The 57,671-nt window shown below is 36.5% G+C and carries 53 protein-coding genes (2 of these 53 only partly in view); 18 read left to right on the plus strand and 35 right to left on the minus strand.

Translation table 11 applies throughout. From position 1 onward, the window contains the following. The 10 genes from AC4BB5_RS17375 to AC4BB5_RS17420 form a co-directional block, all read right to left on the minus strand. Positions 1-25 carry the 5' portion of a WxL domain-containing protein gene (locus AC4BB5_RS17375; RefSeq protein ID WP_490457309.1) on the minus strand. The gene continues 758 nt to the left of window position 1, outside the view, so only the first 25 of its 783 coding nucleotides appear in the window; the start codon lies at positions 23-25; the stop codon falls past the left edge of the window. Between the two features lie 29 nt (positions 26-54). Beyond that, positions 55-855: a WxL domain-containing protein gene (locus tag AC4BB5_RS17380; RefSeq protein ID WP_490457310.1), complete on the minus strand. Its 801-nt coding sequence runs from the start codon at positions 853-855 to the stop codon at positions 55-57. Positions 856-859: 4 nt separating this feature from the next. Further along, positions 860-1,213, minus strand: coding sequence for an EF2685/EF0750 family sortase-dependent surface protein (locus AC4BB5_RS17385; protein WP_490457311.1), 354 nt, complete (start codon positions 1,211-1,213; stop codon positions 860-862). 15 nt (positions 1,214-1,228) lie between these two features. Beyond that, positions 1,229-4,588 (minus strand): MucBP domain-containing protein, encoded by a 3,360-nt coding sequence (locus AC4BB5_RS17390; protein WP_490457312.1) that lies wholly within the window; start codon positions 4,586-4,588, stop codon positions 1,229-1,231. Positions 4,589-4,884: 296 nt separating this feature from the next. Next, positions 4,885-5,592, minus strand: a complete 708-nt coding sequence (locus AC4BB5_RS17395) for a helix-turn-helix domain-containing protein (RefSeq protein WP_490457313.1) — start codon at positions 5,590-5,592, stop codon at positions 4,885-4,887. A gap of 592 nt (positions 5,593-6,184) precedes the next feature. Next, positions 6,185-7,675 (minus strand): helix-turn-helix domain-containing protein, encoded by a 1,491-nt coding sequence (locus tag AC4BB5_RS17400; RefSeq protein ID WP_490457314.1) that lies wholly within the window; start codon positions 7,673-7,675, stop codon positions 6,185-6,187. A 366-nt stretch (positions 7,676-8,041) separates the two neighbouring features. Beyond that, on the minus strand, positions 8,042-8,653 hold the full coding sequence (gene yqeK / locus AC4BB5_RS17405) for a bis(5'-nucleosyl)-tetraphosphatase (symmetrical) YqeK (RefSeq protein ID WP_490457315.1): 612 nt from the start codon (positions 8,651-8,653) through the stop codon (positions 8,042-8,044). A 149-nt stretch (positions 8,654-8,802) separates the two neighbouring features. Then, positions 8,803-9,369, minus strand: a complete 567-nt coding sequence (locus AC4BB5_RS17410) for an NADPH-dependent FMN reductase (RefSeq protein WP_490457316.1) — start codon at positions 9,367-9,369, stop codon at positions 8,803-8,805. A gap of 11 nt (positions 9,370-9,380) precedes the next feature. Beyond that, positions 9,381-10,460 carry an LLM class flavin-dependent oxidoreductase gene (locus AC4BB5_RS17415; protein WP_490457317.1) on the minus strand — a complete coding sequence of 360 codons (1,080 nt, stop codon included), beginning with the start codon at positions 10,458-10,460 and terminating at the stop codon, positions 9,381-9,383. Between the two features lie 34 nt (positions 10,461-10,494). Then, positions 10,495-10,920 (minus strand): MarR family winged helix-turn-helix transcriptional regulator, encoded by a 426-nt coding sequence (locus AC4BB5_RS17420; protein WP_490457318.1) that lies wholly within the window; start codon positions 10,918-10,920, stop codon positions 10,495-10,497. Positions 10,921-11,142: 222 nt separating this feature from the next. Here AC4BB5_RS17420 and AC4BB5_RS17425 point away from each other — a divergent pair, with 222 nt between their 5' ends. After that, positions 11,143-12,126: a tRNA dihydrouridine synthase gene (locus tag AC4BB5_RS17425; RefSeq protein WP_490457319.1), complete on the plus strand. Its 984-nt coding sequence runs from the start codon at positions 11,143-11,145 to the stop codon at positions 12,124-12,126. Positions 12,127-12,279: 153 nt separating this feature from the next. Here AC4BB5_RS17425 and AC4BB5_RS17430 read toward each other — a convergent pair whose 3' ends face one another. From AC4BB5_RS17430 to AC4BB5_RS17445, 4 genes are all read right to left on the minus strand, one after another. After that, positions 12,280-12,981 carry a DUF6287 domain-containing protein gene (locus AC4BB5_RS17430; protein WP_490459094.1) on the minus strand — a complete coding sequence of 234 codons (702 nt, stop codon included), beginning with the start codon at positions 12,979-12,981 and terminating at the stop codon, positions 12,280-12,282. 171 nt (positions 12,982-13,152) lie between these two features. Then, positions 13,153-13,812: a phosphatase PAP2 family protein gene (locus AC4BB5_RS17435; RefSeq protein WP_490457320.1), complete on the minus strand. Its 660-nt coding sequence runs from the start codon at positions 13,810-13,812 to the stop codon at positions 13,153-13,155. 154 nt (positions 13,813-13,966) lie between these two features. Next, a complete protein-coding gene (locus AC4BB5_RS17440; protein ID WP_490457321.1) occupies positions 13,967-15,076 on the minus strand; it encodes an alpha/beta hydrolase in 1,110 nt (369 codons plus the stop codon). 25 nt (positions 15,077-15,101) lie between these two features. Next, the gene (locus tag AC4BB5_RS17445; protein WP_490457322.1) at positions 15,102-16,019 is read right to left on the minus strand and encodes an ROK family protein; all 918 of its coding nucleotides are present in this window, start codon (positions 16,017-16,019) and stop codon (positions 15,102-15,104) included. Between the two features lie 129 nt (positions 16,020-16,148). On the opposite strand from AC4BB5_RS17445, the gene AC4BB5_RS17450 reads away from it, so the two are divergent. The 4 genes from AC4BB5_RS17450 to AC4BB5_RS17465 all read left to right on the plus strand — a co-directional run bounded on the left by AC4BB5_RS17450 (position 16,149) and on the right by AC4BB5_RS17465 (position 20,277). Further along, positions 16,149-17,249, plus strand: a complete 1,101-nt coding sequence (locus AC4BB5_RS17450) for an AraC family transcriptional regulator (protein WP_490457323.1) — start codon at positions 16,149-16,151, stop codon at positions 17,247-17,249. 11 nt (positions 17,250-17,260) lie between these two features. Continuing rightward, the gene (locus AC4BB5_RS17455; protein ID WP_490457324.1) at positions 17,261-18,130 is read left to right on the plus strand and encodes a helix-turn-helix domain-containing protein; all 870 of its coding nucleotides are present in this window, start codon (positions 17,261-17,263) and stop codon (positions 18,128-18,130) included. A gap of 93 nt (positions 18,131-18,223) precedes the next feature. Next, on the plus strand, positions 18,224-19,444 hold the full coding sequence (locus tag AC4BB5_RS17460) for an MFS transporter (protein WP_490457325.1): 1,221 nt from the start codon (positions 18,224-18,226) through the stop codon (positions 19,442-19,444). After that, on the plus strand, positions 19,444-20,277 hold the full coding sequence (locus AC4BB5_RS17465; protein WP_490457326.1) for an alpha/beta hydrolase: 834 nt from the start codon (positions 19,444-19,446) through the stop codon (positions 20,275-20,277). Before AC4BB5_RS17460 ends, AC4BB5_RS17465 begins: the two co-directional genes overlap by 1 nt. A 569-nt stretch (positions 20,278-20,846) precedes the next feature. Here AC4BB5_RS17465 and AC4BB5_RS17470 read toward each other — a convergent pair. The 8 genes from AC4BB5_RS17470 to rplM all read right to left on the minus strand — a co-directional run bounded on the left by AC4BB5_RS17470 (position 20,847) and on the right by rplM (position 26,029). Then, on the minus strand, positions 20,847-21,551 hold the full coding sequence (locus tag AC4BB5_RS17470) for a hypothetical protein (RefSeq protein WP_490457327.1): 705 nt from the start codon (positions 21,549-21,551) through the stop codon (positions 20,847-20,849). Further along, positions 21,544-21,975: a hypothetical protein gene (locus AC4BB5_RS17475; RefSeq protein ID WP_490457328.1), complete on the minus strand. Its 432-nt coding sequence runs from the start codon at positions 21,973-21,975 to the stop codon at positions 21,544-21,546. Before AC4BB5_RS17475 ends, AC4BB5_RS17470 begins: the two co-directional genes overlap by 8 nt. A 318-nt stretch (positions 21,976-22,293) precedes the next feature. Then, positions 22,294-22,734 (minus strand): DUF4279 domain-containing protein, encoded by a 441-nt coding sequence (locus tag AC4BB5_RS17480; protein WP_206837766.1) that lies wholly within the window; start codon positions 22,732-22,734, stop codon positions 22,294-22,296. 12 nt (positions 22,735-22,746) lie between these two features. Then, entirely contained in the window at positions 22,747-24,006 is a 1,260-nt protein-coding gene (locus AC4BB5_RS17485) for a T7SS effector LXG polymorphic toxin (protein WP_490457329.1), read from the minus strand. Beyond that, on the minus strand, positions 23,990-24,349 hold the full coding sequence (locus AC4BB5_RS17490) for a hypothetical protein (protein ID WP_490457330.1): 360 nt from the start codon (positions 24,347-24,349) through the stop codon (positions 23,990-23,992). The genes AC4BB5_RS17485 and AC4BB5_RS17490 overlap by 17 nt, the downstream gene beginning before the upstream one ends. Before the next feature lie 10 nt (positions 24,350-24,359). After that, the gene (locus AC4BB5_RS17495; RefSeq protein WP_490457331.1) at positions 24,360-24,644 is read right to left on the minus strand and encodes a hypothetical protein; all 285 of its coding nucleotides are present in this window, start codon (positions 24,642-24,644) and stop codon (positions 24,360-24,362) included. A gap of 532 nt (positions 24,645-25,176) precedes the next feature. Then, on the minus strand, positions 25,177-25,569 hold the full coding sequence (rpsI, locus tag AC4BB5_RS17500; RefSeq protein WP_010762225.1) for a 30S ribosomal protein S9: 393 nt from the start codon (positions 25,567-25,569) through the stop codon (positions 25,177-25,179). 13 nt (positions 25,570-25,582) lie between these two features. Next, complete coding sequence (rplM, locus tag AC4BB5_RS17505) at positions 25,583-26,029, minus strand: 50S ribosomal protein L13 (protein ID WP_303393681.1); 447 nt, start codon at positions 26,027-26,029, stop codon at positions 25,583-25,585. Between the two features lie 363 nt (positions 26,030-26,392). On the opposite strand from rplM, the gene AC4BB5_RS17510 reads away from it, so the two are divergent. Together AC4BB5_RS17510 and argH are read left to right on the plus strand one after the other, a co-directional pair. Further along, a complete protein-coding gene (locus AC4BB5_RS17510; RefSeq protein ID WP_490457332.1) occupies positions 26,393-27,595 on the plus strand; it encodes an argininosuccinate synthase in 1,203 nt (400 codons plus the stop codon). Between the two features lie 290 nt (positions 27,596-27,885). Continuing rightward, on the plus strand, positions 27,886-29,271 hold the full coding sequence (gene argH / locus AC4BB5_RS17515; protein ID WP_490457333.1) for an argininosuccinate lyase: 1,386 nt from the start codon (positions 27,886-27,888) through the stop codon (positions 29,269-29,271). A 54-nt stretch (positions 29,272-29,325) separates the two neighbouring features. Here the strand turns inward: argH and AC4BB5_RS17520 are convergent, their stop codons facing one another. From AC4BB5_RS17520 to AC4BB5_RS17530, 3 genes are all read right to left on the minus strand, one after another. Then, positions 29,326-29,814, minus strand: coding sequence for a Dps family protein (locus AC4BB5_RS17520; RefSeq protein ID WP_490457334.1), 489 nt, complete (start codon positions 29,812-29,814; stop codon positions 29,326-29,328). 120 nt (positions 29,815-29,934) lie between these two features. Then, positions 29,935-30,672 carry a DUF5105 domain-containing protein gene (locus AC4BB5_RS17525; protein ID WP_490457335.1) on the minus strand — a complete coding sequence of 246 codons (738 nt, stop codon included), beginning with the start codon at positions 30,670-30,672 and terminating at the stop codon, positions 29,935-29,937. A gap of 61 nt (positions 30,673-30,733) precedes the next feature. Then, positions 30,734-32,263 carry a gluconokinase gene (locus AC4BB5_RS17530; protein ID WP_490457336.1) on the minus strand — a complete coding sequence of 510 codons (1,530 nt, stop codon included), beginning with the start codon at positions 32,261-32,263 and terminating at the stop codon, positions 30,734-30,736. Positions 32,264-32,365: 102 nt separating this feature from the next. Here AC4BB5_RS17530 and AC4BB5_RS17535 point away from each other — a divergent pair, with 102 nt between their 5' ends. Further along, positions 32,366-33,052, plus strand: a complete 687-nt coding sequence (locus tag AC4BB5_RS17535; RefSeq protein WP_490457337.1) for a prepilin peptidase — start codon at positions 32,366-32,368, stop codon at positions 33,050-33,052. Between the two features lie 45 nt (positions 33,053-33,097). On the opposite strand, the gene msrA is transcribed toward AC4BB5_RS17535, so the two are convergent. Next, positions 33,098-33,631 (minus strand): peptide-methionine (S)-S-oxide reductase MsrA, encoded by a 534-nt coding sequence (gene msrA, locus AC4BB5_RS17540; protein WP_490457338.1) that lies wholly within the window; start codon positions 33,629-33,631, stop codon positions 33,098-33,100. A 134-nt stretch (positions 33,632-33,765) separates the two neighbouring features. On the opposite strand from msrA, the gene AC4BB5_RS17545 reads away from it, so the two are divergent. Further along, positions 33,766-34,485: a glucosamine-6-phosphate deaminase gene (locus tag AC4BB5_RS17545; RefSeq protein ID WP_490457339.1), complete on the plus strand. Its 720-nt coding sequence runs from the start codon at positions 33,766-33,768 to the stop codon at positions 34,483-34,485. 48 nt (positions 34,486-34,533) lie between these two features. On the opposite strand, the gene rpoC is transcribed toward AC4BB5_RS17545, so the two are convergent. The 3 genes from rpoC to AC4BB5_RS17560 all read right to left on the minus strand — a co-directional run bounded on the left by rpoC (position 34,534) and on the right by AC4BB5_RS17560 (position 42,880). After that, a complete protein-coding gene (gene rpoC / locus AC4BB5_RS17550; protein ID WP_490457340.1) occupies positions 34,534-38,187 on the minus strand; it encodes a DNA-directed RNA polymerase subunit beta' in 3,654 nt (1,217 codons plus the stop codon). A gap of 138 nt (positions 38,188-38,325) precedes the next feature. Next, complete coding sequence (rpoB, locus tag AC4BB5_RS17555; protein ID WP_035011569.1) at positions 38,326-41,943, minus strand: DNA-directed RNA polymerase subunit beta; 3,618 nt, start codon at positions 41,941-41,943, stop codon at positions 38,326-38,328. Between the two features lie 364 nt (positions 41,944-42,307). Then, positions 42,308-42,880, minus strand: a complete 573-nt coding sequence (locus AC4BB5_RS17560; RefSeq protein ID WP_490457341.1) for a polymer-forming cytoskeletal protein — start codon at positions 42,878-42,880, stop codon at positions 42,308-42,310. 495 nt (positions 42,881-43,375) lie between these two features. Between AC4BB5_RS17560 and AC4BB5_RS17565 the strand changes: the two genes are divergently transcribed. The 3 genes from AC4BB5_RS17565 to AC4BB5_RS17575 all read left to right on the plus strand — a co-directional run bounded on the left by AC4BB5_RS17565 (position 43,376) and on the right by AC4BB5_RS17575 (position 46,204). Then, positions 43,376-44,353: an ABC transporter substrate-binding protein gene (locus tag AC4BB5_RS17565; RefSeq protein ID WP_490457342.1), complete on the plus strand. Its 978-nt coding sequence runs from the start codon at positions 43,376-43,378 to the stop codon at positions 44,351-44,353. A 97-nt stretch (positions 44,354-44,450) separates the two neighbouring features. Further along, positions 44,451-45,401, plus strand: a complete 951-nt coding sequence (locus tag AC4BB5_RS17570) for an ABC transporter permease (protein ID WP_490457343.1) — start codon at positions 44,451-44,453, stop codon at positions 45,399-45,401. Then, the gene (locus AC4BB5_RS17575) at positions 45,401-46,204 is read left to right on the plus strand and encodes an ABC transporter ATP-binding protein (protein ID WP_490457344.1); all 804 of its coding nucleotides are present in this window, start codon (positions 45,401-45,403) and stop codon (positions 46,202-46,204) included. The genes AC4BB5_RS17570 and AC4BB5_RS17575 overlap by 1 nt, the downstream gene beginning before the upstream one ends. Before the next feature lie 62 nt (positions 46,205-46,266). On the opposite strand, the gene AC4BB5_RS17580 is transcribed toward AC4BB5_RS17575, so the two are convergent. Continuing rightward, positions 46,267-46,479 (minus strand): zinc ribbon domain-containing protein, encoded by a 213-nt coding sequence (locus AC4BB5_RS17580; protein ID WP_490457345.1) that lies wholly within the window; start codon positions 46,477-46,479, stop codon positions 46,267-46,269. A 187-nt stretch (positions 46,480-46,666) separates the two neighbouring features. Here AC4BB5_RS17580 and AC4BB5_RS17585 point away from each other — a divergent pair, with 187 nt between their 5' ends. Next, positions 46,667-47,653: a biotin--[acetyl-CoA-carboxylase] ligase gene (locus AC4BB5_RS17585; protein ID WP_490457346.1), complete on the plus strand. Its 987-nt coding sequence runs from the start codon at positions 46,667-46,669 to the stop codon at positions 47,651-47,653. A 133-nt stretch (positions 47,654-47,786) separates the two neighbouring features. Next, positions 47,787-48,755 (plus strand): LPXTG cell wall anchor domain-containing protein, encoded by a 969-nt coding sequence (locus tag AC4BB5_RS17590; protein ID WP_490457347.1) that lies wholly within the window; start codon positions 47,787-47,789, stop codon positions 48,753-48,755. Positions 48,756-48,848: 93 nt separating this feature from the next. On the opposite strand, the gene menA is transcribed toward AC4BB5_RS17590, so the two are convergent. The 3 genes from menA to pplA form a co-directional block, all read right to left on the minus strand. Then, on the minus strand, positions 48,849-49,802 hold the full coding sequence (menA, locus tag AC4BB5_RS17595) for a 1,4-dihydroxy-2-naphthoate polyprenyltransferase (RefSeq protein WP_490457348.1): 954 nt from the start codon (positions 49,800-49,802) through the stop codon (positions 48,849-48,851). Positions 49,803-49,813: 11 nt separating this feature from the next. After that, positions 49,814-50,893, minus strand: coding sequence for an FAD:protein FMN transferase (locus tag AC4BB5_RS17600; protein WP_490457349.1), 1,080 nt, complete (start codon positions 50,891-50,893; stop codon positions 49,814-49,816). Between the two features lie 390 nt (positions 50,894-51,283). Continuing rightward, a complete protein-coding gene (gene pplA / locus AC4BB5_RS17605) occupies positions 51,284-52,213 on the minus strand; it encodes an extracellular electron transfer flavoprotein PplA (RefSeq protein WP_490457350.1) in 930 nt (309 codons plus the stop codon). 265 nt (positions 52,214-52,478) lie between these two features. Between pplA and AC4BB5_RS17610 the strand changes: the two genes are divergently transcribed. The 4 genes from AC4BB5_RS17610 to AC4BB5_RS17625 all read left to right on the plus strand — a co-directional run bounded on the left by AC4BB5_RS17610 (position 52,479) and on the right by AC4BB5_RS17625 (position 56,520). Beyond that, entirely contained in the window at positions 52,479-54,386 is a 1,908-nt protein-coding gene (locus tag AC4BB5_RS17610) for an FAD-dependent oxidoreductase (RefSeq protein WP_490457351.1), read from the plus strand. Positions 54,387-54,494: 108 nt separating this feature from the next. Further along, positions 54,495-54,917: a NusG domain II-containing protein gene (locus AC4BB5_RS17615; RefSeq protein WP_490457352.1), complete on the plus strand. Its 423-nt coding sequence runs from the start codon at positions 54,495-54,497 to the stop codon at positions 54,915-54,917. Positions 54,918-54,933: 16 nt separating this feature from the next. Further along, the gene (locus AC4BB5_RS17620) at positions 54,934-55,494 is read left to right on the plus strand and encodes a Gx transporter family protein (protein ID WP_086314691.1); all 561 of its coding nucleotides are present in this window, start codon (positions 54,934-54,936) and stop codon (positions 55,492-55,494) included. A 39-nt stretch (positions 55,495-55,533) separates the two neighbouring features. Continuing rightward, the gene (locus AC4BB5_RS17625; RefSeq protein ID WP_490457353.1) at positions 55,534-56,520 is read left to right on the plus strand and encodes a polyprenyl synthetase family protein; all 987 of its coding nucleotides are present in this window, start codon (positions 55,534-55,536) and stop codon (positions 56,518-56,520) included. A 36-nt stretch (positions 56,521-56,556) separates the two neighbouring features. Here AC4BB5_RS17625 and AC4BB5_RS17630 read toward each other — a convergent pair whose 3' ends face one another. Together AC4BB5_RS17630 and gor are read right to left on the minus strand one after the other, a co-directional pair. Further along, on the minus strand, positions 56,557-57,108 hold the full coding sequence (locus AC4BB5_RS17630; protein ID WP_490457354.1) for a hypothetical protein: 552 nt from the start codon (positions 57,106-57,108) through the stop codon (positions 56,557-56,559). A gap of 89 nt (positions 57,109-57,197) precedes the next feature. Continuing rightward, positions 57,198-57,671, minus strand: the 3' portion of a protein-coding gene (gene gor / locus AC4BB5_RS17635) for a glutathione-disulfide reductase (RefSeq protein WP_490457355.1). The gene runs 879 nt beyond the window's last position; 474 of the gene's 1,353 nt are visible here — the last part of the coding sequence; its start codon lies beyond the right edge, outside the window; the stop codon is at positions 57,198-57,200.

Consider the following 57,671-nt stretch of genomic DNA (forward strand, 5'->3'; position numbering starts at 1 on the left):
TTACTATTTTGTGTGTAGATTTCATTTCTGTTTCCTCCTAATATTTTGGACTATTTATGGTAGCTCGGATAAAATCCAAGTTATCACCGTATTGTAAGTTACCGGATCTTTTTTCGTCGCCTCCGGTATAGACAACTGTAATGCTTCATTTTGATACATTGGTTTATTTTCAAAATTTGGATCCATAATTGGATTTCCTTCATTGTCTAAGCGTGGTTTGAGTGTTTCTTTTCGTCCATGACCATTTTCAGCAGAAGCACCGAAAGTGATGGCCCAAGTTCCTTCACCAGAACCAGGTTTTGCCTCAGCTAAATTATATGTTTGACCGATATTATCGATACGAATCACATCTTTTTGAACAATCGGTGCTTCTTCTTTATTTCTAGTTGAACTGGCCCATGATTGGTCCAATGATATAACAGCACCATTTAGTTCTTTATTCTTTGTGTGCTCATTTTTGAATTGCGTTTCTTGACGAACTTGTAATGTCCAACCTTTACCCGTACCACGATAATCAGATACTTGTATAAAATTCCCCCTAGCTCCGACATTTCCATGAAATAACTGAGCATTTCCATAATAAACAGCATCTGTTGAAGTTTGCTCATTCTTCCAAAACTCAAACTGAGGAACAAAATCGATTCTCAGCTCTCCATGGGTAGATGGGCTGTCTCCTGGGTTCACTTCATTTCCAGGATGTTCAGGGTCTTTAGGCGTTTTGGGGTAGCCACCTTCAAACTGAATATTTTCTGCCCCATGCCTTGCCGTTTCTGCGTAAGCAGATACTAAATCATTCAACAAAACAACTAAGAAAAATGGTATGATCAAAAGAATGTTTCTTTTTTTCTTTTCCATTTTGCTAAGACCCCTTCCCTTCAGTGTCTCCCGGCCTTTTTTTACGTTTCAGGTAAAACAGTATCAAGCAAACTCCGACTAGCACAATTCCACTAATCCCAAGACTTGTTTTCACCAATTCGCCGGTTGATGGATATCTGCCCACTGGTTTCACAGGTTTAGGCGTCGAACTAGGAATTGGATCATCGCTCGATTGTTTCGGACTACTGGATGTGGTTTCTTCATAAAAAGTAATCCCACCATTTGTCTGGACTGCCCCACCATTTTCTTCGGCCTTTCCAATCATTGAATGAGACAACAATGATGTAGTAAACAAGAGAAAAACAAAGAGAGCTGAAAATAAATATTTTTGTTTCATTTTTCTTTCCTCCCTCTATTCTGGTGTCTCTCCGACAGTCCAAATAATCGTAGCTTTGTATTTTCCTAACTCACGAACAGCCCCAGCAGGAACATCTAATTTAAACCCACGTTCACCAGTAGTCCATTTGTCACTGATATTATACTGACCACTTGATGTGTGAGCCGCTTCAACAATTGGCTGATCGTTAGCGTTCAACGTGATTTCAGTTTCTTTACCTGCTCCTGTTCGATAACGAATAGCATCAGGTAAAATTTTATCTCCTTCACCATCTTTACTTGTCAAATACGATTCCAACTTTGCCTTTAATGACCATTCTGTTAATGTAGTCCGATTGTCCCCAATAATTAGATCTTTATCGTAACTAGGTTTCTCCACCCGAACACCGAAAATCCCTGCATCTCTTATTCCAAAATCAATTGTTTCTGGTGCAGAATAGATAAAGAGTGTGCCACTAAACACATACTGAACGGTATATTCCGTTTCTTTCACTAAAATAGCATTCTCAGGTGTTGGTCGTGATTTGATTTGATAATTTTTGCTCGATATTATGTCTAATGCCTCTTTTACTTTATCATCGATAGTCAAATCGATCGTATCACCGACATTGCCACTAATAGAAATAGGTTCATGAATTGTATTACCTGCATCATCAACAAACGCTACATTAACTGTAGCTATTTTAGGTTCAATTTTTAGTGGTACATCCTCAACAGTTGTTTCAATAGCTACATTATTTGAGGTCTTTCCTGTCAATTTGTACCCTTGTTCAAAGGTCGTCTCTGCTTGAGTGGGAGGAGTTGATAGTTTCGATTTTACTTTATAAGTCAATACATACTCAGCTTCCGGTTCCAGCTCCGCTATGTTTACATTCAGTCTTCCTGCTGACCCTATAACAACACTGTTTGGCTCAAGCTTAATTTCTTGACCATTTTTAGTCAGTTTAACAGTAGCTAAATCGACACTAATATTTTCTGGAAAAGGATTAGTCGTTATATATATAACTTTTTTGAATACAGATGGCGCTGGAGCAGTATTTTTAAAAGTCGACGTAAAAGTTGCACTCTCGCCTTCTTTTATAATGTTCGGAGAAATAGAAAAACCAGTTGATAAAATAGGTGTTCTTTGATAGTAAAAACTCAATTCTTTTACTTCACCATATTTAACTTTTACTGGATTGACTAATGGCTCTTGTTTAACTCCATTAATACTTATTTTACTCAATGTATATTTAGGAATGATTTCAGCTGAAATATTTTCTTCCGTTCCTATTAATTTACTTAGAGATTTACTTGGTGATACTTCTTTCGCTGAACCAATTCCATTGTCTTCTAAATAAGAAATAGTTATTGTTGCCTCACTTGGTTGTATCGTAAGTGAATTCTCTACATTTGACACAGCAATAGCTGAATTGTCAGGATTCAAGCCTTTCGGAGTAGCTATTGTCTTTAGTACTTTAGAACCAGCAGAAGCATCGATTTGAGCTGTGTAGACAACTTTTAACGTATTCCCTTTAGCATTTACTAACAGATTGTTTTCCGCAGTTTGAATGACTCCAACGGGAACTGTTTGTGTTATAACTGGCAATCCCAATTCTTTAGAAGAGCCTGTTGAGTCTACTAAACTAGCCGAAACAGGCGTTACATTCCTATATGCTGCATCCAACTGAGTAGATAATTTTGCTTGTTGCCATAACGTAGTCTCATTAGTTAGCTCTGAAGTTATAGTAAAACGAACAGTGTCTAATACTTTCGCTTGCTCACTTACTTTCCATGAGCCATCAGGTTGTTTCACTTCTGAAACGATTTTTGTCGTAATTTCAGGATTACTAAACTGTTTGACCGTAATTGGTACAGATATTGTTGTCTCTAATCCTGTCTTATCTCCTCTTATCGTTACCCCAGCTGATGCGATACCTTCTTTTGAGAAGATTACTTTATTTGAAAAGCCAATAACACTTACAGATTCAGATGCAAAGACACCTTTTAAGTCTTTTACCAATGTTGCAGGATCTAAATCATCTGTGCTTGTTCCAATCATGACTTCACGAGAGACAGGCGTTGCACTAGGAACACCACCTAATTTAGTCTTAGCAATCCCCTCATTGATTTCACTATCACCATCATCAGTATTGTTGTAGACATTCATTGGAATATGAAGATACCCATCGCTTTGATAATATTTTTCTTTATCTACACCTTCAACAAGTTTAGACGTAACATTAAATTCATAAGAATTATCAACGAACCCAGCATCACTCAGCGTGCTTGGTGGAACTATTACAACAAATTTATTGTTAGGAATATCCTTTGTAATTAAAAATTTTGAGGTGACATCTGTACCATCCATATCTGTTACTTTGACTTGCGCTTGAGACAAATCAAAAATTTTATCCGCATTCATATACATAATATACTTTTTAGGATAAAAAGATGGTTCCGATTGTATTGGCATATCTTGAACCACTGAATAACTAATCAGGTTTGTATCCTCATTAGTGTCTCCGACAATTTGAGGTGCTGGGAGAATAATTCTTGCCACAGCGGATGTGTCATACAACAAATAGCCGATTGCTAAGGATGTAGGAAGGTCAATCGTTTGTGTCATAGAACCTTCTGAATTAAACAAGTAAGTAAATTCCTGAGTTATATGCTCTCCAGCACTGACTCCAACAAATCTAGTTAAACCTGGTCCAACCTCCTCATAAGTAAGTTCACTATTGCTATACGTATATAATCCTTTCAAAAAAGAACTGTCGGAATTAATCGTTAACCCTTTGTGCTTATTTAGCCGTTTTACATTCCACATACCTTTCACTGGAATTTTTGTTGTCGTTCCGCTTTCAAAGAAGTCATATCTAAGTTTCAATTGACCCACTTTGCCACGCGTTTCAACTCTTAAAAAGTTAAGTTTTTGAGCGTTACTACTTTTTGAAGTGGGGTAAAAAATATTGGTCGTCGGGTTTGCCTCAGTTGACGTGTATGATTCAATCGTAAGACGTAAATCTATGAATTGCCCTTTATAAATGGCTACTTTATTCAACTGTACATAATTATTTCCCGTAATATCATTTTTCTTAAACGCCGCAGAAGTTGAACTTTCAGATGATGCTCCATTGACCGTATACGTCAGTCTAGGTGTAATACGAAACATCAAGGCATACTCTCCTGGAATAGGGGAAGCTGCACCAGGATTTTTACTATCCACTAAGTTAATGTCAGGATACCCAAGCAATGGGAGACTTACTCGTGTTTCCTTTCCAGCAGCATAAGGAAGCGTTCCTTCTTCTGCTTTTATTACCTTATTTTCAACGTAAAAGTATCCAACACAAATGATAACTAAACTAAACGCTACTAAAATCATTTTTTTTCTCATTTTCATCCTCCTTTCTTGCTAGACTTAAATACATTTATTTCAACTTCCTATTAATCAGCACTTATACACCACTGATTAACAAAAAAAAGAAACCACAAATAATACACTTTTCTCTCTCCGCATTCGTTATGGTGTCGCTCCGACAATCCAAACAATCGTTGCTTTGTATTTTCCTAGTTCACGAACAGCACCCGCAGGAACATCGAATTTAAACCCACGTTCACCACCTTTACTTGTCAAATACGATTCCAACTTTGCCTTTGTTTGCTTGTTTTCCCTTTTTAATCATCTATCATTTACTTTCTTTCCACTAACATATACCCTTTAGATCGAACTGTTTTAATGTATCCTATTTCATCTGCATACCTATCTATTTTTTTTCTTAAATGGAAAATAAGATTTGCAATACGATATTTTTGATTACCTTCTTCATTACCATAAATCTTTTGTTGGATCTCCTCATATGAGAACGTCGTCTTAGGCTTCTCTGCTAACATATGAATCAATTTAAATTCTAGCCTAGTTAAACCAACTTCATCTCCTCTACCAACTTCTATACTTAAGTTTCCTTCTTTTAATCGATGTAACGTTTGTCCATCTACTTCTTTGTTCTGCCCCTTCGTTAAAGACAAATTTTGTTGTTGCTTAAGTAATGTATTCTTAATACTTAGCCCCACTTCATTTGTTTCTTGATATTGTTCATTAAATACCGAGTCTACTCCAAGTTGAAGATAAACCGTTTTGCTTGTTCCCTGCTGAATAGTTGAAATAATCCAAATATGACAAGCTGCTTGTTCCTTTATAGATAAAATCGCTGTACAAATTCCAGCTACATTACTTAATTCATTTTCAAAGATAACTATAGCCTGCAATTTATCACATTTATCGCCACTTCTTATATCCTCTTCTGACAGCATAAATAATTTATTTTCCTTAGCCAATCTTTCTATGTACGACTTATTACTATGATTTTCACAAAATTGTAAAATACCTATGTATGGCATTCCTTATCCTTCTTTCGTCTTTTTTTACAACTTAGTAGAGTTTCTTAAGTACCATAATGGATACTCTTATTAAGAAATTTTTATATTAAATTGATATAAACATAGTATAAAACATTTTTTTGTTTTTTTTTTTCAAAAAAAACATTAGCAAATGTTGTTTCTGAAATTATTTTGTTTGTTACAATCTATCTCTCTACGAGGTAATTCTAAAATTTTAAAAAAACTTATCCACAAACGTCCATTTAAAAACCTTAGTTATTCCAGCCCTTTTCTACGAGAACTTCCTATACCAAATTTGCAGATAATATAAAAAAGCCCTCTTACATAAACGATTCACACCTGATGAATCATCTACGAAAAAGAACTCTTTAAGCTTAATTAATGAAATTGATCTATAAAAACAGGAATAGTGAACTCTTTGCTTCTATATCCACTATTCCGGCATTCATTGCACACTTAGCTAAGCTACTCTATTTAATTTTAATTGATCAAATAAATGTCCCATCCCACCTTATCCAACATTTAAAACTGACTTATGGATCAATAAAGAACTCTATCCCTTTTTAAAATGAATAATCGTTTCTTATGTATTTTAAAATTCCCTCTTTTCCTTACTATGTTTTTCTAGTATCTTTCGTTCTATATTTTCTACCAAAAAATCAAATTCTGATACCCTATTAATATAAACTTGTTCTATTTGCTTGTCTGCCACTACTATATTTGTATCCGTAATTATAAGATCTGGATTTAAATCTAATCGATCTACACACTTTACTTTACTTCCAAAAAAGCAATTGATTTTTTGTTTTAACAAATTGCTCATAGTAATATCCGCATCTTGAACAAAAACTTTAATAAACTGAGACTCTGAATTTTTTAATTCAACAAACAATGCGTAAATGGAAAAATATATGTAATCAATCAACGCTGTTTCTGTGATATATTTAGGAATCTGGTTGAAAAACTCACTATATTGTGTCGTTTTTAACTGCTGAAAAATACTTATTGTTTTTTCTCGTATTGTTTTTTCAAATTGATCCATATTTGTATATACTCTTTCATCATAAACATAATCAAACTTTTTTGAGTCAATAAAGCAGGTTTTTACAATCAGATGATATAAATCAATCTCTTGCCTAACTCTTAAATATAAATATCTATCAGTCGATCCCTCAAAAAAAGCATTTATAATTTTTCTGACAAAAATATTACTGTGTTCTACGAAAGAAAAATGCTCTTTTGAAAAAAACATTTCATATTGCTCTACTTCTAAAGGATCGTTAAAAATTTTTTCCTTATAAAGAATAAACAATGTCGCACTTGCTTCAGACCAAATTTGTTCATTTGTTTTATTTTTATTTTTTGAGAAATAATCAAATAGACTTTTTAAATTAGGAGAGTTTATTCGTTTTTTTGATAGTTCTATTAATTTTTTATTATTCACAAAATTTCGTTGTTTGGATCGTACAATACTAATATACGTAATTAAACTAATATGATACTGTTGAATCGTACTTTTGTTTTCCCATTCAACAATTCTTTGGGAAAAGTAATCATTTAATTCGTGAAACTCTTGCGGCCTAAATAACCACGTATTTGACGCTTTAGAAAAAAATTGAAAGTAAAAGTTTCTTATTCGTAATTCCTCTCCAATAATTTTATTTTCTCTGGATAGATTTAATCCACACTCTTGAAGAATTTCTTTTAATTTTTTTCTACGTCTTGAAAAAGTTGCCTGACTTATATACTCTGTCTCACAAAATTTACTAACATCAATTTTTTCATAAAGAAATATTTGTTCAATGATTTTGTACATTATTGATTGCAGTAGGTACTTACGTCCTATCGTATTTATATCTATATTCGTAGCGTAAACATTTTTAATTGTGTTGTTCGTGTAGTTAACCTTAAATACATCTTCATCCAACTCTTGTTCAAATTGCTTAACTATCATTGAAACCGTTCTTGGTACTAAACCTGTTTCATTTACAATATCTTTTATGCTTACTTCTTGTTTACTATTGTTAATCATGCTAAGTATTTTCATTTTTCTATCATAAATATCATCTAAAAATAATCTCATTTTCTAGTCACCTCTTTATTATTTCCATTTTTCAAATACACTATACTAAATATATACATTAGATTTTTAAATGAATTTCTTTTTTTTCACTCTAAGAATACTTTATTGAAAAACTTATTTATCATGATACATCGTTTCTTTATTTAAAAATCCTTTTTTTTTTTAATTTTTTCTAAAAAAAATAATAACCTCTTTATACAACTTATTTCAGCAATGAACCTAGGCTATTCGATTTTAACACTGATAAAAAACCTTCAGGTAAATTGAAGGCTTTTTTATGTTAATTCTTGATTAATACATATTTTTCTCATCCGCTTTGATCTCTATTTAAAACAACGTATTATTCGTTTGCTAGAATAACTACTTTTATTCTAGCAACGGTACTCTTTGGTCCTTCCTCACATGACTATGCAATTCCAAATAAGCTTCCCGTAACCATGGATGAATTACCTGAATGGCATGATTTAATAGATAATCGATATAACAATAGGCAGCCTCTTCTAACGAATTATCTAAAGCCGTCATAAGTTGAGTAAGATAGGGTGGTTCACCTTTTTGATCCCATTTTATTTTGTCGGCAATAAATACAACTAAATCTAAATCAGAGTACTCCTCTTTTAACGTCGTGTGACATTCAATGGCAGACAGAATGGCTGTATCAGTCACATTGAATTCATTTAATGCAATTTCTTTTGAGATTCTTTGATGGATAATCATGGGAAGCTCTATTTCTTCTTTGTACAATTCAATCCCCATCTTATTTGCCACGTCGATTCTTTGGTCATCCGGATAAATAGCTGAAATATCATGTAAGTAACCGGCTATACGAGCTTTATATGGTTCGTCCAAATAATTTTTGCCTAACTCATATGCATAATCTCCTACTGAAATACAATGATTATATGTTTTCAAACAATTTTGATCAGTCAAAAAGCCCTTTACTAAGTTTTGTAAATTATTCTGGTCACTACTCTCCATAACATGAGCCTCCCTCGGTATAACTTTATTTTTTAGTTGAAATATTAATTTCATGATACCATTTTATAGGTGTTCTCGCTGCCACGTTTATACTATATAAAAAATACACTCTTCCAAAAAGAAGAGTGTACACGCTCTATCAGTGCCTCTTAAAAATCATATTCCGCTTCTTTTTGTTGAATCATTGTTTGATACGTATCCAGCAATAAGAAAAAATCATCCACGAATCGATCCAATCGAAATTCGATATCTGGGTTTTTGATTTCTTGGCGAATAATATCTTGATCTGTAATAAACACATAGTTTGGCACTAAATTTGCCTTCATATAACTTAATACAGGACGAATTTGCTGCTCAGGAATCAAAAAGTGTTTTTCTGATCCAGCAGTAACGATCATTCCTGCCACTTTATTACGGAAAGCATTGACTGGCAACATATCAAACAAATTTTTCAACGTTCCAGGCATTGATGCTTGAAAAATCGGCGTGCCAATAATCAAGCCATCTGCCTCCATGATTTTTTTCAATGCTGCGCCAACTTCTCCTTCATGTTGAAGATATTCTCGTCCATCAGCGAATGGAAATTGTATTTCCGAAAAATCAATAACGTCCACAACAGCCTCTTCACGCACTTCTTTTATTTTATTGATCGTATAATTGACGGCCACTCTTGATTTACTACCAAAAGCAGATCCGATTATCGCAACGATTTTCATAAGGGATCATCCTATTCTTTGGTATATTTTTTAACTTCCGGCATCACTTTTGTTGCAATCAATTCAATATTTTTCTTAACTAGATCAAGCGGCACACCGCCGAAATCAATTTGCGCCATAAAACGTTGGTGTCCGTATAACTCGTATTGATAAAGCATCTTCTCGATAATTTCATTAACGCCTCCGACCATTAGCGTATCTCTGGTATCTTGTGATTGAGCAAAATGTTGTTTGGGATACGTCCCTCCACGAATCGCAGACCAACCGGCATTTAAGAATGGATACATTTCTTTACGTGCTTGGCTGCCAGTCTCTGCAACATAAAATAAACTTGTTGTTGCAAGCGGAAATTCTTTTTCATCATACCCTGCTTCTGTTAAAGATAAACGATACGCATCCACTGCTCGTTTGAAAATCGGTGCCGGTCCTGCTAATGTTGTCAACATCATGGCAATCCCATCTAAACCAGCTTTGATTGCACTATCCGCTGGTCCACCCACTGCTCGCCAAATAGGTAATTGTCCACGAAGCGGTTGAGGTAAAATTTCTGCATTTTGTAGCGGTGCACGAAATGCTCCTTCCCAGTTCATTCGTTCATTTGGTGCAGCCTCATTCAATAATTTTAACAAGTGCATTTTTTCTTCAAACAATTCTTCATAATCTTTTAAATCAAACCCAAGAAGTTCATAAACACCAACACGTGATCCTCGACCAGCTACGATTTCAGCACGTCCATTTGAAATTAAATCTAACGTGGCATACTCTTCATACACGCGGACTGGATCATTCGTACTCAAAACTGTCACAGAACTAGAAATCTTAATATCTTTCGTTTGTGCCGCGATTGCGGATAGAATCACTTGGTTTGCTTGTCCGATAAAATGACTTTGGTGGCTTTCGCCCACACCAAACACATCGATTCCTGCTTCATCAGCAAATTTCGCTGCTTCGATAATGTCATTGATTCGTTGTTGCTCGCTGATCAATTTGCCTGTCATTGGATTTTTAACGTGATCTCCTAGTGAATATAACCCGATTTCCATACCTTTTGAAGCATCGATACCGAATTTTTCATTCATTTTTTTGTTCATTTTCCTACACTCCTTTTTCATTCTCTAACTATTGTCATAAGTTCATCAATTTTTTGCTGATCTTTGCTAGTTGAAGGACTTCTTGCTTCGTTAAATTATCAAATGCGGATGCCTGCAGTTTACTTTGGGCAATAAAGCAATTGTCTAGCTGCTGTTGTCCACTATCTGTCAAGGAAATGTATTTTTCCTTCCATTCTTGTTGACGTGTGATCCAGCCCTCTGTTTCAAATTGCTTGATCATTTGAGAAACACCCCCCTTAGAGATAAGTAATTTCTCCCCTAGTTCCTTTTGCGTGATTGGTTGGTTTTCCTGAATCTGATGGAGCATATCAAATTTTGACGCATTTAAGTCATATTGTTTTAAAAACTCATTGGACTGAAGATTGCTCTTTTGAACAAACTGCAAAATGGACATCCAACAACTTAATTTTACTTTTTCTGAAATTGATAGCTTTTCCATTGTTTGACCCCTCTTTCGGTTTACAACTAAACTGATAACGATAGTATAATACACTTACTAAAAATAAGCAAACAATTTTTACTTTTTACCCATACTTCATATCACTACTAACTCTAACTTTAGCTAACGTACAAATCTTCCCTTTGATTCTTTCTAGTATTATTAGTATAATGAGTATGTTTTTTAGAACGTAACCGAAAGTAATAGAGTGGAGATTATAGAATGATGAATAATTTTTGGGCAGAACTACCAAAGCCTTTTTTTATTTTAGCACCTATGGAAGATGTGACCGATGTCGTCTTTCGCCATGTCGTCAAAGAAGCAGGCGCACCAGATGTCTTTTTTACTGAATTTACGAATTCGGATAGTTATTGCCATCCAGATGGAAAAGAAAGCGTACGAGGTCGTTTAGTGTTTACCGAAGATGAACAGCCGATGGTTGCTCATATTTGGGGTGATAGACCTGAGTTCTTTAGAGAGATGAGTCTTGGATTAGCCAAAATGGGCTTTAAAGGTGTCGACATCAATATGGGTTGTCCCGTCCCTAATGTAGCGGGACGCGGCAAAGGGAGCGGTCTTATTTTACGACCAGAAGTAGCGGCTGAACTGATTGAAGCGGCCAAAGCTGGTGGTTTACCCGTTAGTGTAAAAACACGGATTGGCTATGCGGAAATCGCTGAGCTGGAAGGCTGGATCACCCACTTATTAAAACAAGATATCGCCAACTTGTCTGTTCATTTACGAACACGAAATGAAATGAGTAAAGTCGACGCCCATTGGGATCTTATACCTCAAATCATGGAAATCCGTGATCGCATTGCACCGCAAACACTGATTACGATCAATGGTGATATTCCCGATCGTCAAACGGGTTTAAAACTAGCGGAGCAATATGGGGTAGATGGTATCATGATCGGCCGCGGTATTTTTAAAAATCCTTATGCGTTTGAAAAGGAACCGAAGGAGCATTCGCCTCAAGAATTGCTTGGATTATTAGAAATGCAGCTTGATTTACAAGATCAGTATGCGGAAATGGTTCCACGCTCAATCGTTGGTTTACATCGTTTCTTTAAGATTTACGTGAAGGGATTTCCTGGCGCTAGTGATTTACGTGTTAAATTGATGGGAACGAAATCGACGGATGAAGTTCGGGAGATTTTAGGGGAATTTTATAATGCAAAGCCAAATGAATCTTTGTCAGAATGATACTGTTTTAAGCGCATCTAGAAATAGAGCGCTTTTTCTTTTTGCTATCGAGATGTAGTAAGCACGAAAAAGATGGTATAAAAAAAGCACCCACTTTTTGTAAGTACTTCATAAAGGTATTACAATGGGTGATTATCAAGGTATCCTAACAACTTAGTCAATTTTATAATAGACATACTCTGCTCGAACAGATGTCGCGGTGTTTTGTGTACCCACAGCAACAATTTTATCCCTGCTAATGTCTCCCTCTAGTATATCGCCCATTACACCTTTGGGTAAAAATGACACATAGATTACTGCTCCCGGGAGATTACTTCTTAAAGAAATAAATCCTTGGTTTTCTTCAAGCCCTAATTGTTGTTCATACGATTTAACTTTATTATTATCGCTCATATATGACACTAACTCAGGTGTCCCATCTGGTGAATTTAGTTCAGGAATATCTACGGTTAGCTCAGTTATTTCCGCTGCTTGCTTTTGGTTAGAAATATCTGTAAACCCCATTGTAGCGTTCTCTACAAAAATTGTATTTCCTAATCCATTTTTCCAAGCTCCATTCAAGCTTGAATAATCGCCTTGTTGAATTTGGGAAAGATTCATCGCTTCAGCTACTGGCTCTTCACTTACTTGTTCCTGTGACCCATCTGTTTCTTTCGTATCCTGAACTGTGCTTGATTGTTTAGTAGTTGATTCTGTGGTTCCTTTAGTTTCTTTACTACTGACGGTCAACTCTGTCGTTTCTTTACTACTAGATGATGATGTAGCTGTGTCGATGCTTGACTTAGCAGAATTATTACATCCTACTAAAACCCCAAAAAACACCATGCACAAACCAAATAAAATAGTTCTCTTCATTTTTTTCACACCAAATCCCCCAAGTCTTTTGTATGTCCTTAACAATATATTTATAGCTCTCATAATAATATACATTACAAGGTCCGTCTACATGGACATAAAGAAAGTAGCAAAAAATAGGCATGTTTTTGCCTACTTCTCACAAAATCATACCTACTTTCATGTAAATTTTTAATGCGTCCCACGTTCAATAGAAGGATACCATTTTTTCTTTAAATACATATTTAAAAACAACACGGTTGATGCCCCCATCAACACATCACTAGCAAAGTGAGCGCCCATAATGACACGACTTAGCATCACACAGATGATCCATGTACCCGAAATAAGATATAGCAACGTCTCTTTCCCTTTTAATTTTTCTAGCCATAACGGTAACCATGTAATCCAAATGATGGTAGCACTATTAGCCGAATGTCCCGAAGGAAAAGACATAAAGTCATCATTAGTGGTAAATCCGTTTATCATATACCAAGGCGTAAATTCTGCTGTTGGGTCGATCATTGAGCGGAAACGTTGCCGTCCCCACAACACTTTGACTAACGTCACGATAATGATCGGAGCAAGAGAAATCACAACACCCGCTTTGGCTATCCGCCGAACCACTTCAAAATCAGCAGGTTGAATGTTAAGTCCAATTAAAGGGAAGATAACCACACAACAAGCTGCTAATCCCCCCATAGCAAAAGTTGGTAATTTTAAATAATGTGTAATTAAAAAGCTTGCCATAAAGGTATCAAACAAAAATAAAGATCCCAATAAACTATTGCCAACCGACCATTTTTTGCCACTTGTTCTGATCATTCCAACTGTACTAAAACAACCAATCAACGCGATAATTACTTCTCCAAACGATTCAAAGAACCAACCAAACGTGCTCTGTGGATTGTAGAGCGTTTCAGAAATCTGTAAATCCGTAAAAGTAAAAATAAGTAGTAAACAAGCAACGAAACCAAAAAAGATTTTTGTTTGTTTTTTTCATCCTCTATCTCCTATTTTTCTTAATAAATTCACTAATATCTCGCATACAATCTTCTGCCTGTGGATAATTTCCTACGTGATCAATATACGCATGCCCCATGCCTTTGTATAAAGTAAAGGTCGTATCCACCCCTAAATCAACCAATTTTTTAGCATAAGCTAAGCTTTCAAAGGTTAAGAAATCATGCTCTCCTGAGGTGATCATCGTTGTTGGCATTTTTTCACTGACTGACATATAGGGTGTTAAGTATTTATTTAAAATATCTTTTGTCCCTAAAATCTCAGATAAACTGGCCGTCATTTTACTAAAAATCTCAATACCAGGACGAATAACGCTCGCTTGTTTCGCATAAATTGCGACATCTTGGTCAATATCAAATTCAGTATATTGATCCTTGATTCCACCCATATTAAGCGTTGGGTAAAGTAAAATTTGACCACATACATCGTCACGATTTTCTTCAATATTTCGGTTACTACAGTAGGCTGTTAAGTTCCCGCCAGCGCTATCTCCCGCTACAAAAATACTACGTTTGTCGGCTCCCCAGTCTTCCACATGATCGGCTAACCATCTTAAGCCAGTGTAGCAATCTGTATGTCCGATTGGGAAAGGATTTTCAGGGGCTAAACGATAATCGATACTGACCGCAATCATATTCGTTTGACTAACAAATAATCTCAAAGCTTCTCTAACAACATCCGTACTGCCAGCAAAGAAACCACCGCCATGAATAAAATACAAAACAGGTGAATAAGCGATCGGTTTATCCGATTGAAAACGAGTCATCGGAATATCAAAACCATCTTCCGCTTTAATCGTAAAAGTCATTTCTTTAATATCTTCTTCAACCATCGGTGTTGAATCCACACTGTTAAACATTTTTCGCAAACGTTTGATTGATTTTGGGCTAGCATCCATTTTCAACATACTTTTGGGGATAAATTTCATCAATAGGCTCATTTTTTTAGCCCCTTTATATACGCGCGGATCCATCGCACCTTCGATATCACAATCTGGAATTGGTTTCACGATGACCGACACATCACGACGTGTTTCTGTATACTGTTTATTCTTGATCGCTTCTACTAATTTTAGATCGTATTCTCGTGCCATTATTATTCCTCCAAAAGTGAAATGATTAATTTTCTTCTAATTCCTCAAGCAAATGATATAATGCCCCCAATAATCCAGCTTCATTTCTAAAATGACAAGGAACAATTTCTACTGGCGTCAGCATCGTCTCTAATAACGGAGCAGAGGCCAGTAATTGTTGATATTGTCGCTTTATTTCGTCCACAAGAATTGGTTGTGCGCTGATACCGCCACCAATAGCGATTCGCTGTAAATCAACGACTGACTGAACATTCATGATGACAATGACCACATGACGACAGAATTCTTCAAACAATGGATAAATCAATTCATTTTTCTTTTCTAATTCTTCAAAAACTTTTTTACCATCTAATGGGTCCTCTAACTTCAATAAACTTGATGCTTGTTGAATGAATTTTACTGCAGAACCTTTCGCTCCTGCCACAGTCTCTAAACTAATTGAAGCATCGGTTGAAAGTAACATGAAGCTTAATTCTCCTGCTTGGAAATGGCTACCGGAGTGAAGTGCTTTATTTAAAACAAGACCGCCACCAATTCCAGTACCAAGTGTCATCACACCGCCATTTTCGATGTCTTTTAATTGCCCTAACCACAGTTCCGCAAGTGCAGCTGATTTACCGTCGTTCATTACGGCACATCGCAGATCCATATAAGATTCGATAAATTCTTTCAAATGGAATTGATGTAGGTAAAACAAAGCTCCTCCATAATAGACAACCCCTTCTTTTGAATCAATTTTACCAGGACAACTAACAGCTACCGCTTTGACTTGCCCTTTGTATTGATCAAGAATACCTGTTAGACAGCGTTTAAAGTCTTCGATATTCTTTGATGTCTCTTCTTTTTTCACAAAAATAATTTGGCCGCTGCGATTAATTAGAGCGTGCTTGATGTAGGTGCCCCCAATATCAATACTTAGAAAATGAGTAGTTAATTCAGTCATACGGATCTCCTCCTATTATCTCTTGATAAGATTTTAATAGCGCTTTCAATTGTATTCTACCCATTTTTAAAATAAATAATAGTATAATTTTATGATTAGTGGTATTTTTGTATCAAAGGAGTTAAAAAAATGATAACGCTTATAAAATTTTTGAATCATTTATCCGATCTCGCTATTTTCTCTTATATTATTGTGGATAAAACAGATGGACGCATCCATCATCAGAAGAACCTTACGAATCACCAGTTGACAGATAAGCAAATTCAACGAATAATAATGCAAACAAACATTATTCATAATTATTACTTTAAAGAGCAAAAATTACTACTATTCGCTTACGATACCGATGAGTTAAATCAATTGGTCTGTCTATTCATTGATGATGAAGTCGGCAATTTCATTTCTCACAACGACCGATTATTAAAGATTTCTGAAACCATTCATCTATTTATGAAGGAAAAAGAATTCACAGCCAAAGAAGTTCAAGCCCTCAATCAAAATATTCTCTACCTAAGAGAAACGATTATTGAAAAAGTACTAAGTGAGCAAATTGAACAGCAACTTTATCACCACGACTTTGAAAGTGAAGAGGCTATGTTTATTGAAGTAATGAATGGAAACGAAGAAGGATTAAAAAGATACTATTACGCTTTTCAAAAAAATAGCCGAACAGGTACCCTTTCAACTGAATCAGCATTGAGGAATCAAAAAAACATCTTAATTGTAGCCGTAGCGGTTTCCACAAGATATGCGATTAGAGGCGGCGTTCCTTATGAACGAGCGTATACTTTGAGTGACAACTTAATTCAAGACATTGAACGAAAAGATCACTTTCATGGAGCACAACCGCCCGTTTTAGAAATACTCCTATTATTTTGTAAAGAGGTGCGTAAATACAACTATATCAAGTACTCTAACACGGTCAAAAAAACGTGTGAGTTTATTCATAAAAATATCTACTCGAATTTATCTGTTCCGATGATCGCTGCTTATACAAATTATTCTGTGCCTCATTTATCTAAGTTGTTTAAAAAAGAAGTCGGGCTTTCTATCAATCAATATGTGATGAAGCAGAAAATAGAAGAAAGTAAACGACTATTAGAGTTTAAACAGTACGATTTAAATACGATCAGTTCCTTACTTCACTTTAATGATGCGAGTTATTTTATTAAGGTATTTAAAAAATATGAAAGTATGACTCCAAAGAGTTATTGGCATGAAAAAAATTAAGGAGGAGTAACATGGTTTTTGAGCATGAATTTATTGAGTACACGCACGAATTGATCCCCGTCAATTGGATTGTTCATGCCGCGGATCATTCTGCAGGAACAGTGCTACCTCATTGGCATACTTCTTTTGAAATCTCCTACACTTATTCTGGAAAAATCGAAAACTATACAATCAATAATGTGACCTATCAAACAGAACCTGGCACCATTTTATTCATTAATTCTGCTGAGGTTCACGGTGCTGTTTCCAGTTATTGCGCTGACCTTGAAGCATTGACGATCCAGATTCCTTATGAGTTTTTAAGTAAGCTGATTCCTGACTTTGAGTATATGCGTTTTGATCATCTGCCTTTAGGAAAAATTGTAGAAGTCAATCAATTAAGGGAAGTTCTGAGCCAGTTTTATCATCTGGTCAGACGGGAACCGCAAGAGTTTTTAGAGCTGCAATTAATCCGTTTAACTTACGAATTAATCTATTTAATGGCAAGAGATTGGATGCACCGCGAAAAAATGCCAATCAATTCTAATGTCTATCATCAAAATTTAGGTCAGATGCAGCCGATCATATCGTTTATTCAAAAAAATTATCAGCAAGAATTATCGGTTGGGATCCTAGCTGATCATTTTCACGTATCGACAAATTACTTAAGTAAACTTTTTAAGAAAAGTCTTGGATTAAGTGTCATGAAATACGTCCAGTTGGTTCGGATCAATCGAGGACAAGAGCTATTACTTCATAGTGACAAACCAATTCATGTGATTTCTGATGTCGTTGGTTTCCCCAATGAGAAATCATTCAGAAGAACCTTTGAAGATGTTTTCCATCAAACACCAAAAAAGTATCAATTGGACTATCGAAAAAAACAAAAGGGCAGAAAATGACCTTTTTTTCGATAGATTCTGCCCTTTTTAATGAGTACATTCGTGATATCCTTTCCTTGTAATCGATTACAATAACCTTTCGGAGGAGCTATCATGAATAAAAACAGCTTTTTATTTAAAGCATCATTACTGTCTATCTCATTAGTTTTAGTAGCGGGACCCGCCGTATCATCACTTATCCCTTTGATGCAGCAGTCTTTTCCAGATCAAAGTACCTCGTCAATTGAACTCATTGCCACGATTCCTAACTTTGGGATTTTAATTTTTGTTTTGTTAAGCAATATTTTTGTTAAATTTCTAGGCAAGAAAAAGACGGTTTTATTAGGGCTTATCCTTGCGTTGATCTCTGGCCTTATTCCTGTTTTTATAGAAAACTACACGGCTATCTTGGCATCACGTTTTATGTTTGGAGCAGGAGTTGGTTTATTTAATGCCCTTGCCGTAAGTTTAATTACTGAACTTTATTCTGGGGATGAGCAGGCTAGTCTAATGGGACTTCAAGGCGCAATGGGGTCAATTGGCAGCACTGTGATGACCTTATTAGTTGGCTACTTTACTAAATTTGGTTGGCAGAATTCTTTTTTAGTTTACGCTATTACCGTTTTACCATTAGCGTTATTCGCTCTTTTTGTGACCTTACCTGCAGCGGAAAAACTAGATGATCCGACCGCTAACACTAAAAAAGAAAAAGAACGTGTCAATGGAGCGACCATCGGCTTAATGCTTTTTGCTTTAATTGTATACGCTTTATTTTTTGTCATCATGTTAAAAACAGCTACTTTACTGGTGGAAACTGGCATTGGCAAACCAGAAACTGCCGCAAGTATTTTAGGCTCCGTTACAATTGTCGGGATTGTTGTAGGTGTTTTCTATGGCAAAATTTTCAAGTGGTTAAAACAGCTGGTATTGCCAATTGGACTATTAGGTATCGGTCTTGGCTTTATCATTATTTTATCCGCAAATTCAGTTGCGATTGTAACCCTTGGTGCTATTATCTCAGGTTTAGCCTTTAGTTTAGCAGCGCCTTTCATGTTTATGTTAGTCGGGCAAATTGCACCGAAGAATTCCGCTAACTTAGCGACAGGTGTGTTGTTAGTCGGGATCAACTTAGGTGTCTTTTTATCTCCCACAATCAATAGTTTTTTAAGTAAAACCTTCGGGATGACAACCGCTTCCGATAGCTTTTTAATGAGCGGAATAGGTCTCATTCTATTAAGTGCATGCTCTTTTATTCTGTTAAGTGTTCAAAAGAAAAAGAATGCGCAAACCGCTATACAAAAAGATACGATAAAAATTAGAAAAGAGGATGCATAATGGCTTTAGTACAAGTAAACTTTATTTCGAAAATGTTATCACGTACGGTAACCTTTAACGCAATTATTCCTTTAGATCATATCTCATTTGGAAAAGAAGAAGTGGCTCAACAAAAACCACTAAAAACATTGTATTTATTACACGGCGCTTTTGGCAACTATACAGATTATTTATCTGGCACTCGTATTCAACGCTGGGCTGAAGAGCATAATCTAGCTGTTATCATGCCGTCAGGTGAAAATCAATTTTATGTCGATAAACCAGATCGTGGTGAAAACTACGGTGCCTACGTGGCAGATGAACTGGTGGAATTTACGAGAAACATGTTTCCTTTGTCTCATAAAAAAGAAGATACCTTCATCGCTGGGCTTTCAATGGGTGGCTATGGCGCTATGATCAACGGATTGAAATACCATGAAACCTTTAGCCATATCGGTGCTTTTTCACCAGGTTTGATGATCGATCAAATTATATCGCGTTCTGAATTATTATCCGTTACAGGTTGGAGTTTAGACTTTTATAACAATGCCTTTGGAGGGATTGATACGATTAAAGATAGTGATAAAGATTATTACTACTTAATCAATCAATTGATTGAAAATAAGCAAGACATTCCTAAAATATATCTTCCAATCGGCACAGAAGATTTCTTACTTGAAAGTGTTCGAGGCTTTAAATCATTTGCGGATGATAAAGAAATTCCACTTACTTATATTGAAGATGAGGGTGGACATGAGTGGGACTTCTGGGATAAATATGTGGAAAATTTCTTGGATTGGTTACCTTTGGATGAAAAAGGAAATTATTTGAGTAGTGGGAATGTGGCGGAATAACGCGTGATATGAAAGAAAAGGTGTAAACATTTTTTGGCGAATTTCAGTTTACTCAGGTATCGTGATTACAGTTTTTCTCACTGGTTAGATGAGAAAGGCAATAACTAAAAGCAAGTTTCTTCTATCCTCGCTCGTTCGTAGTTGCAACAGAAGTACAAGAAAACCACTCTATTCGTCAGTAGAGTGGTTTTTGTGTTTTATAAAAAAAAACAAATGCATAACACTATTAAAATGATTTCAACATAGCTAAAATATTTTCTAACTGTTCGCTTTCTAACGATACTAATTTTTTATTAATTTCTTTTAAGTAATAATCTTTCGTCTTTGTTTCATTAAGAAACTCATTTACTGGGATATCTAAATAATCACAAATAATATACAGCATTTGAATAGATTGAAAAGTTAAAAACAAGACCAAAAGTTAGAATATAACCTTGCTATTTTACTAGATTCTGAAGGTAACATCTTCACAAAAAAAGGCTATAGTCACTATGATTTACTAACCTAGTGGCTATAGCCTTTTTTGATGGTTATTTTTTGTTCAGATTTTATTCATTAATTCACTGACCCTAAGTTAAACTCACAAATCTCATCACTTCAAGACCTAGAACATTACTTGAATAATCTTCCCTACCTTTTTTTGTAAATTCAATACTATAGTTCTCTATAATTTCCCAATCAACAGTATTTTCCATAATAATTTCTTCCATATCTTTAACCAGTTTTTTTCTGACTACAAAAACATAATCTAATTTGATTAAATGATCTACAATTTCTCTAATTTTTTTCTCCCCAATGATCTTCCCACTATCAACCAAATTAATATCTCCAAAAGAAATATCAGTTAATAACGACTGAACCACATCTAAAACTTTCCTATCATAAAAAACTTCTTTAGATACTATTGTTAAACAATAATCCGATTGAGAAGAGTAAATAGCAATCAGTGATTCTGATAATTCGTCAAGTTCTATAGTTGTTTCGTTTTTTTGAGGATACCACACTAAGTTTTCATTAATTTCAATATCTGGAATAGACCATTCTGTATCTACATGTGCATCTAGTAAAGCTTCTTTAGTTCCTGTATCTATTTCTGTTTCTGATGAGATTTGGCATTCTATAAATTGTTCACTCTTTAAATTCACAACAAAACTATTAATTAAAGATATTAGTTCTCTATAAGTAAATATATCTTTATTCAACACATCATCTGCAGATATCCGCTTACTACTTTTCTTTTTTACTTTTTCTAAAAAATTAGCAACATTATACATACGACACCTCATTTTCTACTAAATTAAGGCATCTAATGAATCCATCTTCAACAGGATAAGAAACAATATAATTTTCAATACCTTCTATTTGATTTGAATGATTAATCTTATGACAATTCGTCCAAGAATCCTTTGGAAATTTTTCCCCTATAAAAAATTCTGGTGGAGTTAAGGTAGCATCTACCAAATTCCAAAAATTTTCTCCCCAGATTTGCATTTTTTTCGATTGCCCACATTGTATTTTTATCATTATTTTTATTTTGTCGAACCCTTGAGCATTTAGTTTTTTTCTCATTTCCTTCATAACCATTAAACAGTCTTTATAATCAAATGTCGTTTTATTTATAAAAAAGTCTATGTGGCCTGAATAAACTTCATTAGAACTATCTTGCCACTCTGCAATAAATTTATCTATATTTTCCATGTTATTACTCCCTCATATTAAGGTAGTTTCCAACCTATATCTTGTAACCATTTTAATATCTTTTTAGTCAGTTTAGGTGGCTGACCACTAGAATTATGCCCCCATGAACCATCTCTTTTTACCCCTTTTGGTGATTTTACTAGTCATTACCATTACAAAAAAATTTTCTAGAGCATCTAAATGTCATACTTTAAACTATAAAAATAGACACAGATAAACTTCTCTTTTATCTAATGCCTATTTATATCATATTTTATAAACTAAATGAGCTTTTCTTTTCATTTTGCTATCAAAATATTCCTTAATCATGCAGTAATGCTAACTTTCAGAATCTTCTTCATAGGTAATAATATCAAAACTTATTTCAGCATTAATATCACTTAGAAAATGAATCATCGGTGTGTCTACTACCATTGCTGGAAAATCGCCATCATAACAATCTATTGATAACACTACAGCATATTTAATTTGTTCATCATTAGCCATTTTTTTCAGAATACTAGTTTTAGGTTTAAATTTACTTAGTATCTCCTGATATGCTAAAGTAAAATCATACATTTCTTCGAACGTTTTACTATAGCACCAATTATGTCTTGGTTTATATTCATCGGGTAGATTAGGATTATTTTTTATTGCATCCGGCCAATCATCTTTAGTTCTAACTTTTGTTGGTTGTATCTCTAGTTTTTGTGTCATATTTTCTAAGTTAAAATCTTTACCATCAGCAACCAAGCTAATTTTTATTTTTGGTAATTTCATAAGTTCCTCCATCTATTTTATAAAGAAATGTCCAGTTTCTATAATTACATTCCCTCGCTGTGATTTTAAAAGAATTTGTCCTGTAACCGTATCATATAAAATATCAAATTTTGAGACTGCATTTTCACCCACAAACGATTCCTTAAAATCATGAGCATCATCATATCCTTGTTTTTTTGCTTGTTTATTAGCAGCTTTATTTCCATCTATTTTCTTTAAACTACGTTGCTCTCCTGCCCCTCCTTTAGAAGCAAAATTACTCGTAGTTAACCCATTAATACCATCGACAGTTAAAGTAACACCAGCGGTCGTAACAACTACACCTTCTGTCACTATCACACCATCCACAAGGATTCCCACACCACCTGTAGCTAATGTCACAACGGCACAACCGCCAATCGTTCCAATTATACCAGTGATTGTTGTTACCACACCCAAAGTTGTTTTAACAACATTCCCTACAATATCCAAAAATTGAGCAACCGCATCTATGCTTCGATCAAGCCAACTTTCTTTCATCGCTTCTGTTAGTTGTGCTGTTAGCTTCTCATCTTTTACACCATTTGTATAAACAACATAGACAACATTTCCAGCATCATCTAATTCCGTCACCGTTTCAACACGACTTTTTGGTTGGCTATCATTATATCCTTTTAAATTTTTAAACCATTGTTGATTACCATAGTCAACAATTCTATATCCGTCTCTTGGATTAAGAAAATTTGCTAGATTGCCTAATTGTACTAATCCTGTGTTTACATCACTAATCAAACTAGATAATTCCGAATAATGAGAGGCATGACTAGATTCAAAAGCTTGATATTTCTGTAAAATCTCAATATCTTCTTTAATAGGATCAATGCTCTGTTGTTTAAAAAATTCACCCAATACTGGAACATTCTTCATTGACTTAGCTAAATCACTCATTAAATTAGTATATTCATTTTGAGCAGTTTGTAAATCTCTAAGCAATCCTTCCAAATCGTCTGTGTTTAATACTTCATCTGTCTTGCCAACTTCACCAACAAAATCTGTTAAATAGCTATTTAAACTGTTGTCCATCTCATAATAAACGTTGAATAGTGCTTTGTCTATCTCTTGATACGCTTGGAGATGGCTCACAGTTGAAACCCAGCCAACACCTAATAAATTTCTATTCCCTGCTAACCCATCTATTGAACTTGTCACAGAATTAAAACTGCCCACAGCATTTAAACGTTCCGAACTAATACTACTTTTTACATCACTTAGTTCCTCATACATTATTTTCATCGGAGTCCTCCTTTCTAGTTTCTTCATATAGTAATTCAGCTTTTTCGTAAACTGCTTTTCTATCCGTCAGTTCGTCTTCAATTTCTTCATCGGCAATAGAAAAAACCTTTGCAAATTCTCTTTGCTTTTCTTCCAGTTCATCTAATTTTTGATAGACTTGTTTTTCTGAATCTGTCCCTTTAGAATAATGTAGGACACGTTCCCATATCTCTTTTTGTCGGTTGATTGCTTTTTGACACTCTTCATAAGCAAATGGAATCTCTCCAGTTTTCTTTTTCAAACTGTTGAAATCTTCTTCTGCTTCCTCTACTTTCAGACGCAAGCTAAATAAATTTTTATCCATCTATTCCACCTCATGCTTGCATCGTTGTTGATATGCTATCTTTTATTTTTTTATCCGTTTCTTCAATTGCATTATGTACAGCTTGAACATTTCTTACCTCTGTGATTAAACACGTTTTATAGGTATTAATTGTTTGTTGAAAAGAAGTCATTAAAGTTTTCAACTCATTTGTTGCCGGACTTGTAGACGTATTAATGCTATTTGTTGGCTTAAAATCAATACTTCCCTTTGCAACTAAAATATCCGCAGCAAATTTAGCAACTGCATTTCCATCTGTACTGACCGTTTCTCCCATTTTTCACACTCCTATTAATTATTACCGTTAACAATTAAACAGTCATAATAATTATAACATCATTGGATAGCTAGTAAACCCGACAAATAAAAAAATATACCTTACTAAAAAAAGATCGAGAATAAAAATAGCGAAAAAATATTACTCTATAAAAATCGTTCAAGAACCTTTGCAATTAATAAAAAATAGAGAGTTCCTCACATCCGTTCTCAAGACTTAAGACAAACATTTGTTTCAGATTTACTAAATCAAGGAATCAATGGTTTAATTATTAAATTTCTTTTTGATTATGCAGAAACTGCTAACAGGATTAGAAAGGTTTAGGGACATACAAATGAACAAACAAAAATTGACACAATCAAACGCATGGAAGAATATAGACAAACCAACCTCTTAACCAAATCAAAAAAGACACTTTCCAAAAATTTGGAAAGTGTCTTGAAACATTGTAATTGAATGGTACTCAATTTCTTGCGAAATCTCCGCCCCATATTGTATTCGTAAGCGAATAAATTCGCAACGACTCCAACAATTAACGTTTTGAGAATTGTGAAGCTTTACGGGCTTTTTTAAGACCTGGTTTTTTACGTTCTACCATACGGGCATCACGAGTAAGAAGTCCAGCGCGTTTTAAAGCAGCACGGAAATCAGGATCTACTTCTAATAATGCACGAGCGATTCCGTGACGGATCGCACCTGATTGACCAGAGTAGCCTCCACCATTAACGTTTACCATTACATCATAAGCGCCTTTAGTTTCTGTTACGCCAAATGGTTGGTTGATAACTTCACGCAAGTCAGCGTGTGGAATATATTCTTCAACATCTTTTTTGTTTACAGTAATTTTACCAGTACCAGGTACTAAACGTACGCGGGCAACTGCATTTTTACGACGGCCAGTGCCGATATATTGTACTTGAGCCAATGAATTTCCCTCCTTAAATTAGGTTAGTAATATCTAATACTTCTGGTTGTTGTGCAGCATGTGGATGCTCAGCTCCACCGTATACGTTTAACTTAGTAAATTGTTTACGGCCTAAAGTGTTTTTAGGAAGCATACCTTTTACAGAAGTCTCGATTAAACGACGAGAGTTTTTATCGCGTAATTCACCAGCAGTAACAGATTTCAACCCACCTGGGTATTGGCTGTGACGGTAGTAAATTTTATCACTTGCTTTGTTACCAGTTAATTTGATTTTATCAGCATTAATTACAATTACGAAATCTCCAGTATCCACATGTGGTGTGAATGTTGGTTTATTTTTTCCACGTAAGATAGAAGCAACTACAGTTGAAAGACGTCCCATTGGGATATCTGTTGCATCTACTACATACCATTTACGTTCTACTTCGCCAGATTTGGCCATATATGTTGTACGCACGATTCTTTCCTCCAATTTTCTATTCGATGTTTGACATTCACTTGAGTTTCCGGGGCTCATTGTGGGGCAAACAATACCATTTAACATATTACCTTCTATCGCTAGTAAAGTCAATGAATTTCTAATGTTTTTCCTATATTTTTCTTACTAGTTCCCCTTATGAAAAAAATAAGCTCCTTCACAAAATATAAAACAGCAAAATTTGCGTAATGTATATTACGTGATCTTTTAAATTCAAAATGCATATTATTCCTAAAATATTATTATTAATGTATATTTATTTGCAAAAAGTGTTGATTTTTGTATTTTCAAGTGATATGATGAGAACAATCAAAAAAGACAATTAGAAAATAAGGAGTGTTACTCATGAAAGAAAAAGTTGTTTTAGCCTATTCTGGAGGACTAGATACCTCTGTTGCTGTCAAATGGTTAGCAGATGAAGGCTATGATGTAATTGCTTGCTGTTTAGATGTCGGTGAAAAGAAAGATTTGGATTTTATCAAAAATAAAGCTTTAGAAGTTGGTGCTTCTGCTTCTTATACGATTGATGCTAAGGAAGAATTTGCACAGGAATTTGCTTTGATTGCATTACAAGGTCATACCTTTTATGAGCAATCTTATCCACTAGTATCGGCTTTATCCCGCCCGCTGATTGCTAAGAAATTAGTAGAATTAGCTCATGAAACTGGCGCAACCACAATCGCTCATGGCTGTACAGGAAAAGGGAATGATCAAGTCCGTTTTGAAGTCGCGATCAACGCCCTTGCACCTGAGCTTAATGTGATTGCCCCAGTTCGTGAATGGAAATGGTCACGTGAAGAAGAAATCAATTATGCCAAAGAAAAAGGTATACCCGTCCCCGCAGACTTAGACAATCCTTATTCTGTCGACCAAAACCTTTGGGGCCGTGCCAATGAATGTGGCATTTTAGAAGATCCCTGGGCAACACCTCCAGAAGGTGCTTATGAATTAACTGCTAGTTTAGAGAATGCACCAGATGAAGCGGATATTATTGAATTAACTTTTGTTGAAGGCGTTCCTACAGCAATCAATGGAAAAGAAATGCTGTTATCCGATTTAATTTTGGACTTGAATGATTTAGCTGGTAAGCACGGCATTGGTCGAATCGATCATGTGGAAAACCGCCTTGTTGGGATCAAATCACGGGAAGTCTATGAATGTCCAGCAGCGATTACACTCATGACTGCGCATAAAGAGTTGGAAGATTTGACCTTTGTTCGTGAAGTAGCTCATTTCAAACCAATCATTGAAAATCAATTATCACAAATCATTTATAACGGATTATGGTTCAACCCGTTGACTGACGCTTTGATTGCTTTCTTAAAATCTACCCAAAAATACGTAAATGGCACAGTACGAGTAAAACTATTCAAAGGCCATGCTGTCGTTCAAGGTCGTAAGTCCGAAAACAGCTTATATAACGAAAACTTAGCGACTTATACTTCTGCGGATACCTTTGATCAAGATGCTGCTGTTGGATTTATCAAATTATGGGGTCTTCCAACCAAAGTCAACGCAGAAGTTCAAGCATCGCTGCACAAAAAATAATCAGTAATACTCTTATTTTTTCTAGGTTGAATCTTTACGTGAGTTAACTTTTTCATTGTTGTAAATAAGGTTATCCGATTCACCTATTTCAAATGACTTATCCAAGGAGAATTTCTTTTTGGTCTGCGGATCGAAATAAGGAAATCGATACGTCTTCATTTTAGTTTCAAGGAATCAGAATAAATGGTTGGCACTGAAGTCGCTCCTCTTATTTCTTCGGAACGAAACACTTCTGTCCCAACCTTCTTTCTTATCACAATGAATAATAATACATAAATGAGGTGTGTAGCATGGAAAAATTATGGGGCGGACGTTTTGAAGGAAAAAGCGAAGCATGGATTGATGCGTTCGGTGCATCGATTCCTTTTGATCAAAAACTAGCCAAACAAGATATTATCGGGAGCTTAGCTCATGTACAAATGTTGGCTAAGACAGGGATTTTAACGGCAGATGAAGCCGAACAAATCAGTTTAGGACTTACGACGATTCAAGAAAAACTGTTTGCTGGTGAACTGACATTCAGTATAGAAAACGAAGATATTCATTTAAATATTGAAAAATTGTTACATGATGAAATCGGTCCAGTTGCTGGGAAATTGCATACAGGCCGCAGTAGAAATGATCAAGTTGCTACAGACATGCATCTTTATTTAAAGGAAATCGTTCAAGAAGTAATTGGCAAGATCCACTTATTCCGCCAGGTTTTAGTCCACAAAGCCGAAGATAATATCGAAACCATCATGCCTGGCTACACCCATTTACAACATGCGCAACCAATCTCCTTTGCCCACCATATGATGGCTTATTACGGTATGTTGACACGTGATCAAGAACGTTTTTCTGAAAGTTTGAAGCGAATCGACATTTCGCCCTTGGGCTGTGCGGCTCTTGCCGGCACAACTTTTCCAATTGATCGTGCCTATTCAGCAGAATTACTAGGCTTTTCTTCGATCTATGAAAATAGTCTAGACGGCGTGAGTGATCGGGACTTTATTTTAGAATTCCTTAGCAATAGTTCCATTCTAATGATGCACCTTTCTCGATTTTGCGAAGAAATTATTTTATGGTGCAGTCATGAGTTTCAATTTGTTGAATTAACAGATACTTTTTCTACAGGCAGCTCAATCATGCCCCAGAAGAAGAATCCTGATATGGCAGAATTGATTCGAGGAAAGTCGGGTCGCGTATACGGCAATTTATTCAGCCTTCTAACGGTTTTAAAAGGATTGCCGCTAGCTTACAACAAAGACCTTCAAGAAGACAAAGAGGGCATGTTTGATACGTCTCATACAGTTTTAACTAGTTTAGAGATCATGGCTGGCATGGTAGAGACGATGAAACTGAATCAAGAGATCATGGAAAAGTCCACTGAAAAAGATTTTTCAAATGCAACAGAACTAGCAGACTATCTAGCAAGCAAAGGGATGCCATTTAGACAAGCTCATGAAGTTGTTGGAAAGTTAGTCTTAGACTGTACAAAACAAGGCATTTATTTACAAGATGTTTCATTAGATCAATATCAAGAAATTACATCTTTGATTCAATCTGATATTTACCAAACCTTATCATCAAAAACAGCTATTGAGCGTCGGCATTCGTATGGCGGGACTGGATTTGATCAAGTGAGATCCGCAATTGAACGCAGTAAGCGAAAACTAGAACGCGAAGAAATTTAAAAAAGCTTCTGAAAGATAGCGTGCCATCTTTCAGAAGCTTTTAACTTTTTTTGATTAACGAGTTTTTGCACGTGAATCTGCATCAATACCAGGTGCTTTACCTAATTTTGCTTGCAACATCCAAATGTTTTTCTCGATGTCTGTTTTGTTTGCAATAAAGATATCTTGTGTAGAATCATCGCCCTCTTCACCAGAAACGTCGATTCCTTTTTGGTATAAGTCAGCTAAATAGCGGTAGCCTTCCACCAATTTTTCCATACGTTCAGGAATTGTACGTTCGTATGTGCCGATTTCATCTGAAATACCTGTATGATCAGCAAATTCTTGTAATGTTGAGTAAGGAGCGCCATCTAATGTGATTAAACGTTCAGATACTACATCTAACTGGTCATTGATTTGATCCATATATTCGTCCATTTTAGGGTGTAATGTCAAGAATTCTGGGCCACGCATATACCAGTGAGTTTGGTGGATTACCACTGAGAACTGGCTTAAATCTGCAACTAGTTGGTTCAACACTTCTTTAGTTTGTTCAAATTTCATTATACATCATCCTCCTAAATTTTTATCTACATACAATTGTAGTACGAAATCATGAAAAAGTACACTAAAATCTCCATTTTTATAATTTTTCTCATTTAATAATAATTATAAACTAAATCATTAATTACTATTCGGTATCGGTACAGTATCCAATGAATCAATAATTTCTTTGGCCACCTCATTCAATGCTTCTTCTAATTCTTTGTTCATCGTGTTCATATCTTTTGATCCAGAAATGAATGCCATAAATAAATTAGAAACTGCTGTTTTTTGATTTTTTGGCACAAACCATTTTCCTTTTTCCTTCTCCAAATGCAATGTCATTTCAACTGGGTCTGTTTTGATTTTGATTGCTTTGACTCGTTCTTCTAGAATAGAAAAAGTTGCATCCAGTGTTTTTTGCTCGTCTTTCGCTATTTCTGGATTTGCTAATGTATCTTTGACTAGTTGTCGAGTCATCTCCTGCATGGCACTCACTAAATCTAGCCCCGTTACATAATAAAAAATGGTGGCACCCGTTTTTGTCTCATCTATTTTAACGATTTTATAGGTTGCTTTTTCCCTTGCCTGCTGTAAAAGTTCGTTTGTTAAATGATCTGCTTGTTTTTCTGGAACTTTTGCTCCTGTAGATGACAATCCTTTAGCGAAATTTTCTTCAAACGTTTTACTATTTTCATCTAGTTCTTTACCAACTTGTTCACCATCACGAAACTCTTTGGCAAACTTACTCTCTTCTTTTTGATACACCAAACGATCAACAAACAACGCACCCGCATCTTCTGCCGAGATACCTCTAGAACCACAGCTTGTCAGCAGAAGGCCGACTAAAAGCAACGAGGTGATCCATAACTTTTTCATTTCCTTTCCTCCGTTCTCTTACTACTAGTAAAACAAGTTCAATGTTATTTGTCAAAAAAATTTATTCTAGATCTGCTCTTAATTTCGCTAATTGATGGTAACTAGCGGATAACTGTTGTTGTGTTGTTAGGAAAAGCGGATAAATTTGTTGATAGATTTGATTGTTTTCGCTATTAGGTTCGACTATCTCATAAATTTCCACTTGCTCACTCGCCGTTTCCAAATCAGTCATTTCACCTAGACTTTGCCATCCTAAGATCACAGCACCTAATGCTGAAGCTTCTACACTTTCTGTTAACGAAAGCTTATGACCTAGAACATCTGCCATCACATTTTTGAATACTTCTGAATCCGCAAATCCTCCTGTAGCCCGAATTTCTTTTACTGCTCCACCTAGCTCTTCCAGTTCCATTAAAATACGCTTCAAATTCAAACAAATTCCTTCGATCACTGCACGCATCATTAATTTATCATCATGATTTCTTTTTAAACCAACGAAACTGCCCGTAGCTTCTGCATTCCACAACGGTGCACGTTCCCCTAACAAATAAGGTTGAAATAGCAATCCTTTAGCCCCAGCAGGTGTCCCCTTCACAAGAGCCATCACAGCATCATAGGGATTTTCCCCAGCTTTACGAGCTTCAGCTTGGACTTCTTTCAATAAGTTTTCACAAGCCCAATCAAAAATTCCAGCGCCATTACTTGTTGCGCCTCCGATCACCCAATGCGTTTCATCTAATACACAACAAAAAGTCTCTGCCTGCGGATGAGTTTGAGGCTGACCTACGATATACCGTAAAGCACCACTCGTTCCAACTGTCAATGTAGCTGTTCCTTTCGTCACAGCCCCTAAGCCTAAATTAGATAATGGACCATCTGCTCCGCCCAACACAAAAATCGTTTGTGCTGTCAAACCTAACTGTTCTACCCACTCATCTTTTAATCCAGATACTTGGTGAGTTGGTCTTACTAATAATGGTAATTGATCAATCGTAATGCCCATCTCTGTCAAAGCAGATTGATCCCAAGTCAAATCATGGATATTCAAAAAACCAGTTCCCGAAGCCGTACTTATATCTGTAATATATTGATCGAATAACCGATAAAAAACATACTCTTTTATTCCGATAAACTTCTCTGCTTGCTTGTAAATCTCTGGAAATTCTTCTTTTAGCCAACGAATCTTATGAAAAGGGGTCATTGGGTGCATTGGTAATCCGGTATTTTGATAAATGTTTTTTCCTAAAGCAGTATCTCTTAGCTCTTCTGCGTATTTCTCCGCACGATTATCCGCCCATGTGACGACTCTTGTCAGCGGCTGATGATTTTTATCCATAACAATCAGCCCATGCATCGCAGTCGAAAAAGACACAACTGAAATTTCTAGCGGCTGTACTTTAGCCACTACTTGTCCGATACAAGTAAGCACTGCCTGAAATATCTGCTCTACATCTTGCTCTGCCATTCCTTCTGTTTCCTGGATGAGTGAATAACGTACATAAGCAGAGGTCTGAACTGTCCCATCCTCCCTAAAGGCAACAGCCTTTGTTTGTGTCGTACCAATATCTACACCGATTGCTATTTTTTCCATCTTCTCGCCTCATTTCTCACTTTCATTATTCCTAATAAAAAAAGAATTGTCTAGTTAAAAAAGAATCTATTTGCGTATTTATACTATGAATGGAGGTTTTATATGTCGATCATTTATTTTGTTTTGGGTAGTGTGGTAGGTTCATTTCTTTGTTTAGTTGCTGAACGAATCCCCCTTGGGAAATCTATCTTATTTCCTGCGTCTCATTGTTCTCATTGCAAAACGAAGTTAAAATTTTTTGAAATGATTCCAGTTATTTCTATTATTTTTCTACGTTTCCAATGCCGCCATTGTAGGCATAAACTATCTTTCGTTTATTTTTACAGTGAAATAATTTGTGGATTTCTTTGCACTTTTTTAACATTGAAATCTGTCTACCCATTGTACTCTCTTTGTTTTTTATTTACAGCGGTGACCTTATCTTTAACAGATATTTTTTATTTGATCGTTGAGCCTAGAATTTTTTATCCACTAGCTATTTTACTATGTATTTGGCACCTTTATTTAGCCTGGCCATTTTATTTTTTTACAAGTGGGATTTTTTTCTTAAGTCTCCATGGATTAAATTATATTTTACCTGGTTCAGTAGGCGGTGGAGATATCATCCTATTAACTTTATGGGGTGCACTTTTAGGAAGTGAGTCACTTATCCTTTTACTATTCTGTGCTAGTAGTAGCGGATTACTTTTTATTTTATTTTCCCAATATGCTTTAAAGAAACAAATATGTCAACTTCCCTTTGTACCTTTTTTAAGCCTTGGTCTGTTTGTTGTATTTTTATGCAAATGAATAAGGAGACAAAAGAACACACCACTTTCGTCTCACTTCTTCCTATTATTTATTTTTCCAGTTCTTTCGAATAAAGCCAGCGCGTCCAGAGCCTTCCCTATATAGATTGTAGTGTACACTATGCTTTTTATAGTAATCTTGGTGATAGTCTTCTGCTGGATAAAAAGGTTTAGCAGGTTCAATTTTTGTAACGATTGGCTGAGTAAAATGACCACTTGCTTGTAATGCCACTTTCGATTTTTCTGCGATTTCTTTTTGAAATTCATTTACATAAAAGATAACAGGTCGATACGAGTCACCACGATCAGCAAATTGTCCTAACGCATCTGTTGGATCTGTTTGTTGCCAATACGTTTCCACTAATTTTTCGTATGAAATGATTGTCGGGTCATAGGTTATTTCAACAGCCTCCGTATGACCTGTTGTTCCCGTTGTCACTTGTTCATAGGTTGGATTTTCAACATGCCCACCAGTATATCCTGACACGACAGAGATAATGCCTGGTTGAGTGTCAAATGGTTTTACCATACACCAAAAACAACCGCCAGCAAAAATTGCTTTTTCGTAATTGTGTTCCATGATTACTTCACCTCTTCTTTTTCTCTATCATAAGCCGAATAAAAAAATAATGATATTGATTTGCCTAAAAAATCCATTGACATGGGATGGTTCCCATATGATAAGTTAAACAAAAAGAAGGAGCTGTTTAAAAATTGAAAATCATTATTGAAGAAAACTATGAAAAAATGAGTCGTGTAGCTGCAAATATCCTATTAGGAAAAATGTACCAACAAAAACGAGTTAACTTAGCAATAACCGCTGGCTCAACTCCAGTTAAAATGTATGAATACTTAGTTGCTGATGTCAAAAACAAATCTTATCTTGCTAATGTTCATTATTACAACTTCGATGAAATCCCGTTCAAACAGAAAAAAGGGTATGGTGTAACGATGACAAATCTCAATAACCTCTTCTTTAAACCAGCCGAAATTCCTGAGAACCAGATTCACCCATTAGATGAATCTAACTACAAATCACAAGATAAAAGACTTGAACAAGATGGTGGGTTAGACTTAATTTTATTAGGTATTGGAGCAGATGGTCATTATTGTGGAAACTTACCTGGAACAACTAAATTTGAAGATTTAACTTCTTATGTGGGTGAAGATGCTACTGAGAATATGAAAGATATCTTGTTAAGCGAGGTAGGCGGTGACGAAAATGAGCGTCCAGGCTTTTACGTGACTATGGGACCAAAAAGTGTGATGCAGGCAAAGGAAATTGTGCTCTTTGCTACAGGAAAGAAAAAAGCCGCTACCATCAAACGCGCTTTCTTTGGTCCAGTTACAAATGAAGTCCCCGCTTCCTTACTACAAACACACCCAAACTTAACGATTATTTTAGATCAAGAAGCAGCAGCAGAACTTCATTAATTAAAAAAAGGCTTGAAATCAATTGATTTCAAGCCTTTTTGTTCGCTATTATTTATTCAACTCATTCAAAGCATCTTCAGCAGCCATTTGTGCTTCAATATCAGAGATACTGTAGACATTTTCGCTCGCTACGCCAACTTCTTTTGGTTCCATGTTACGGTAACGAGCCATACCAGTACCAGCTGGAATGATCTTACCAATGATAACATTTTCTTTCAAACCAAGTAATGGGTCTTTTTTACCACGAATCGCAGCATCTGTTAACACACGAGTTGTTTCTTGGAATGACGCAGCAGATAAGAAACTATTTGTTTCTAATGATGCTTTTGTGATTCCTAGCAAGACTGGACGGCTTGTTGCAGGAACGCCACCAGCTACTAATGTGTCATAGTTACGATCTTTAAATTCAGCGATATCTAGTAATGTACCTGGTAAGATTTCAGTGTCACCTGGATCCATGACACGAACTTTACGAAGCATTTGACGAACCATTACCTCGATATGTTTATCTCCGATTTCTACCCCTTGCATACGGTAAACACGTTGTACTTCACGCAATAGGTAGTTTTCAACAGATAAAACATCACGAACTTGTAGTAATTGCTTAGGATCGATCGAACCTTCTGTCAATGGTTCACCACGACGGATCGTATCGCCTTCAGCAACTTTCATACGAGCTGTATAAGGAACTGTATACGTACGTGTATCTGTTTTTCCTTTGATTGTTACTTCTTTTTGACGTGTTGCAGGATCTTCAGAAATATCGATAACTTCACCGGTAACTTCTGTGATAACTGCTTGTCCTTTAGGATTACGTGCTTCAAAGATTTCTTGGACACGAGGTAGACCTTGAGTAATATCATCTCCGGCAACCCCACCTGTATGGAACGTACGCATTGTTAATTGAGTACCAGGTTCTCCGATTGATTGAGCGGCAATTGTACCAACTGCTTCACCAACCTCAACACCTGAACCAGTTGCCAAGTTACGACCGTAACAGTGTTTACATACACCATGTTTGGTATTACATGTAAATACGGAACGAATCGTTACTGTTTCAACCCCAGCATCTACGATTTCTCTTGCAAGATCTTCTGAAATCAGTTGATCTTCGCCGATAATCAATTTGCCAGTTTCAGGATGAATCACTGATTTACGAGTGTAACGTCCTAGTAAACGTTCTTCTAAAGGCTCAATGATTTCATTACCTTCACGAATTGATTGAATCACTAAACCACGGTCGGTTCCACAATCGTCTTCACGAATAATAACATCTTGGGCAACGTCAACCAAACGACGAGTCAAGTAACCTGAATCGGCTGTCTTCAAGGCTGTATCGGTCATTCCTTTACGAGCTCCATGGGTAGAGATAAACATCTCTAAGACAGAAAGTCCTTCACGGAAGTTCGAGATGATTGGCAATTCCATGATGCGTCCGTTCGGTGCAGCCATCAATCCACGCATACCAGCAAGCTGAGTAAAGTTGGAGATGTTACCACGGGCTCCAGAATCTGACATCATGAAGATTGGATTTTTAGCATCCATACTTTCGATCAGTTTTTGTTGGATTTCATCTTTAGCTTTGTTCCAAACAGCAATAACACGTTCATAACGTTCGTCGTCTGTAATCAGACCACGACGGAATTGTTTCGTGATATTTTCTACTTGTTTGTGGGCATCATCGATGATTTCTTGTTTCTCATGTAATACCATGATATCAGCGATACCAACGGTCATACCAGCATGAGTCGAATGTTTATACCCTAAGTCTTTCATTCTATCAAGCATCTTAGAAGTTTCAGTGATATGGAATCTCTTGAAGACTTCAGCAATGATATTACCTAAGTTTTTCTTCTTGAATGGTAAGACTAATTCTTGTTCTTTAATGTGCGCTGGAATATCTGTACCAGCTTCTACAAAATAATTATCAGGTGTTTGCACCGTTAAGTTGTAATCTGTTGGTTCATTCAAGTAAGGGAACTCTACAGGCATGATTTCATTAAAAATGATCTTACCTACAGTTGTGATCAAAATACGTTCTTTTTGCCAATCCGTAAATGGTTTGTCGCCAAGTAATGTTGTTTGAACACCAATACGTGAATGTAAATGCACATATCCATTACGCCATGCCAACACAGCTTCATTCATGTCACGGAAGATCATGCCTTCCCCTTCACGGTTATCTTCTTCCATTGTTAGGTAATAGTTCCCTAAGACCATATCTTGAGAAGGTGTTACAACTGGTTTACCATCTTTTGGATTCAAAATGTTTTGAGCAGCTAGCATCAACATACGTGCTTCTGCTTGTGCTTCTTCGTTCAATGGAACGTGAACAGCCATTTGGTCTCCATCGAAATCGGCATTATAAGCTTCACAGACTAATGGGTGAAGACGGATTGCACGGCCTTCAACTAACACTGGTTCAAAGGCTTGGATACCAAGTCTGTGTAATGTAGGTGCTCGGTTAAGCAATACTGGATGCTCTTGAATCACTTCTTCCAAGATATCCCAAACTTCATCTTCTCCGCGTTCGATTTTACGTTTTGCGTTTTTGATATTTGTAGCGATTTCGCGTTGAACTAATTCACGCATCACGAATGGTTTGAATAGTTCAATTGCCATTTCTTTTGGAAGGCCACATTGGTACATTTTCAAGTTAGGTCCTACGACGATAACTGAACGCCCAGAGTAATCCACACGTTTACCCAGTAAGTTTTGACGGAAACGACCTTGTTTCCCTTTCAACATATGAGAAAGAGATTTCAATGGACGGTTACCTGGTCCAGTTACTGGACGGCCACGACGACCATTATCAATCAACGCGTCAACCGCTTCTTGCAGCATACGTTTTTCATTTTGAACAATGATGTTTGGCGCATTCAAATCTAACAAACGTTTCAAACGGTTGTTACGGTTGATTACACGACGGTATAAATCATTCAAATCACTTGTTGCAAAACGTCCACCTTCTAGTTGAACCATTGGGCGTAAATCAGGTGGGATTACAGGAATAACATCCATCACCATCCAGCTTGGTAAGTTTCCAGAAGCACGGAATGCTTCTAAAATATCCAAACGACGGATTGCACGAGTTCTTTTTTGACCTTGGGCTGATTTTAAATCTTCTTTTAAGCCAGCAACTTCGCCATCTAAATCAACATTATCCAATAATTGTTTAACAGCTTCTGCACCCATGGCAGCAGAAAAACCTTGACCATATTGATCACGTTTATCGCGATATTCGCGCTCTGTTAATAATTGTTTTTTCTCTAAAGAAGTATCGCCGGCATCAATTACTACATATGATGCAAAGTAAATGATCTCCTCTAAAGCACGAGGACTCATGTCTAAGACAAGACCCATACGAGATGGAATACCTTTGAAATACCAGATATGTGAAACGGGTGCTGCTAACTCGATGTGTCCCATACGTTCGCGACGAACTTTAGAACGAGTTACTTCTACACCACAACGGTCACAAACGATACCTTTATAACGAATACGTTTATACTTTCCACACGCACATTCCCAGTCTTTAGTTGGACCGAAAATACGTTCACAGAACAAACCTTCACGTTCAGGTTTTAACGTACGATAGTTAATCGTTTCAGGTTTCTTTACTTCACCGTAAGACCAGCTTCTGATCTTTTCTGGAGAAGCCAAACCTATTTGCATACTTTCGAATTTATTTACATCGATCAAAAGGGATTCCCTCCATTCAATTAGTTAGAAAAGCTGAATGAGCTATTCACCGTAGTTTGGACCTAGAAACAATCACATTGATCTTTCTAGTCCATAACTAACGGATTTCATTGGCACTTTATACAAAATGTAAAACAATTAGTCTTTTGTATCTTCAGCAGTTTCTATTTCTTGTTCAAGCACTGCATCAGCTGCTTCTTTTGCTTCAGCTGCTTCTTTTTCTAATTGTTTCGCTGATTGTTGTTCTGCGAATTTTGTTAGGGCATCAACGGTGATCAAGTCATCATCATCATCGTCCATATCACGCAATTCGATTTCTTGTTCTTCGATGTCCAATACGCGCATATCTAATCCAAGTGATTGTAATTCTTTTACCAATACGCGGAATGATTCTGGAACGCCTGGTTTTGGAATTGGTTCACCTTTGACAATGGCTTCGTATGTTTTCACACGACCAACCACGTCATCAGATTTGTACGTTAAGATTTCTTGTAATGTGTAAGCCGCACCATATGCTTCCAGTGCCCATACTTCCATCTCCCCAAAACGTTGTCCACCAAATTGAGCTTTACCTCCAAGTGGTTGTTGGGTAACAAGTGAGTATGGTCCAATAGAACGTGCATGTAACTTATCATCGACCATGTGGGCCAATTTAATCATGTACATCACACCAACAGAGATACGGTTATCAAATGGTTCACCTGTACGTCCGTCGTAAAGAACTGTTTTCGCATCACTAGCCATACCAGCTTCACGAACTGTTTCCCAGACATCATCATCATTTGCGCCATCGAATACTGGTGTTGCAATATGGATACCTAACTGACGAGCAGCCATACCCAAGTGCAATTCTAGTACTTGTCCGATGTTCATACGTGATGGTACCCCTAATGGGTTCAACATGATATCGATTGGTGTACCATCTGGCAAGAATGGCATGTCTTCTTCCGGCATAATACGGGATACAACCCCTTTATTACCGTGACGACCGGCCATTTTATCGCCTTCGTTGATTTTACGTTTTTGAACGATATACACACGCACTAACATGTTAACACCAGGAGATAATTCGTCTCCTGCTTCACGAGTAAAGATCTTCACGTCATGAACGATCCCGCCGCCACCATGAGGTACACGTAGAGACGTATCACGAACTTCACGCGCTTTTTCACCAAAGATTGCGTGTAGTAAGCGTTCTTCAGCAGATAACTCAGTTACCCCTTTAGGCGTTACTTTACCTACTAATAGGTCGCCATCTTTGACTTCAGCACCGATACGGATAATTCCCATTTCGTCAAGATCTTTCAAAGCATCTTCCCCGACGTTTGGAATTTCACGCGTGATTTCTTCAGGGCCTAATTTTGTATCACGAGCTTCTGATTCATATTCTTCAATATGAATAGAAGTATAGACATCATCTTTCACCAAACGACGGCTCATGATGATCGCATCCTCGTAGTTGTACCCTTCCCATGTCATAAATCCGACAAGGACGTTTTGTCCTAAAGCCATTTCTCCTTCTTCCATAGAAGGTCCATCAGCTAATGTATCGCCTTTTTCAACTTTTTCGCCTAAAAGAACGATTGGGCGTTGGTTGTAACTTGTTCCTGAATTTGAACGACGGAATTTTGTTACCATATATTTATCTAATGCGCCATTGTCACGGCGAACGCGTACTTCTGATGCATCCACATATTCAACGACACCGTCATGTTTGCATAATAAAGCGGCACCTGAGTCATGTGCTGATTTATATTCCATACCAGTCCCTACAAGTGGCGAACGAGGTTGAATCAAAGGAACTGCTTGACGTTGCATGTTGGCACCCATCAAGGCACGGTTGGAGTCATCGTTTTCCAAGAAAGGAATACATGCTGTTGCGACTGCAACTACTTGTTTAGGTGAAACATCCATGTAATCGACTCTATCAATCGTTACTTCAAGGTTTTCACTTTGCAGACGAGCCATTACTAATTCTTCAGCAAACGTCCCATCTTCATTTAAGCGTGAGTTTGCTTGCGCTACAATGTAGTGATCCTCTGTATCAGCTGTTAGGTAATCAACTTTATCTGTTACTTTCCCTGTAGCACGGTCAACACGGCGATAAGGTGTTTCAATAAAACCGAATTTGTTGACTTTAGCGTAGCTTGACAAGCTGTTGATCAACCCGATATTTGGTCCCTCAGGCGTTTCAATCGGACACATACGGCCATAGTGGGAATAGTGAACGTCTCGAACTTCATAGCCGGCACGATCACGAGTCAAACCACCAGGTCCTAAGGCAGATAGACGACGTTTGTGTGTCAACTCACCTAGAGGATTTGTTTGATCCATGAATTGTGATAACTGAGAAGATCCGAAGAATTCTTTGATACTTGCCACTACTGGACGAATATTGATCAGTTGTTGTGGCGTTAATGTTTCAGTGTCTTGGATAGACATTCTTTCACGAACCACACGTTCCATACGAGCTAAACCAATACGGAATTGGTTTTGTAGTAATTCACCAACTGAACGAATACGACGGTTTCCTAAGTGATCGATATCATCTACGTTACCAATGTCTTCTTGTAAGTTAAAGAAATAACTCATTGAAGCCACGATATCCGCTGGACGAACAGTCTTCACACTTGTATCAGGGTAGCCGTTACCGATTACGTTAACGATGCGTTCTGGATCTTTTGGAGAAAGAACTTTGATTACTTGAACTGTCATTGGCTCAGTAACCACACCGTCTTCACTTGGATAATAAGTTACGCTGTTTAAACCATTATCAATATGCTCACCTAATGTTTCCATTACTTGGTGAGTTAATACTGTGCCTTTTTCAACAATGATTTCGCCAGTTTCAGCATCAATCAATGTTTCTCCTAAAGTTAGGTTCAATAGACGAGTTTTTAGGTCTAATTTTTTGTTGACTTTGTAACGACCAACGTTCGCTAAGTCATAACGTTTTGGATCGAAGAAACGAGCGTTCAGTAAGTTACGAGAACTGTCAGCCGTTTTCGGCTCACCAGGTCGAAGACGCTCATAGATGTCTTTTAACCCTTCTTCAGTACGAGAATCGCTTGCATTTTTGTGTAAATCTTTTTCGATCGTATTGCGTAAGCTTAATGTTTCACCAAAAATTTCAAAAATCGTATCATCAGAGCCAAAACCTAAGGCACGAACCAATACAGTTAAAGGAATTTTACGAGTACGGTCAATACGTACATAAGAAATGTCTTTCGCATCAGTTTCCATCTCTAACCATGCACCACGGTTAGGAATCACTGTTGAACCAAAGCCTTCTTTACCATTTTTATCTACTTTTCCATGGAAATAAACACCAGGTGAACGTACTAATTGAGAAACGATAACACGTTCTGCACCATTGATGATAAATGTTCCCATTTCAGTCATTAGAGGGAAATCACCGAAGAATACTTCTTGTGATTTGATTTCTCCAGATTCACGGTTTGTTAATCGTAGAGTAACGTGTAACGGTGCAGAATAGTTTGCGTCATGTGCGCGCGCTTCTTCTACCGTATACTTTGGTTCTTTTAATTCATAATCCACAAATTCCAAAGATAAATTACCTTGAAAATCATCAATAGGTAAAATGTCCTCAAACATTTCTCTTAGTCCTTCATCTAAAAACCATTGGTAAGAGTCTGTTTGAATTTCGATCAAGTTAGGTAACTCTAACACTTCACTGATCCGGGCGAAACTTCTACGTTCGCGGTGTTTTCCGTATTTTACTACGTGTCCAGCCAAGCTCTTCACTCCTCTAATTAAAAGTCTATCAAAACACTAACCGAAAATATTTCTGTAATATTACAAATATTAAATATCTGTAATATTGAGCATTTTTTGCAGTTTTTAGGCAAAAAAAAACCAAAAATAGAATGTGCTCTTGAAAATTTCTCGTGCGTCTCTACTTTTGTTTCCCTATTAAAAACCGGAACGGACAATATTTCGCTCCTGCTTTGTCATTTTTCAGATAGTTTTTGCATCTATACATTGTACTTCCTTCTATAGTAAAAGTCAAGGGTTTTCGCGAACTTATCGTGGTTTATTTTCTACAAAAAAAGACATTCGATACCCTTCGAATGTCTTTCGCATTTTTAATTAAATTTCCTTACTGAACTGTGGTTTCTCCAGTAATTTCAGCGCCTTCTTTGTCTAGTGTTGCAGAAGCTTTATATTCTTCTTTTTCAAACGTTACGTTTCCTTCAACTTTTGTTCCGTTTAAAACAAAGCCATTTGCTTTAACTAAAATATCGCCTTTGATTGTCCCATTAACGATGTTGAAGTTTTCTGTTTCCACAATTAATTGTGGAACTGTGACTGTATACTCAGCTGTTACTTTTTTATCTGAATCTTGCGCATACAATGCTAATTTTCTATAGATATCGCCTGACGCTTCTCCTTTATCGTGGAACTCACCTGCAACCGTCACATCTTTATCAAAAGTCAAATCTGCTGTTGCTGCTACGATCCAATTACCATCTTTACCTAACGCTTTTTCGATTACTTCTGGTTTGTCACTGATTGACGCACCACTTACTGCATCCATACTTGAGCTCATTGATGTTGCTGTTTTGCTGTCAGATGAGCTGTCTTTAGAATCTTTATTATCACTGCTACATGCGCCTAACACTAATACTGTTGCTGCTAATGTTCCTAATGTAATTAATTTCTTTGAAATCATAAACATCCTCCTAATTAGTATCTATTCGTTCAATTAAATAGTAGCATGAACCCATAAAAATTCACAAAGATATCCACTTTCACCTGTCACATCCACACGTACCTTATACTATTCACAAATTTCAATTTATAATCATTACACGAATGTTCAGAAAATTTAAAATAATCTGTTGACATCCACCACTATTTTCCTTTATACTAGACACAATTCAATTTGCGGAGGGATTTTTTATGACATACTCGATTAACGCACAACTGAATAAAGCTTACTTTAGCTACTTTAGATAGTTTTGTATTCATGCAATCGTGGGTACAAACAGCAAAAACCTGTTTTTGTATCTATGATGGCTAGAGCGCTTTGTATTGAACAAACAGCCACGTAGACAATCCTAAGTGGCGAATAAAGAAGTGTTTTACTTACGACTTTTATCAATCCATTTAGGCATATTGTCTGAATGGATTTTTTGTTTTATCAACTATAATTGGAGGAATCAAGATGAAAAAGAAACTAGTAGGATTAAGTATCATATCGGCAGTAACATTGTTAGCTCTTGGGGCATGTGGTGATGGAAAAAAGACAGATAGCAGTACCAATAACGACAGCAAGAAAATCGGTGTTTTACAACCTGTTGAACACGGCTCACTAGACGCCGCTTTTGAAGGATTCAAAGAAGGCTTAGCTGATAATGGATTTAAAGAAGGCGATAACCTAACGATTGAATACAGTAACGCTCAAAATGATCAAGCCCAATTAAAAAGCATGAGTGAAAAACTAGTAAAAGAAAAACCAGATCTGCTTTTAGGAATCGCAACACCTGCCGCTCAATCATTATTGAACGAAACGACAGATATTCCAATTCTAGTCACAGCAGTTACTGACTTAGTTAGTGCAAAACTAGTAAAATCAGATGAAAAACCTGGTGGAAACGTAACTGGAACCACAGATATCGTACCAATTGATAAGCAAATCGCCTTATTATTGAGCATTGTACCTGATGCAAAAACTGTTGGAATCATGTATAACGCAGGCGAAGCTAATTCTAAAATCCAAGCTGAAATGGCGGAAAAAGCCTTAAAAGATGCTGGAATCAAATCTAAAGTTCTAACTGCAAACTCAACAAATGATGTGCAGCAAGTAACAACAAGTTTAGCAAAAGATGTTGATGCAATTTATATCCCAACCGACAATACCTTTGCTTCCGCAGCCGCTGTAATCGGTGAAGTAGCTAAAGAACATAAAATCCCTATCATTGCAGGTTCCATCGAGCAAGTCGAAGAAGGCGGCTTGGCAACAGTTGGGATCAATTACAAATCATTGGGCAAACAAACAGGCGTTATGGCCGCTAAAATTCTAAAAGGGGAAGCTAAACCTTCTGACATGCCTGTGGAAAAAGCGAAAGACCTAGCCCTTTTTGTAAATAAGGACATGGCAAAAGCCTTGGATATTGATCCAGATACCATCAAAGCACCATAATAGTTGAATAAACGTTGAGAAAAAACAACTAGCTTTTCGAAACTGAATGTTTTTTTCTCAACTGTTACATAAAAATTATTGAAAGAAGCTGATTTTATTGTTAGACATACTACTTTCCTCAACTTCCCAAGGTCTTCTTTGGTCTTTATTAGCCATCGGGGTCTTTCTGACTTACCGTATTTTAGATATTGCCGACCTGACTACTGAAGGGAGTTTCCCTTTAGGCGGTGCTGTAGCTGCAGTTATATTAGCAAAAGATCCTGCTACTTGGCCTGCACCTATCCAATCATTATTTGAAATTCATTCTATGGTAGCACCGATTGTTGCATTGATCATTGCCGTTATTGCTGGCATGTTGGCAGGTCTTGTTTCCGGGCTTTTACACACAAAACTAAAAATCCCTGCTTTATTAGCAGGGATCATCACAATGACTGGACTATATAGCATCAACTCACGCATCATGGGCGCTGCAAATATTTCTTTGATCGGAGTAGATTCAATTTTTTCACGTGCGCAGTCATTAGGTTTTACTAAAGTTAACAGTGTTATATTTATTGGTTCGATTATAGTGCTTCTAGTCATAGTTTTGCTTGTGCTGTTCTTCAAAACTGAAATTGGTTTAGCGACTCGTGCAACTGGCGATAACATTGACATGAGCGAAGCTAACGGCATCAAAACAGATAATATGAAAATCATTGGCTATATGCTTTCAAATGGTTCTATCGCATTAGCAGGTGCTTTACTTGTACAAAATAATAGCTTTGCTGATTTAAATTCTGGCATTGGAACAATCGTTATTGGACTTGCATCTATCATTATTGCGGAAGTTCTCTTTAAAAATAAATCACTCGGTCTCCGCTTGATCACAATTGTAATCGGGGCTATCTTATACCGATTTATTCTCGCTTGCGTTCTCGAACTGCGTGTTGATCCGGCAGATTTAAAATTATTCTCAGCGATTATTCTAGTTATTTGTCTATCTTCACCATTAATCCAAAAAAAATTAGGGCTTTCTAAACTTGGAAAACGTAAAGGAGGGGCAAACTAATGGAACCAGTACTAACAATCAAAAACCTACACCAATATTTTGAACGTGGAACGGTTAATGAAAATCACGTATTAAAAGGAATTGATTTAACAATCAATCAAGGTGAGTTTATTACGATCATAGGCGGAAACGGCGCTGGTAAATCAACTTTATTAAATAGTATCGCTGGAACGTTACCTATTGAAGAAGGTCAATTAACCTTAAACGGCAAAGACATCACCAAACAACGGGTTGTGGCTCGCTCAAAACAAATCAGTCGTGTTTTTCAAGACCCTAAGATGGGGACCGCTGTGCGTTTAACTGTAGAAGAAAATATGGCACTCGCTATGAAACGTGGAAAAAAACGTGGTTTAGGCAATGGTGTTCGTAAAATCGATCGTAACTTTTTCAAAGAGCAGTTGACCAGTTTGAACTTAGGTCTCGAAAATCGTTTAGGTACAGAAATCGGCTTGTTATCTGGCGGTCAGCGTCAAGCAATTACATTGCTAATGGCTACCTTGATTCGTCCAGAATTGATTTTATTAGATGAACATACTGCGGCACTTGATCCTAAAACATCGATCACGGTCATGGAACTGACTGAAAAATTAATCCAAGAGCAAAATCTGACGGCATTCATGGTCACACATGATATGGAAGATGCAATTCGCTATGGGAATCGTTTAATCATGCTTCACCAAGGTCAAGTCGTAGTAGATGTGCCTGCTGAGCAGAAAAAAGATTTGACGGTAAACGAACTAATGGACATGTTCCATAAAAATAGTGGTACAGAATTAAAAGACGATCAATTATTATTGGTTTAAAGAAAAAAGGAATCAGATTGCTCAATGCAATTTGATTCCTTTTTTACATACCAGATAGGCTACTAACCACCAATCAAGAAGTCTAAAACATTCCAACCGTCTGATGTTTGTCCACGATATAATTCCGTAAAGCCACATTTCGTACAGCTCACAGTGATAAATTTTTTGTTTTGGACATCAAATATCTTCGCAAAGTTCCCGCCTGTCGCCTGAAACTGATCCGATACATAATGCGTGTTGCCACACTTATCACAAACATATTGTTGCTTTTCCATTCTTCCCCACTCCATCTCTGTCTAATAATTACCATTGTTCTTCGTTCCTACCATGTAAGTATAGCAAGTTTTTTTAAAGAAATCATACATCCTTAGAAGGATTTTTCTCTCCTCTTTCAGGCGGATTCAAGTTGACCAGTCTTCCTCCCATCAGATACAATGAAACTACTATAAAGGAGCGAAGTTTATGTCTACGAAAAGTCAGGTGTTAACCTTATTAATGAAACAAGCACCAGAATATATTTCCGGTGAAGAGATGGCGCAGCAACTTTCTTTATCTCGAACTGCGATTTGGAAAGCAATCAATGAATTGAAAAAGGAAGGTCATGTTATCTCCAGCAGTCGAAACAAAGGCTATTCTTATGACAAATCAGACGTTCTATCTGCTGAAGGCATCTATCTATCTCTAAATCAAGAGCTATCGAACCTTTCAATCATTGTTTTAAATTCCTCAGAATCTACAATGAAAGATGCTAAACTGGCCGCAATCAATGGTGCACCCAGTAATACTTTGATTGTTGCAGATGTCCAAGAAGCTCCCAAAGGACGATTTGGTCGACCGTTCTTCTCAAAAGCCAGCAGTGGTATTTATATGAGTATGTTGTTAAGACCCAATCAAAACTTTGAAGAAATGGCACAATATACCTTGATTATGGCTGTAGCGGTTGCTCGGGCAATGAACGAGTTGACCCAAGTACAAACTAAAATCAAATGGGTCAATGATATTTACATCAATGGAAAAAAAGTCTGCGGTATTCTATCTGAAGCGATGAGCGATGTTGAATCTGGACAAATTTCAAATGTTATTATTGGTATGGGTATCAATTTTTCTTTGAAACAAAATGAGTTCCCGGAAGAGCTCAGAGAAAAAGCAATCTCTTTATTTCCAGAAAAAAAACCAACTATTACGCGTAATGAATTAATCGGGGCTATTTGGAATCAATTTTACAGTATACTGGATCATCTCCCTGAACAAGACTTCTTAGAGGAGTACCGCCAAAAATCTTTTGTATTGGGCAAAACAGTTTCCTTCACTCAAACAGGTGTCGATTACGAAGGAATCGCAACATCTATCAACGATCAAGGTGAATTAATTGTTCAACTTAATGATCGTACAGAAAAAATACTATCATCTGGAGAAATCAGTCTAAAAAACATAAATCCGGCAATTTAGGTTCTTTGCTAAACAAAGATATTAAGAATCCCTTAAGAAAAACATCTTTTTTTCTTGCGACCATTTCCATAATATTTCATTTATGTTACATTTATATTGCTTATGATACAAATATTACAAAAGGAGAATGGTTATGAAAAAAATAGTTTTTTGTTTGGTCGCATTATCACTTGCTCTTCCAATCACAAGTTTCGCGGAGGAGATAGCATCTACATCTGAAAATTCAAAAATTGAAAGCACTTCATCAACTGAATCAACGCAAAACACGGAAAATAATTACACAAAGGTACTGGATAGTAGTAAAGTCTTAACAACAGACTCCAGTTCCACAGAAACCTCTAGCTCAGCTACTACCTATGGGGATTTTGTAGATTCAACACTGGTAGTTTTACAGGGTGAGAAAGTAACAGCAGAAATGCTACATGATGACGCTTCGTCTCACGGTGCTGCTCTTAGAGAGCTTAAATTATTAGAAGAACCTTCAACGGAAACCTTAGGAAAAAATAAGGTCAAAGTAAGTTTTATGATCTACCCACTAGAAGAAGGCGACAAGCAAAAAGTTACACTGGAAATGGGCTATACAGTCATCAAAGCTGCTCCAACCTACGATATTCAGTTCATTTCTTATGATTCAGAAAAAAATGAAGTCAAAGGTCGAGTTTTATCTACTGATAACGCCTCAATAAGTAGTATATCAATTCTTGGTTACAGCGTAGATAGCCGACTAGGTCAAACTGCTGCAACGATAAGAGATCTTTATTCAAAAATAGATCCTAGTTACTCAACAACAACAGATGCAGAAGGTTATTTCACCCTTTCTTACCAAGACAATTTCAGTTTCGCTGCGTTCTCTCCTGATTCAGGTGATTACTCACCAATTTACACGCTGACTGATAAGGCCTTTGCTGGAGCCGCAGGAGCAACAGACTCTTCTAAACAAGTTAAAAGTACAGACTCTTCTTCTCCAAAAAAAGAAGAAAAGAAAAAGGGTTTATTCCCTAATACAGGGGAAAAGAAAACTGTTTACTTTTCGATCGCCGGTATTGCCATTATTTTATTAGCTGTATTATTTCTATTCATCAAAAGTAAAAAAAGTAAATAGTAATATGAGAAAAAAGGGTTGTTAAAATAGATTGTAAAAAAAGAAGAACGCAGAATCGTTGTTGGTCACTACATCCTGCGTTCTTCTTTCTATTTATATTTTTTCTAAAATAATCGTCAGCACTAAGCCTAGTAAGTAGCTTCCGTTAAATGCCATCAAGTTTTTTATGGAATAACCAAAGCTTTTAGGCTGTGGTAATTCTTTCTTGAATAGCTGGAGATTTTTCCAAACAATGGGTAACGATAAAAATACGATCAAAATCGGCCAACGATATACGCCAAATGGTAAGCCGATCAAAACAACTGCATAACATGCCAACATTAATAATTGAAATAATATCACACCATGCTCTCGACCAATGTAATAAACTAACGTGTACCGATGATTCTCAATATCTGTATCTAAATCTCTTAAATTATTCGCCAACATGATATTAGCAATCGTGAACACCATTGGCAAAGATGCCCAAATGATTGCAGATACCGCCCATAAACTCCCCTCTAAAGCAAAAGTTCCGCGGCTCCAATCAAGTAACAAATAAAACGGGCGTCCTTCTTGAACATTTAAATATATTGTCATTGCAAAAATCCCAAGTCCCATAGTGAATCCACTGAACACCTCACCTAAAGGCATTCGAGAAAGGGGAATCGGTCCAAACGTGTAAAAGATACCAATAAAACAACATACACCGCCCATCACTAAAAACAGCCAACCTGTTTTGATTGTCAAAAAGATACCAATCACGGCTGAAAAAGCAACCATTCCAAAGATCATATTTCTGACAAGTCCTGGGGAGATCTCTGAACTGCCAATGATATTTTCTTCATATTTATACACTTCGGACTTGGCTTTCTTAAAGTCCATATAATTATTGATAGCTGTTGTCGCCATATCAAAAACAATCATTCCTATAAAAAATAGAACTGTATATCCTAATTGAAACTCTTCGAAATAAGCAATAGAAAATAACACCCCAACCGCAAAGGGAAATAGACTTGCTAACTTTGTCTGAATTTCCACAACTTGCAAAAACACTTTCAACGTCATATCCGTTCTCCTTATTTCAGGTCTTTACGGTCACCCATGGTATAACCTGAATCTTTTCCTAATTCAAAAACTTTTTCAATATCTTTACTTACAAATACTTCATCTTCTTTTGTAACAAAAATCACATCGACATCTTTTAGACCTTCAGCATATTCTAAGCCTTTTTTAACACCCATAGAAAATACAGCTGTCGATAATCCATCGCCATCAATCGATTTATTTGTGATCACAGTCACACCAGCGATATCATTGTCAAAAGGGTACCCCGTTTTAGGATCGAATAGGTGATGATAGCTTTTGCCGTCTACTTCTAAAAATCGTTCATAGATACCTGAAGTGACCAATGTTTTATTACTTTCTTGAATCGTTCCAATCACAGTATTACGTGCTTTATTAGGATCTTGAATCCCAACATTCCAGTCCATATCCTTACCGCGAGGACTATGGCCCAAAACATAAACATTCCCGCCTAAATCCACGATAGCAGTCGTGACATCATTGTCTTTTAGAACCTTTACGACCTCATCAGTAATAAATCCTTTGGCGATTGCACCTAAATCAAGCTGCATGCCTTTTTCTTCAAGGTAGACCGTTTTATCTTCATCATTTAATTTCACTTTGTGATAATCAACTAATTTCAAGGCTTGATCAATCTCTTCTTGTGAAGGTTTGCGGGCATCATCAAAACCTATGTGCCATAATTGTGTGATCGGACCAATGGCCATATCAAAGCCACCAGAAGAATCTTCACTATATTCATATGCTCGTTTTAATAATGGATAAATGTCATCAGAAACTTTAACTGGTTTGATTCCAGCTTGTTCATTGATTGCATCTATCTCTGAGCCTTTTTCGTTCACAGTGATTTTGTCACCTAACTCTTTTACCCGATCGAAAGCCTTTTTCAATACATCCTCTTTGCCGTCATCGTAAATCCTCACTTGTACATATGTTCCTAAAAGTGATTGTTGGTCTGAATAAGGCTCTTTATTGATTTTGGATTCTTTCGTTTTTGATGTTGTGCTGCACCCTGCTAGAATGACTAAAAATAGTGCTGCTATTAAAATGATCAGTGATTTTTTATTTTTCATCGTATCCCTCTTTCTACATAGAAATTTATCTTATTTATAGTAGCGCTTTTTTTCGTGAATGGGAAGGATTTTCTATCTTTTGTTCGTGTTTTTTAGTAAATTAAAGACAATATTTTCTCTGAGAACATTGTAGTGTGGGAGTCAAGACCATGAAGCAACGCTCCTTGCAGTCCTTATCATCATCTCACTTTTTTATCGCTGATTACCATTTGATGTTTGAGATCGTACCGCTGCGATTCCTAATAAGGTAACTTCTCTCACTACGTTCGCCAAGTACTGTTCATCATCCACTCTGACAAAGCCAGTCGTGGTGATTCACAGCAAAAAACAGAATCCAGATGAGTATCTGGATTCTGCGCATAATTATCTTTCAATTAACACTAAGAAAAATTATTTTTTCATTACGATGTTATCTACAACGATTTCATCAGTACTACCTTTTTCAGCAGCATTGATTAATTGTTCAGCATACATCACGAATGAATGAGAGCTGTGAGTTGCGCCTGTTACTACTTCTACATCTGCAGCTGATTTTCCTTCTTCACCCATTGTTTTTACTAATTCTTCGTTTAAAGTTTTGATGTATTCAGCTGGACCTACGCCTGATTTGTCTTTCATGTTTTTGTTGTAATCAGCGTCGTCTTTTTTAGATTTACCTTCATCATTAACGTTATCGTAGTTAGATTCAGTTACTTTACCATCTTTAACAACGATTGAAAACTCTGTGTGGTAGCCGTTTGAATTATTTTTTTCTTTCAATGAATACGTACCATCTTTAAGGTCAGCACCATTGTCGATTTCGATTGTTTTAGTATCTCCAGCTTGAGCTGCTTGGATCAATTGTTGTGCATAGTTTTGGAATGATTCACTAGAGTGAGTCGCACCAGTTACTACTTCTACACCATCAGCGCTTTGAGCTTTAACAAAAGAATCGTTTAATTCTTTGATGTATTCTGCTGGGCCTACACCTGATTTGTCTTTCATGTTTTTTTGGTAGTCTTTATCATCTGCTTTTGATTTGCCATCAGCATTGATATTATCATATTTAGATTCAGTGATTTTGCCGTCTTTAACAGTCATTTCAAACGTTGCACGGTAACCGTTAGATTCGTTCTTTTCTTCTAATTTATACGTTCCATCTTGTAAATCGCCACCAGCTTCTTTTTCTGCTACTGTAGAAGAATCAGCTGTTTTTGATGTTGCAGTACTTGAGTCAGATGATTTTGCTGTATCTTTCTTTTGATCTGATCCACATGCTGCTAATAAAAGAGATGAAAGTGCGATAGCTGTGAAGCCCTTTACAATTTTATTCATTTTCATTTTGTTCACCATTTCCTTTTCTTAAACGTTCCACAAATTTTGTTTGTGATATAATTTACATTCTATAGAAATTTCCAATTATGTCAAACACATTTATAAAAGAAACATAAAATTTTACCCATTTTTCACGCTTTTTTAATAATAAAAAATTATTTCCTATATTTAAGAATTGGTATTAGACAAAACCTATAAATCGCTATATAATGAAATCGATTGTGTAATTATTATCATTTTCTATTTTATTTTTTTAAGGAGCGGATTATCAATGACAAAGCAAAAAATTGTCGTTGTGGGAGCTGGTTATGCTGGAGTTTCAGCTACTAAATTTTTAGCCAAAAAATTGAAAAAAGATTCTGACGTTGAGATTACCTTAATTGATCGTCATTCTTACCACACCATGATGACTGAGTTGCACGAAGTAGCTGGAGGACGTGTTGAGCCTTCTGCGATCCAATATGATTTGCAACGTTTATTCTCACGCAAAAAGAACGTTACTCTTGTAACAGACACTGTAACTGGTATCGATAAAGACAAAAAAGTCGTTCAAACTAAGTTAGGTTCTTATGAATTTGACCAATTGATCATCGGTATGGGTGGCGAGCCAAATGACTTTGGTACCCCAGGGGTTAAAGAACATGGTTTTACGCTATGGTCTTTTGAAAACTCTCTGAAAATTCGTGAACATATCTTGGAAACAGTTGAAAAAGCAGCAATCGAACCCGATCCAGAAGTTCGTAAAGCAATGCTGACATTTGTTGTCTGTGGTTCAGGATTTACTGGTATCGAAATGGTCGGCGAACTGATTGACTGGAAAGATCGTCTTGCCAAAGACTTCAAACTTGATCCTAATGAATTTACATTAATGGTCGTTGAAGCAATGCCGACAATCTTAAACATGTTATCTCGTAATGACGCAGCCAAAGCTGAACGTTATTTAGAGAAGAAAAATGTGAAATTATTACTTAATGCCCCAATCGTTGAAGTGGCTGCAGATCACATCAAATTAAAAGATGGTTCTTCTGTTGCAACACACACATTGATTTGGACAGCAGGTGTAAAAGCGACTTCTGATGCTGCGGACTTCGGTTTAGAGTCAGCTCGTGGTAATCGTTTGATTGCAAATGAATTTATGCAAGCCAAAGGATATGAAGACAAAAATATTTATATCGTCGGTGACTTGGTGTATTACGAAGAATTCCCTGAAACACCAACTCCGCAAATTGTTCAAGCTGCTGAGCAAACTGGTCATACAGCGGCTGCTAATATCGTCGCTGACATCAAAGGTAGCGAAAAACACAAATTCAAAGGAAATTATCAAGGATTTATGGTTTCTGTCGGCTCTAAATGGGGTGTAGCAAACTTATTTGATAAGATTCACCTTAGCGGTTTCTTAGCAATTATCATGAAACACATCGTTAACTTGAAATATTTCTTTGATATCCGTTCTGGTTATTATATGTTCCAATACATTATGCACGAGTTCTTCCATATTAAAGATGATCGTAATGTAACACGAGGACATTCTTCTCGTTATGGTAATGTTTTATGGAGCGTTCCGTTACGTGTATTCTACGGAACAGTTTGGTTAGTAGAATCAATGAAAAAAATTGTCGGAACTGGCGATTACTTGAAACCAAGCACTTGGTTCGGTGAGGGTTCATGGTTTACTGATAAAGTTGCATTCCCATTCCCATGGTTACAAGAACAAGTAACAACAGGTGCATCTGCAGCTGGTGGTGGTGCTGAAGCAACTGAAACAACAGCTAAAGCTGCTCAATTTGGTTTAAGCTATGCATATGGTGAAGAACCAATGCAAGTTTTCGACCACATGCCTAAATGGTTTGAAAGTGTTATGAAATTCATGATGCCAAACCAAGAAGTGGCGTTATTCATGCAAAAATTCATGACAATTGTTGAAGTGTTGATTGCTTTAGCATTGATCGCTGGATTATTTACTTGGTTAAGCAGTGCCGCTACAATTGGTTTAACAATTGCGTTTTGTCTATCAGGTATGTTCTACTGGGTAAACATTTGGTTTATCTTTGTAGCATTTGCTTTGATGAATGGTTCTGGACGCTCACTTGGTTTAGACCGCTGGGTTATCCCTTGGGTACAACGTACACTAGGTAAATGGTGGTATGGTACACCTAAATCTAGATACGGTAGTAAATAAGCACTTTTATAGCAAAAATCTAAGAGAGTTCTAGGTTTACTCCTAGAACTTTCTTTTCTCATTATGATAAAATATAGTAAACTAAAAACTACAAAGGAGAGGAAAGAGTTGGATATTAAAGAATTTATTCAAAAAAGTTATCTACGTCCTTGGGATATTGTCATTATTTTACTTTTAACGATCAGTTCTTTCTTGCCCCTTGTTGTTTTTGGTATACAAAACACGGCACAAGATGATGCCACAAAGCAAGCTGTATTAAAAGTAGATGGTGAAGTCATCAAAGTCTTCGATTTAAAAGAAGATGGTCCTACTTATACATACAGATACGAAGCCGCTGATGGTGATTATAATGTGATCGAAGTCAGTGGAGATAAGATCCGTATGGTTGAAACAAATTGCGGAGATCAAATTTGCGTACAACGAGGCTGGATATCTAAAGCAGGAGAAACACCGATTGCGTGTTTGCCTCATAATTTATTCATCACAGTTGAAGCTTCTGACGGGAGTGAAGATGGCAGCTTGATATACTAAACATTGCCAGTATTTTATGAGTAAATTACAAAAAAACATCTATATTTCCATGTTAGTCGCTCAGGGTGTTATCATTGGCTTGATTGAAAATATGATTCCATATCCCTTTGCTTTTGCTCCAGGTGCAAAATTAGGATTGGCTAACTTGATTACGATCATTGCCATTTTTACCATGCGAAAAAGAGACAGTTTCTTTTTAGTTTGCATGCGTCTTATTTTAACGACCTTACTTGGTGGAACGATTTCTACCTTCTTTTACAGCGCTAGTGGCGCATTACTTAGTTATTTTGGCATGTTGCTTATCATGCAACTAGGGCCAAAACGTGTTAGTATTATCGGTATTAGTGCTGCTGGCGGATTTTTGCATAACGTTGGACAACTATTGACTACTTGTTTCTTTGCTCAATCGTGGGCTCCTATGCTTTATCTGCCGTTTCTTTCATTTATCGGCTTATTATCTGGAATCGCCATAGGTATTGCAGCGAATTATCTACTACGTCATGTTCAAACCTTACGGCAATTTCAGTTAAACTATGAATCAACAACTAAGCATAAATGGAGTCAATATTTCCAGTAACATCTTAGTCTGATCGAGTACAATCAAAGGAGTCATTTTATGAACGTTCACCCAATGTGGAAAAAATATCCTGAACTAGCAAAAGAATTAAACAGCACACTAAAGCTGATGGAAAATAGTGTCAATCTAAAAAATAAAGACGTCGAAAATGCGATTATGTCCATGATTCATTCTGGAGGAAAATTACTTCGACCAGCTTATCAACTTTTATTTTCACAGTTTGGTGAAAATAGAGAGCCTAAAAAAACGGTGGCTCTTGCTGCTGCTATTGAATTACTGCATACAGCAACATTGATACATGATGATATTGTAGACGATGCAGATATCAGACGTAGTTTGCCGACAATTCGTTCTCAATTTGGTAATAGCACAGCCGTTTATGCTGGAGATTATCTATTTGTCAGTTGTTTCAAATTGTTAGCAGACTATTCTTCTTCTTTAAAAAGTATCCAGCTTAATTCCCGAAGTATGGAAAAAATATTGAGCGGTGAATTAGGTCAAATGGATAACCGCTATAATCTGGAGATGACAATCGATCAATATCTTGAAAACATATCTGGGAAAACAGCTGAACTATTTTCACTAAGCTGTTTTGTCGGCGCTTATGAAAGTGGAACAACTGAACGTTTCGCCAAAAGTTGTGGGAAAATCGGGGAAAATATCGGAATAGCTTTTCAAATTATCGATGACATTTTAGATTATACACAAAGTCCTGAACAAATCGGTAAACCCGTGTTAGAAGATGTCCGCCAAGGTGTTTATTCTCTTCCACTTTTGTACGCTCTTGAAGAAGGACGAGAAACTCTACTTCCTTATCTAGAAAAAGGGGAAGCATTGACTGATGTGGAAACTAATAAAATCTACGAACTGATTCATTCATTCGGGGGCGTTACTAAAGCACAAAAACTTGCAGAAAAATATACGCAACAAGCATTAAAAGGCATCAATAAACTGCCTGAAACATCCACTAATGCCAAAAACGAGCTGTTAGCAATCACTCAAGCAATTCTTTCACGTACAAATTAAAACTAGGGTAGGTTCGTCATTGATGACGGACCTACCCTAGTTTTGTTTCCACCACCGGAGTGTAGTATCTACACCAGTTATTGTAGGAAAGTCGATTACTTTCTTTTTCCCACTCTTTAAAATAAATTTTACCCGATAATACGTGCCCGCTCTCCCATAGCTTCTTGTACCAAACCGATTGCACGATGCTAATTCATCTTTTTTTATAACAACATTTGGTAAAAGAACCATAAATCGTTCACTATAACGTGCTTGAAAATGCCACTTAGCCTCCTTATCAGTGCACTCTCTTTTCAGCAAGATGTTTAATTCCTGTCTATTTTCCTCTGAACTTTCACAAAGATATTTATTGATCTGATAATACGTTTTAAAAAACGGTAAAATCGTTACTACTCCCCCAATTATCGTTGGTAGGGCGAATGAAAAAATGAGGATCATCAATATTTCTTCTATTGTAGCATGAAGCATTTTAAATCCGTTAACAGTAAATATAATAACTAAACTCGTTGCCATTAAAACCATAATTGCTAACCCTAGAAAAATAATTTTTTTACCTACTTTTTTAATATAGCTATGCATAAAGTTCATACCAAACACGACCCCTAATATAGTCTACCTGCATACATATGTAAAGGATGAGAAAAGACTAAAAATCCGTTTTATCTCATCCAAGTCACTTATCTCATCGTTACAAATTCTTCTGAACCTGTTGGGTGAATCGCTACCGTATTATCAAAATCTTTTTTTGTAGCCCCCATTTTAATAGCTACTGCAAATCCTTGCAGCATTTCATCAACACCTAGACCAATTCCATGCAAGCCAACGATTTTTTCCTCTTCTCCTACACAAACTAGTTTCATATCGCATTTTTGACGATACTCCCCTAGCGCAAAATACATTGGTGTAAAGGACGATTGATAGACTTTGATATTTTCATCACCATACTTTTCTTCTGCCTCTAATTCAGTTAAACCAACTGTAGCAACTGGAGGATGAGTAAAGACAACGGTCGGAATCATTTCATAATCTAAGTATTCATTTTCTTTCCCATTGAATAAGCGTTCTGATAATCTTCTTCCTGCTGCGATAGCTACCGGTGTTAAATCGATTTTGCCAATTACATCCCCAACAGCATACACACCTGGTTGCGT

The organism is Enterococcus sp. AMC1252 (assembly GCF_058216515.1).

What these genes read in the sequence shown, in the direction of transcription:
- AC4BB5_RS17530 (WP_490457336.1), bottom strand. Translation starts at nt 32,263, where the DNA reads ATGGAAAAAATAGCAATCGGTGTAGATATTGGTACGACACAAACAAAG.
- AC4BB5_RS17470 (WP_490457327.1), bottom strand. Translation starts at nt 21,551, where the DNA reads ATGTATAATGTTGCTAATTTTTTAGAAAAAGTAAAAAAGAAAAGTAGT.
- AC4BB5_RS17445 (WP_490457322.1), bottom strand. Translation starts at nt 16,019, where the DNA reads ATGACTGAATTAACTACTCATTTTCTAAGTATTGATATTGGGGGCACC.
- AC4BB5_RS17525 (WP_490457335.1), bottom strand. Translation starts at nt 30,672, where the DNA reads ATGAAAAAGTTATGGATCACCTCGTTGCTTTTAGTCGGCCTTCTGCTG.
- AC4BB5_RS17455 (WP_490457324.1), top strand. Translation starts at nt 17,261, where the DNA reads ATGGTTTTTGAGCATGAATTTATTGAGTACACGCACGAATTGATCCCC.
- AC4BB5_RS17580 (WP_490457345.1), bottom strand. Translation starts at nt 46,479, where the DNA reads ATGGAAAAGCAACAATATGTTTGTGATAAGTGTGGCAACACGCATTAT.
- AC4BB5_RS17390 (WP_490457312.1), bottom strand. Translation starts at nt 4,588, where the DNA reads ATGAGAAAAAAAATGATTTTAGTAGCGTTTAGTTTAGTTATCATTTGT.
- AC4BB5_RS17490 (WP_490457330.1), bottom strand. Translation starts at nt 24,349, where the DNA reads ATGGATAAAAATTTATTTAGCTTGCGTCTGAAAGTAGAGGAAGCAGAA.
- AC4BB5_RS17420 (WP_490457318.1), bottom strand. Translation starts at nt 10,920, where the DNA reads ATGGAAAAGCTATCAATTTCAGAAAAAGTAAAATTAAGTTGTTGGATG.
- msrA (WP_490457338.1), bottom strand. Translation starts at nt 33,631, where the DNA reads ATGGAACACAATTACGAAAAAGCAATTTTTGCTGGCGGTTGTTTTTGG.
- AC4BB5_RS17625 (WP_490457353.1), top strand. Translation starts at nt 55,534, where the DNA reads ATGAACGTTCACCCAATGTGGAAAAAATATCCTGAACTAGCAAAAGAA.
- AC4BB5_RS17480 (WP_206837766.1), bottom strand. Translation starts at nt 22,734, where the DNA reads ATGAAATTACCAAAAATAAAAATTAGCTTGGTTGCTGATGGTAAAGAT.
- AC4BB5_RS17425 (WP_490457319.1), top strand. Translation starts at nt 11,143, where the DNA reads ATGATGAATAATTTTTGGGCAGAACTACCAAAGCCTTTTTTTATTTTA.
- AC4BB5_RS17400 (WP_490457314.1), bottom strand. Translation starts at nt 7,675, where the DNA reads ATGAGATTATTTTTAGATGATATTTATGATAGAAAAATGAAAATACTT.
- AC4BB5_RS17475 (WP_490457328.1), bottom strand. Translation starts at nt 21,975, where the DNA reads ATGGAAAATATAGATAAATTTATTGCAGAGTGGCAAGATAGTTCTAAT.
- AC4BB5_RS17460 (WP_490457325.1), top strand. Translation starts at nt 18,224, where the DNA reads ATGAATAAAAACAGCTTTTTATTTAAAGCATCATTACTGTCTATCTCA.
- AC4BB5_RS17520 (WP_490457334.1), bottom strand. Translation starts at nt 29,814, where the DNA reads ATGAAATTTGAACAAACTAAAGAAGTGTTGAACCAACTAGTTGCAGAT.
- AC4BB5_RS17485 (WP_490457329.1), bottom strand. Translation starts at nt 24,006, where the DNA reads ATGAAAATAATGTATGAGGAACTAAGTGATGTAAAAAGTAGTATTAGT.
- menA (WP_490457348.1), bottom strand. Translation starts at nt 49,802, where the DNA reads ATGACGTTGAAAGTGTTTTTGCAAGTTGTGGAAATTCAGACAAAGTTA.
- pplA (WP_490457350.1), bottom strand. Translation starts at nt 52,213, where the DNA reads ATGAAAATGAATAAAATTGTAAAGGGCTTCACAGCTATCGCACTTTCA.
- AC4BB5_RS17585 (WP_490457346.1), top strand. Translation starts at nt 46,667, where the DNA reads ATGTCTACGAAAAGTCAGGTGTTAACCTTATTAATGAAACAAGCACCA.
- AC4BB5_RS17620 (WP_086314691.1), top strand. Translation starts at nt 54,934, where the DNA reads ATGAGTAAATTACAAAAAAACATCTATATTTCCATGTTAGTCGCTCAG.
- AC4BB5_RS17610 (WP_490457351.1), top strand. Translation starts at nt 52,479, where the DNA reads ATGACAAAGCAAAAAATTGTCGTTGTGGGAGCTGGTTATGCTGGAGTT.
- AC4BB5_RS17450 (WP_490457323.1), top strand. Translation starts at nt 16,149, where the DNA reads ATGATAACGCTTATAAAATTTTTGAATCATTTATCCGATCTCGCTATT.
- AC4BB5_RS17380 (WP_490457310.1), bottom strand. Translation starts at nt 855, where the DNA reads ATGGAAAAGAAAAAAAGAAACATTCTTTTGATCATACCATTTTTCTTA.
- AC4BB5_RS17430 (WP_490459094.1), bottom strand. Translation starts at nt 12,981, where the DNA reads ATGAAGAGAACTATTTTATTTGGTTTGTGCATGGTGTTTTTTGGGGTT.
- AC4BB5_RS17415 (WP_490457317.1), bottom strand. Translation starts at nt 10,460, where the DNA reads ATGAACAAAAAAATGAATGAAAAATTCGGTATCGATGCTTCAAAAGGT.
- AC4BB5_RS17385 (WP_490457311.1), bottom strand. Translation starts at nt 1,213, where the DNA reads ATGAAACAAAAATATTTATTTTCAGCTCTCTTTGTTTTTCTCTTGTTT.
- argH (WP_490457333.1), top strand. Translation starts at nt 27,886, where the DNA reads ATGGAAAAATTATGGGGCGGACGTTTTGAAGGAAAAAGCGAAGCATGG.
- AC4BB5_RS17630 (WP_490457354.1), bottom strand. Translation starts at nt 57,108, where the DNA reads ATGAACTTTATGCATAGCTATATTAAAAAAGTAGGTAAAAAAATTATT.
- AC4BB5_RS17465 (WP_490457326.1), top strand. Translation starts at nt 19,444, where the DNA reads ATGGCTTTAGTACAAGTAAACTTTATTTCGAAAATGTTATCACGTACG.
- AC4BB5_RS17560 (WP_490457341.1), bottom strand. Translation starts at nt 42,880, where the DNA reads ATGATTTCAAAGAAATTAATTACATTAGGAACATTAGCAGCAACAGTA.
- AC4BB5_RS17440 (WP_490457321.1), bottom strand. Translation starts at nt 15,076, where the DNA reads ATGGCACGAGAATACGATCTAAAATTAGTAGAAGCGATCAAGAATAAA.
- AC4BB5_RS17495 (WP_490457331.1), bottom strand. Translation starts at nt 24,644, where the DNA reads ATGGGAGAAACGGTCAGTACAGATGGAAATGCAGTTGCTAAATTTGCT.
- AC4BB5_RS17395 (WP_490457313.1), bottom strand. Translation starts at nt 5,592, where the DNA reads ATGCCATACATAGGTATTTTACAATTTTGTGAAAATCATAGTAATAAG.
- AC4BB5_RS17535 (WP_490457337.1), top strand. Translation starts at nt 32,366, where the DNA reads ATGTCGATCATTTATTTTGTTTTGGGTAGTGTGGTAGGTTCATTTCTT.
- AC4BB5_RS17600 (WP_490457349.1), bottom strand. Translation starts at nt 50,893, where the DNA reads ATGAAAAATAAAAAATCACTGATCATTTTAATAGCAGCACTATTTTTA.
- yqeK (WP_490457315.1), bottom strand. Translation starts at nt 8,653, where the DNA reads ATGGAGAGTAGTGACCAGAATAATTTACAAAACTTAGTAAAGGGCTTT.
- AC4BB5_RS17510 (WP_490457332.1), top strand. Translation starts at nt 26,393, where the DNA reads ATGAAAGAAAAAGTTGTTTTAGCCTATTCTGGAGGACTAGATACCTCT.
- AC4BB5_RS17575 (WP_490457344.1), top strand. Translation starts at nt 45,401, where the DNA reads ATGGAACCAGTACTAACAATCAAAAACCTACACCAATATTTTGAACGT.
- AC4BB5_RS17565 (WP_490457342.1), top strand. Translation starts at nt 43,376, where the DNA reads ATGAAAAAGAAACTAGTAGGATTAAGTATCATATCGGCAGTAACATTG.
- AC4BB5_RS17410 (WP_490457316.1), bottom strand. Translation starts at nt 9,369, where the DNA reads ATGAAAATCGTTGCGATAATCGGATCTGCTTTTGGTAGTAAATCAAGA.
- AC4BB5_RS17590 (WP_490457347.1), top strand. Translation starts at nt 47,787, where the DNA reads ATGAAAAAAATAGTTTTTTGTTTGGTCGCATTATCACTTGCTCTTCCA.